This window comes from Clostridium sp. CS001 (assembly GCF_020443565.1).
In the GTDB taxonomy this organism is placed as follows: domain Bacteria; phylum Bacillota; class Clostridia; order Clostridiales; family Clostridiaceae; genus Clostridium_AD.
This window is the reverse complement of the sequence record NZ_JAIZZN010000030.1, coordinates 1-49,658: the sequence shown is the minus strand read 5'-3', so window position 1 is coordinate 49,658 and position 49,658 is coordinate 1. Positions and strand designations below refer to the sequence as shown.

The window sequence follows — 49,658 nt, the reverse complement described above, 5'->3', positions numbered from 1 at the left end:
CGAAAATTTCTTTTCTTTGCCATTTTTCTTTCTCTATTAGTTTAAAATTCATAATGTTATTCTCCTTTGAAATTACTACTTATTCAATTTTTAATTCGTACTTTACTACAATTGCGTACTTTACATCTTTTCATACAACTTACCCCTCAAAATTTCTAACTGTTCTTTCAATCTATTGTTCTGCTCTTCAAGTTCTTTAATCTTTTTATCTTTTGCCATTATAACTATGTCTTTCGATTTAGCACTTTTATCATATTTGGCTCTTTTGTTCATAGTTTTACTTATTTGTTTGTCTCTAAGTTCTTCAATCCTTTTCCTAATATCTTCATTATTATAAAGAAATGTCTTAGATACACCACCAAGCTGAGAAACACTATTAAAATTAATTTTCTGTTCAGTCAAAGAAAGCTCCCTAATGGCTTTATCAACCTTTTCTAAAGTTAACTGTGTTTTCTTTTTTGCATATTCTTTAAGTCCTTTAGTGTGGTCAGCCATTATAAATCCTCCCTTGATTTGCCGTTCTTATGAACTAATTTATGTTCCTTAACTTTTTCTAATGTCTTTTCAAGTAACTCTAAATAACCTTTATTCTTTTCAGCCCAAAGTTCCCTACCACATCTATTACTTATTTCTATTTGAGCCTCAACCTTTGCTATTTCTTCCTCATATTCAGGAACATTCTCTGTAGTAGTACAGAAACTTGCACAAGTTAAACAATGGTTCATTTGTTGTTTACAAGGTAGCTTAGAAGCCTTAAAACACACTCCAAAAGGAACTCTTACAGCATCTAAATTCTTTTTGACATACTCATACCTAACAAGGTTTTCTCCTGCATCAGTTGATGTATCTATTCTTTTAAGTTCATTGGTTTTATTATCAACTTTAAACAACTCTAAATCCTCAGTATACTTCCATTTTTCATAGAGAACATTCTCGCTAACTGTTGCATAATGAACAGTCATTTGCAAACTCTGATGTCCTAAAATTTGCTGTATAACACTAATTCCCATACCTTGTTCTACATATTCTTTAGCTCTTGTATGCCTTAATGAGTGTAGTTTGAAATGGTATAACTCTCCATTTATATCTCTAATATCTTTTTGAGCTATTAGTCTTTTAATAGTATTAAGTAAAGAGTGCTTTGCTAATGGTTTTCCTTTTAGCTTACCTTCATAAGTATTAAACAAATACTTCTTAGGATTATTACTATCTATACTTAATGCTTTAGCCTTATCAATAGCCTTTTGAACCACCTCAGCAACTTTATCCCTTATAGGAATTTTAAGTTGTGCTATACCTGTTTTAGTTATTTCACCACAAAGATAATTGTTATAACTTTGTTCTTTGCTATTCCATACTTTTTCCAAACAATTATGATATCTAAGATTTAATATATCTGTCCCACGCCATCCTGTTTCTCTAAGAAGAATATAAATAGGTATAAACTGAGGTCTATCCAAGCCCATAATATTATTATCTAATTGCCTTAGTATAGGTTCTGGAATAAACTTAATTTTGTTCATTGTATCTTTACTTAATTCTCTTTTGGGAATATCATCTTGAAACATTAAAAATGATACCTCTTTCTTGGGTACTTTTTCATATTGAGCCATTTGAATATACTCTAAGAAATTTCTTATATAAGATACAAACTTACATTTATAGGTTGAGTTTTTATCTTTATGGTCATTATTTAACCAATATAAGTAATTTTCTATATCTTTTCTTGATAATTCTTCTATAAACCCATCAGTATATCCATTTAAATAGAATTTTTCAAAGAAATAATTTAGGCTATTTAGGATTTGAAAGCAATGATTCCAGCTCTTTTTTGTTATTATAGTTTTAAAATATGTTTTTACAGTATCCCTATAGTAAATAGGCACTTTAGTAAAATTAATTGAAATATTGTTGGGATGATTACTACCACTTGCAGGAATTTTAGCACCTTTGATATTCTTTGAATACCATATATCTTTTTCAATTTCTTCTCTGTTATCGTAGAAATCTTTAATGAAAGTCACTACGTAAGACACGTTGTTCATTTCATAAGAATTGATATTTCCTCTTTCTGTGATTTTAAATCCATTACTCAATAAGTAATTATTAAATTTAACTTTAAACTTGTCATAAGCAATTGTTTTAAAACTCTTATCCTTTACATAAAACTTATTCATAAAGTTTCCAAAATGCCCTAATGTATTAGCCAAAGATGTAATATAAGAGTTTTTAAATATGCCTTCTTTGAAGCTATAAACAAAATAAAACTTTAATTCATTCTTTAAAAATTCATTGTTGATGTTAGAAAAATCTACGTTCCTCCTACCTCTTACAACCTTACCTATAAAAAACTCCTCTGTTAAATCCCATCTATCATTTTCTAACCAATATCCATTATCCTGTTTCAGATACTCTATAATTTCATCATATTTACTTTGATGGTTAGACTGTGGTTGGTGCACTTTAAGCATCTACATGTCCTCCTTGTTGTAAATATTTAAGTTCAAATTAGGCTGAGTCTTGTTAAACTCTGCCGTTATTTCCTCGTCAGAAGGGTGTATATAGGTATTTAAAGTAGTATAAATATTTTTGTGACCAGCTCTTATTCTAAGTAACTCAGGTTGCCATCCTGCGATTCTAAGTATAGTCAAAGAACTATGTCTAAACATATGTGGTGTAACATATATTTCTGTTTTCTTTTTCAATGTTCTAACCAAATTATCAACATCAATATAGTTCATAGGTTTATACTTGTTGTTACCACTTAGTTTTATAAATATATGGTTAGTTTTAACTTCTTCTGTATGATATTCAGCTATATATTCCATAAACATATCAGCAAGGTTTTGAGATACATCAATTCTTCTTGGACTTGCTACAGTTTTAATTTCAGCATTATTCTCAAGCTCACCTCTGTCTTGAAGGTCTATGACCATATCACTTATATCAAAATCTTCAATCCATAATGATAGAGCTTCTCCTATTCTCATTCCTGTTTCATATAGTAATGTTAATAGAAATTTATCTCTAAGGTTATTACAAGCTATTATAAGCTTTGTAACATCTTCTTTGGACAATGTTTTAGGCTTAGATTTTGGAACCTTAAGTCTTAATATATTACTTGTAATCCTCTTCTGTTCGTGAGCTATTCCATATAGGAAACCTTTAAAGTTTCTACTTGGGGTAGATACAAACTTTTTTAATCTATCTGAAATGTTATTGCTGTATTCCTCATGTCTTAAAATATAGTCATAAAAAGCTAAAACTGTATTTACTATAGCGTTTATTGTTCTTGGACTTCGCACTTCATCTACCTGGTCTTTAGGTATAACTTTTAGACTTTTATAAGGATTCTGTAACCAATTTACAAATAAAGCTAAATCATCAATTGTTACTTTTTGAAAGTCTAATTCTCTTTGTTGTAGATATTCAAAGTATAGCTTTAGATGCTGACAATACATTCTTAAAGTATTTCTTGCGTAATTTGTATTATCCTTAAACCTAATGAACTTTAATATTGATTCTATAGGTAATCCATCATCATTTGCTACAAAGTATCTTTCTTTTCCTTCTTCCGTTCTTACTTTTACTACTTCCATATTCTATATACACCCCTATAGTTTTGATTATATTCGATACATAGAGTTTACTATAAACACTATGATTTAGTAAACTATATATCTAATAATCATCGTTTCTTTTCTATATAAGAATGTAACATAGAATACTATAACTACCATCTAATTATCTACACTATATTTCATTATAATTAGATTTTGTATTTATGTAGTGATAAATACAAAGCAAGTATAACATTTTAAGACATTAAGAACAAGGTGCAGCGAATAAGGAGCAATGCGAAATATGATCTCAAGTTAAAAGTTTTTTCTTAGATTATGCTTTAACGAAAATATGTATTTCTGGAATGCTCTCACTGCGCCAAGTAATTCTAAAATTTATTTTATTTACAGCTGCTAAAAAATTCAAACTCGCTATGGCTCAAACATGAATTTTTCTTTACGCATCTGTAAATAAAATAAATTAAGAATTGCTAGGGATTGTTCGAATGCATTCTAAGAAATACATATTTTTGTTATCATAATCTAAGAAAAAACATCTAAGGTTTAAATAAATATTATTTTGTACGGATTGGAAGAATCTCAAACGGACAATGATCTGTGTAATGCATTCAATAAATAACTTTTTGACTATAATTGAGTCGTAAGGAATGAAAAAACTGAGTTGAAGTTAATGAAAAACATTAAAAAGGATGGTCTTTTAGGACTTAATGCTCCTAAAACAGTATTACGGGAAGCCTTTTCAGCAGGAATTATAAAAGATGATGAATTATGGCTAGCGATGTTAAATGACAGGAATTCAACTTCTCACATTTATAGTGAACAATTGGCTATAGAAATATGTGATAGCACTAAGATAATATATCCAAATCACCACATAGCATTTAGAAAGTAACGTGGAGAAAATAAAGAATTTAACAAAGTTTCAGAAGGAAAGTCTCTCATTTAGTAAAGTGGGAGACTTTCCTTCTAAAATACTTGAACAATAAGGAACTCAAAGACTAAAAAGTAAAATAATAATTTATTTAAATAAAACTATATTAATTTTACACAATTAGGCCCATTATAAAATACAATATGGTAACTTTAAATGAATAATTAACATGATATATGTATACGATATATATACAATGTGTTTACAAAGGTAACTTTTTATTATATAATGTATATAATGTAATGAAAGGAGTGGTACTATGGCTCTAAAAACAGTTAATATTCGTATTGATGAAGAATTAAAGAAACAAGCTGAAATCCTTTTTTCAGATTTTGGTATGAACATGACAACCGCATTTACCATTTTTGCAAAAGCAGTTGTAAGAGAACGGAAAATACCTTTTGAAATTACTGCAAGTGAACCATTTTATAGTGAAACTAATATGGAACACTTAAAAAAATCTATCAATCAACTTAATCAAAAAAAAGGTATAATGCACGATATTGTTGAGGTAGAAAATGAAGAAAGTATGGTCTGATGAGGCCTGGAGTGATTATATTGAGTGGCAGTCACAGGATAAGAGGACATTAAAGAAAATAAATCAACTTATCAAAGATATAGATTGCAACGGATATACTGGGATTGGAAAACCCGAACCATTAAAATATGAGTTACAGGGTTTTTGGAGTAGAAGAATTGATGGTGAAAACCGTTTGGTATATCGCATTGAAGATGAACAAATTGAAATAGCTCAATGTAAGACACATTATGAAAAATAAGAATTTTTAGCAATTCAAAGAAGACTAGGTTAGATAATATATGCCGGGTCTTCTTTTTTTAAAACGTTAATTTAATAGTAGAAGTTCCTTTAAAGGGTGTAGTGGAACCACAAATATTATTTGCAACAATTCTTGCCAATAACCACTGATGTCCCTAAGATATCAATTCCTACAATGATGCTAATTATTGATATTAAATGTATTTAAACCAAAAGTCGTTTCAACAACACCATCTAAAACTTCATAAATTGATTTGCCTATTTTTTCACTAAAATAGTCTCTTAAGCCTAATTGAGTTTTCCACTTTAGTAAAGTGAAATCATTTATACCATATCTCATAACTACATCTATTAATCTTTTTTCTAACAAGCATATACCATCTGGCAAAGCTAGTGCATCGCATAACTGAATAAGTTTATCATAATCATTATAAGTTGTTTCTTTTAGATATTTCTTAATAAAAGTTAGTTCTGATTCAGTACAATCAACTTTGCCAGCATAGCATTTAATCTCTGGTAATATAAAGGAATGAGTTAAGGCTATGCGGGCAGCGTCCTCATAGCCTTTATTTAACAATCGGTAAACTCCTTTTTATATTATGGTTCAAATATCCCCATTGATTTTCTTTTGTCTTTCATCATACCTTTCAAGTCCACACATAAATATTGTTGATACAATAGCAATCATACCTAAAACTAACCAGGCAGATTCTATGCTAATATATCCTAAAGCTTTACCCATGGTTATTGGTCCTAAAGTATAGCCCATGCCAAAGATAATGGGAAGAATTGCATTCATCCTGCCTCTATGAGACATAGGTGTATGATTTGCAATAAAAGGAGTAACGCTAATTGCCAAAATGATTTCGCCTAGGGTAAATATAAAAACAGATACAAAGAAGAAAGGTAATGTGTTAAGTACGCCTAGCATACCAAAGCCAAAGGCATATAGTAGGCCACCATAGATCATTTTTCTAATGTGTTTTGCATTTCTAGATGCTCTTGTTACCAAAGGAGTGAAAATCATAACTACAAGTCCATTAAAGCCAGCCATTAAACCATAATATTTAGCTCCTTGGCTTAAGAAGTTTTGATTTGAATGTATTGGCATCATGAAGGACCACTGTGAATAAACAAAGTTGTATCCAAAAGTACATAGTGCAAAATATATGAGAATAGGTCTCTTTAATAATACTGAGATTATTGAACCTTCTTCTCTGGTTTCTAAATTTCTATTTTTTTCTTTAACATCTTGTTTTGTAAGATGTATAGTCTCCTTAATAAAAAAGGCTATTAAACCAAGAGATAAAAGTGCTGTAAGTGCATCACCTATGAATATAAGGGGCATATGATTTTCATAAAGAAGGCCACCAAGAATAGGACCTATGGCAAAACCAATATTCCATCCCATATAACATAATGCATAAGAGCCATCTCTATTTTCTGGTGTTGTCAAATCTGCAATAAGTGCATCGTGAGCAGGACTAGCTATAACCATACTGGTGGATGCAAGCATCAATACATAAATCATATTTATTGATGGGTCCATAAATCCGCAAACAATATATAACATGGCAGATAAGAAATCAAATATGATGATAACAGTTTTCCTACCAATAAAGTCCGTTAGTTTACCACCAATTATGGAAGCTGGAATAAATAATAGTCCTGATACACTAATGTACATTCCAGAGATTTCTTTAGATAATCCAATCTTTTCTGTAAGGATAAGGGTAAGTAAGGGCATGACAAAGCATCCCATAGCATTTATAATTTTTGAAATAAAAATTATGTATATTTCTTTTGGTAATCCTTTATAAGGATCAAGCAGTGTTAATATTTTTTTCATTTTTTTAGCCTCTTTTTTTTAGATTTACAGTTTTGTAGCTAGTTGTGACAATGTTTCTGCAGATGTATTTAATTCTTTTACAGCTTGCACAATTTGCAACAAAGACATTTCTTGTTTTTCTGATGAATTCATAGAAATTTCAATGTTATTTTCTACTCTTTTTACTGAGTCTTTTATACTGCCGAGTATTTCGTTTATTTGTGTTATAGAGGTTGTACTTGATACGGATAATTTTCTTATTTCCGCTGCAACAACAGAAAAACCTCTTCCTAGCTCACCCGCTCTTGAGGCTTCGATAGCTGCATTTAATCCAAGAAGGTTTGTTTGCCTTGATACATTATTTATAAAAGATATGATTGTATCTGTATTATCGCATTGACTTGAGGTAACGGCTACCTCCTCAACTACCTTATTATTTGTTTCTTTAATATTTTTAATATCTCCATCAATTTCATTTGCTATTTTTAATATAGATTCTGTTACCTTTGATAAATCCATAGACATTTTAGATATCTTAACGCTAGTTTCTAAGTTTCGCCCATAGGATACAGCCCCAACTATATTTCCATTGTTATCTTTTATAGGAACGGCAACTACTCTAATACTTATGCCACCATTGTAAGCGTCAACATTAAACATTTTAATTTTTCCAGTTTCCATTACCTCTCTTAGAGCTTCATCCTTTGCTATTACAGCGCCTACCTTTGAGTATGCAGTCATGTTCTTACTTTCAACGAATTTAATGTACTTCTCTCTATCCGTTAATGTAAAGGAAATTTCATCCTCAAAAAACAATGGTAGCTGATCAATAATATCCTCAAAACTTTTTATGATGCTATGTGTATCGTTTTCATTTGTATTACCTATCATTGTAAATCCCCCTAAAAATAATGTTTTACTATTTTCTTCTATTCTACATCAAATCGGATATTCCTTCATAAAAAGTAAAAGATTATGAAGTATATATAAAAATCCTGCTATTAATAAGTTTTAGAAAAATAAATGTTTTTAATAATTTTGTATGATATTATTAACTTGAAAATAAATTTGGTGGTGATTAACATGATAGATATGCTTGAAGAGATATTTAGTAATAGGGATTCTAAGGCAATTGGAGAATTTAAAAGAAGTGCAGTTATGATATTATTTGCGGAGGATAAAGGTGAACTATCCATAGTTTTTGAAGTTCGTGCGCATAAATTAAGAAGTCAGCCAGGTGATGTTTGCCTTCCGGGTGGAAAGGTAGAGCTAGATGAGAGTCCGAGAGAAGCTTCTATAAGAGAAACCATGGAAGAATTAAATTTAAAAAGAGATCAAATTGAAATGATAGGAGATATGGATTACTATATAAGTCCTTATGGGAACATAATGTATGCTTTTGTTGGTAAGTTAAATTACGGAGAAATAAATCACAATGAGGATGAGGTAAATAGTGTATTTACAGTTCCATTAAAGTTCTTTTTGGAAAACGAACCGCTACTTTATAAAATGGAGATTGGACCTGTAAATCAAGAAGGATTTCCTTTTCACTTAATCTATGGAGGCAAAGACTATGCCTTTAGAAAAGGGTATTTAGATGAATATTTCTATGAGTATAATAACTATGTAATATGGGGTTTTACAGCTCAGATTATTAAAAGTTTTGTTGAAGTTTTAAAAAATAATAAAGTTTAAACTATTAGTTTAGATGTAGTTCAAAATAAAACTTCAACTTTTTTAAAAGTGAAGTTTTATTTTGTAACATGGTTACTTACTTCCTACAACCTTATTTTGCTTAAGGAATAAAGAAACACTTACTGCCATTAGGGCTAAATATGCAAAAACATATATAATTGAAACTAATCCTGATTTAAAGAAAAACTTTAGATAAATAAAAATGATTACAGAGATAACAGACCAAAACAGAGAATTATAAGCCATTTTATTATTTCGTGTTCTCCAATGATCGGGATCCTTCATGGTCCCAATAATCTTATCTCTTCTTTTACTATTATCACCTGTATTAGTTACTAGAAATATGTAATATAAGAAAAAACCAAACTCTATTATAGATATTGCAAGAAATATATAGGACAAAGAGATACTAGTTATATTCAAAAAAATCCCTCCTTTTATGATTAATATACCCTAAAAGCTAAAACATATGTTTACACCAAGTACAAAACATAAAAAAAGAGAGCATAAATTATAAAAATTTACTCCCTCATCAAATATCACTATTCTTTTTTATCAGGATCCAAGCTTTCATAGTAATCATTTCCCCAATTACACATAATATCTAGTATTGGCATTACACTTTTGCCTTGTTTCGTTAAGGAGTATTCTACTTTAGGAGGAACCTCTGCATATACCTTCCTGTTAACCATTTCATAGGCTTCTAGTTCTCTAAGTTGTTGAGTTAGCATTTTCTGTGTAATTGCACCCATAGACCGTTTTAATTCACTAAACCTTAAAACATCGTTCTTGGCTAATCTCCAAAGAATAATTGGTTTCCACTTTCCGCCTATAATATCTAGTGTTAATTCTATAGCACAGCTATACTCTTTATTATTTATTTTCATAATTTTATCGCTCATATTACCTCCTGGGATTTTCCGTAAATTTAGCAACTAAGATACCTAGTAACTATGATACATAGTTACTATGATACATAGTTACTAATAAGTTAGTACTTGATTAAAGGACCTTTAGTATGTACAATTATAACATTGATATACTTTATATACAATGTATGATATTTGCAAATTCTCTTGTTTATTTAGTTGGGAAATCATAGGTTGTAGTAAGTATACTCCAATTAATTTTATAGCAGTAATTGAGATTATCTAACATAATTAATACTTAATGTGGAATATTAAATAGGGGGAAGAAAATGAAGGAAATTCATGAATGGCATAATGAGACTATAGGAACAAGGGTAGTAGAGACTTTCAAAAAAAATATGTTTTCATCGGTTTATTTTAAAACAGCAGAGGAAGCTTCAGAATTTATAATGAGTAATGTACACCCAGGGGACAAAGTAGGTTTTGGTGGCTCCATGACTATAAAAAAGCTTGGGATACAAGAAAAAGTAAAATCTTTAGGTGCAGTTGTACTAGATCATGGAGATCCAAGTTTATCTCCTGAGGAAAAAATGGAAACTATGAGGGGCGAGCTACTTAGTGATGTTTTTGTGTGTAGTTCTAATGCTGTAACTTTAGAGGGTGAACTTGTTAACATTGATGGAGTAGGTAATAGAGTAGCAGCTATGACCTTTGGACCTAAAAAAGTAATTGTAGTGGTTGGGGTTAATAAAATTTGCAAAGATGAAGCATCAGCTTTTCAAAGACTAGAACAAATTGCTGCGCCAAAGAATTGCAAAAGACTAAGCATGCCGAATCCTTGCACACAAATTGGAACTTGTGTTGATTGCAAATTAGAAACTAGAGCTTGTAGGGTTTATTCGGTAATAAAAAGAAAACCTATGAGAACGGATATTACTATTGTTGTAATTGGCGAAGAGTTGGGTTTTTAAGTAATATAAAAATCATTGGTAATTAGTTTCATTTTGAGGAGATTCCTTAAATTACAAGGTTAGATACTTAAAAAACAGTAGACTATTATGCATAAAAGCAATATACTAATGTTATATAAACAATTTAATAAACTACGTAATTATAAGAGGGAATGTGGTTTAATTCCACAGCAGCCCCCGTTACTGTAATCATGGACGACAGGTATAATACCACTTAACGCATGGAAAGGCGTTAGGGAAGGGTACCTTTAGGAGGAAGTGAAAGCCAGGATATCTTTTATAATTATAATGAATACAATATCTTCGGAGGGAAGGTAGAGGTTATATTTTATGGACCTTTACCGAACTTTTTAGTTCGGTTTTTTTAATTATATAGGAAACAGTTTATGAAAGTACATGTGGATAACATTTATACGCTATAGGTTGTCACTTTTGCCACTTGCCACGTGGGTGGCACTACTTTCTTATAGGAGGAACTATGATTAATGAAAACAGTAAAATTCATGTTGTAACAGCGGCTTTACTTGGGCTGAGTTTACTTATCATAACATTTTTGTGTCAGAACCCAATTATCCTGATGATAATTTTTAGCTTTTGTGTGTTTACAATGATTTATAGCGGGAATTTAAAAAAACTCAAAATGGGCCTTAAATATTTTATCCCATTTTCTATTTTGGCTATAGTAGTTAATATGATTTTTGTGTCACAGGGAAATATTGTTCTTTTCTATCTATTCGGAGAAAAGTTCACATTAGAAGCTTTAATTTATGGTGTGATATTATCTTTAAAGCTTTTAGTGGTAATATATTTGTTTGCCATAACTTCAATAATTATAGACTCTGATATGGCATCTTCATATTTTTCTTCTAAAATACCAAAGTCGACATTAACCATTATGATTAGCCTAAAAATTTTCCCCAATATGAAAAATAGGATTACAAACCTAAAGGAAATATATAGTATACGTGGTGTGGATTTTGAAAGCAAAAAACTTATAGAAAAGATTAAAAGTAATGTACCTGTACTATCTGTTTTATTAGAGGATTCTTTAGAAGGTGCTTTTGACATAGGTGAGGCGGCTTATGTTAGGGGGTTTTTAAGTGGAGACCGAAGCGTTTATGATAAGCCTAAAATTGAAAAGAAGGACTATTTATTAATTATGGCAAGTATAGCTACATTGTTTTTTTATTTAATAATAAAGACGAGTGGTGTAGATGATTTTGATATATATATGAAAATTAGTTTGTCACAGCTTTTTAATTACTGGGTTTTAGGAGTTCTAATATTTATTGTTATAATAGAGACTATGTTAATTGGGGTATTAGAGCACAAAAGGTAAATGATAAAAAATAATATTCTAGGGAGAAAAATAAATGCCATATATAGAGATTAAAGAATTAACTTATCACTATCCTAAAGAACTAAAACCAGTAATTAAGGATATAAACATGAAATTAAATAAAGGAGAAATTTTATTTGTTGTAGGAGAATCGGGTTCAGGTAAATCCACTTTGGCTAAGTGCATTTCGGGAGCTGTTCCAAACTTTTATGGTGGCACAATACAGGGAAGTGTAAGTATAGATGGTGAAGATATAATAGAAATGAAACATAATAAAAGAGCAACTGAAGTAACTATGGTTTTCCAAGACCCAGAAAGTCAGCTAATCATGAACAAAGTGCACAGAGAGATTGCTTTTGGACTTGAAAACGTAGGTGTTGAAAGCTCAGAAATAAAGAGAAGAATTTGGGAAGCTATGCAGTTTTCTAATATATTAGATATAGCTAATAGAGAAATTAACACTTTATCTGGTGGGCAAAAACAAAGAGTGGCAATAACTTCTGCCATTGCATATTTACCAAACTGTATTATTTTAGATGAGCCTACCTCTCAGCTAGACCCATCTTCTGCTGAAGATGTTATTTCACTTATAAAGAAAATAAACGAGGAACTAGGAATTACCATCATTATTATTGAGCAAAGAATAGATAAATGGTTTGATATTGCAGATAAAGTTTTAGTATTATCTAGAGGAGAAATAGCCTTTTTCGGAAATAAACAAGAACTTTATAACGAAGGAGAAGAGAAGTTATTGGATTTCCTCCCAAACTATTTAAAGATATCTAAAGCTTTAAATATTGTTAATATGCCATGTAGTTTGAGAGAAGCAAGAAGAACTATTGAAGCATTTAACTATAAATATGAAACCAATATTATTAAACAAGATTTATCTGATGGGGAAGAAATTATTAAAATTGATAACTTGAGTTGTAAGTATGAAGACAATTTAGTCATTAAAGGTTTAAGTACTAGTATAAGACAAGGTGAGTTTATTAGTATTATGGGGGCTAATGGTGCTGGCAAAAGTACTTTTTTAAAATCTCTTATGGGCTTAATTGACTATAGTGGCAGCAGTAAAGTACTAAGGGATTCATTAGTAGAGGGTAATAGTAAAAAACTATCAAAGAACCTTATTAAAAGTTTTAGTAGTGAGTACAGTGAGATTAGAAAGCTTAAAATTAAGGATGTAGCTAGAATTATAGGCTATGTATCACAAAATCCTAATGATTACATATCAAAAGAAACAGTTTATTCGGAATTAAAATTTACCTTAGATAATTATAATATTAAGGATTATCAGGTTATAGAAGAGACTTTGAAAGCTTTAGATTTGTATAAATTAAAGGATAAAAACCCTCGAGATCTTAGTGGTGGGGAGATTCAGAGAGTTGCCATAGCATCAATTTTGGTTCTAAGGCCAAAGATTTTGCTTTTAGATGAGCCAACTAGAGGCCTTGATTTAAAAGTAAAAACAATGCTTGGAGAAATCCTGTTAGAATTAAACAAGAATGGAACTACAGTGATACTGGTGACTCATGATGTGGAGTTTGCATCAGAGTTTTGCAATAGATTTTTATTAATGTTTAATGGTGAGATAGTAGGGGATGGAAATCGCGAACAAGTGCTTGGTCGAGGGATATATTATACTACAAATATTAATAAGATTTTTAGAAATATAAACAGCAGCATATTTACTTTAAAAGACTTCTTTCAGGTAGAAAAGAATAAGTTAACTTTGGGAAAACAAATCTAGTAACATAAGACAAACTTAAGCAAGAAAAAATAAACTTAGTTTGAAGGTGAAATAGTGAAAAAAGTTACTATGTATCTAACATTTTTAATTCCACTATTATTGGTAGTGCTAGGGATAAGATACAATAATTATATTAATATGTCTTTAAGTGTGACCTTAGCAGTGTTTTTAATAATTTTTTTAAGCTATTTCTATTTTGAAAAAAGCTCTATGGGTACTAAAGAAATAGCAGTTATAGCAACTTTAAGTGTATTTGCAGCAGTTAGCAGAATACCCTTTGCAGCCATATTAAACGTTCAGCCTACCACGTTTTTAGTTGCATTATCTGGACTTGTATTTGGAGTTTACGAGGGATTCTTGGTTGGAAGTACAGCAGCATTTATTTCAAACATTTTTCTTGGTCAAGGGCCATATACTCCTTGGCAGATGCTAGCCTGGGGTATTGTGGGGGCAATTTCAGGATTAATAGGTAAAAGAGGTAAAAAGCTTTCTGTAGAAAAGTTTGCAATTATATGTTTTCTATATGGATTTCTTTTTGATTGGATAATGAACTTATGGTCAGTACTTGTGATTGTAGATCCAATTAGCTTTAAAGGTGTGTTAACCGTCTATCTTACTAGTATTACTGCAGATGTAATGCATGCAGTGGGAAATTTTATTTTTGCCATGATTTTTTATGAAAGCTTCTACAAAGTACTAACTAGATTTAAAAGTAGATTAGAAATTACGTATATTAAAGACATTAAAAAATAATATGTAAAAAATATTAAAATATATATTTAAAAATTCGAGGAGGAAAGATCATGATAAAATCCATAAAAAACAAGGGTTATACAATGGCCTTAGTACTAATTTTTCTTATAGGGCAGATATTTACAGGAACTAGCACAATGGTAAAGGCAGCAGAAAATAATTTTGAAGTTGCAGTGCAAGTACAAAGCTTCGATAAAGTGATTACAGTAGGAACATCAAGTAAAGCAAATGCTTTCGAGGCCTTAAAAGATGTTTTAGATAAGAATAGTATATCTATGGTTGCAACGGATGGACAATATGGAAAATTTATTTCAGAAGTTAATGGAGTAAAGTCTGGTAAGTTTGGCGGATATGATGGATGGTCATATGCAATTAGTAGAAATAATAATTATGAAGATATTAACACAGGCATTGATGGTGCCACATTACAAAATGGGGATAAGCTTATTTTCTATTATGGTGACATGGGAACGTTAAACTCAAATAAAATTGAGTATTCAACAAAGGAAGCAAATAAGGAATTAACTATAAGTTTAAATAATACATACAAAGACTGGACAACAGGAGCGCAAGTTATACAACCTATCAATGGAATAAAGGCTAAAATTGATGGAGTAGACGTGGTTGTTGTAGAAAATAAGATTACTCTTAAAGCAGGACTAAAAGAGGGAGCTCATATTCTTACGTTAAGTGATTTTAAAGTAGATGGGTCTCCAAAAGTAGTTTATGATGAAATAAAATTCACTATAGGTGCAGATGAAAATCCAGCTGAAAATAATAATGGAAGTAATGGAAGTAATGGAAGTAATGGAAGTGAAAATGTAGATAACACTAAAATACCAAAAGAAATAACAGATGCAATTAATAGCTCAGTATCAGTTATAAAGTCAAAGGGACTTAATGCTTGGTCTGTAATGAGTTTAAACAAGTTAGGTGAAAAGGTAGACACTACTTTTTTAAATGAAAGCATAGAGGATATTAAGGCTAATGGAGTGAAAGATATAAGCAATACAGATATGGAAAAATTGATTATGGGACTTACGGCGGCAGGATATACACCTTATAATTTCCAGGGACATAATTTAGTTTCAGAATTGCTTAATAGAGATATAAGCACATTTTTAATTAATGACGCAGTGTTTGGAATCTTTACTTATAATTATGCCAATATAAAAGAGGATTATAAAGTAACAAAAGATAAGTTGGCTAATATTATATTAGAATCCAAGTTAACTTACGAGCAAGATGGAAATAAGTTAGTAGGATGGACATACTATGGAGATAAAATTGATCCGGATATGACAGGAGCAGCTATAAATGCTCTTTCAGAATTTTATAATACAAAACCAGAGGTTAAAACTTCAATAGATGCTGCAGTTGAAACTTTGTCTAAATTGCAAAATGAAAGTGGATATAGTGTTAGTCAATATGGAGTCGCTAGTGAAACAACAGCTTTTGTTATATTAGGACTTACATCTCTTGGAATAAACCCAGAGGGAGAAGTATTTACTAAAACTAAAGGTGATTTGGTATCAGCACTATTATCCTTTAAGTCTAAGGATGGCGGATTTAAACACTTAGTAGAGGATTTAACATTAAATTATACTTCCACAGAACAGTCACTAAGGACACTAATAGCTATAAAAGAATATAAAACATCAGGGAAATACAATTTTTATTCCAGTAATATTAACTCAAAGAACTTACCAGTTTTCGCTTTGAAAGATACTACAACTACTGATAACGGTAAAGCTGCAGTGGATTTAGGCACTGATAAGTTACCTCAGACAGGATCTTTTGCTGATACAAATGTAATTGTGATGGTAGGGCTATTATTTATGGCAGTTGGAACTTTGTATTTAAGAAAGCTTAAAATTGAAAAATAACAAATTATTTACTAAGTATTAATTAAATATTAGTGTATCAATAGAAAAGAGGTTATTAAGTGAAAAAGAAGATATTGCTTATGGTTGTAGTTATATTTGTAAGCATAGGGTTATTAAGTATTTCTAAAGTTGTTCAAGATAAGTATATTAATAAAGATAATGTAGTAGCGAAGCAAAAGGAGTTAGTCCAAAAACCAACAGAAGTTGCTCAAAAACAAGATATAATAGTAGAAGGAAATGCTGAGATTCCTAAAACTACTAAGACTCCTACAACAGGGGTTGAAAGCACACCAGTAACTGATAAGGAAAAGGTAGTAGAGGTAAAAAAAGATGCGAAAACTACAGTGGAAAAGGTTCCCACTCCAGAGAGTGTAACTCCTGTAAAAGAGGTGCCTAAGCCACCAGTTGTAAAGGTACCTGAAGCTAAAAAAGAGCCTAATTTTATAGTTAAGGATGATATAACTGATAAAACTATTTTATCTATATATGTAAATACCCAGGGTAAAACAGTAGGTCAGATTACACTTAGTGAGCTAGATAATAAGGGTATAAATTATAGGGCAACAGGAAGAGGAGAGGCAGTCTATTTTACAATGATTGATAGCCTTAAAGCTAGAGATGCAGGGCCTTTAAGTGGATGGTGTTATTATGTAAATGGAGTTAAGTCAAGTGTAAGTTGCGGGGCTTATAAACTAAATCCAGGCGATGTGGTTGAGTGGAAATACTTAAAGGATGGCGTTAATAATTAAGATTGTAATTGTATGTTTATATATAAAATTTTAAAAAACACTTCAATTTGTTACTAAAATGTCTTATAATGTTATCATGGGTAATATTGTTACTCTAGTAGCACATTATGGGAGTGAGGTGGTATAAGATGTCACAGTGTCCTTTTCTAACAACTATAGAAGAAGAAGTAGAATGTTTTAAGGAGTGTGCATTATATAAATGGGTAGATAATGAGGATAAATGTCCATTTGTTGAATTAAAGAACTTTAAACCTTTCACTATTAAAGATATTTCTAATTATGATTTATTTAATGAGGACAAAACCTCCCCATTAAGAATGCTATACAAAGAGAATTATTCGTAGAGGTTCTTATATGGTTGTGTATTATATGTAATAATAGGATATAATCTAAGTGCACTGAAATGTATAAACAGCATAGATCTTGTTATTTATTTTGGTGTGATTGTAATAATACATATCAAGGAAGTGAATTTAAATGGAAAGAACCTTAGTTTTAATTAAACCAGATGGAGTTAAAAGAGAACTTATTGGGAAAATTATTAGTCATTATGAGGAGAAATCACTTGAGATTGTTGCACTTAAAATGATTACAGCTACAAATGACATTGCTAAAAAACACTACGCTGAACATGAAGGAAAGGAATTCTTTAAGGAATTAATAAGTTATGTTACTGAAGGTAAAATCTGTGCAATGATTTTAATGGGTGAAAAGGCCATTGATGTAGTACGTAAAATCAATGGAGATAAGGACCCAACGAAAGCTGAACTTGGTAGTATAAGAGGACAATATGCACTAGATAGAACTCGTAATTTAGTCCATGCCTCTGATAATGTTGAAAGTGCACATCGTGAAATTATGATTTGGTTTCCAGAACTTTCACAAGAGGATAATAACGCGGTAAATTTATTTATAAAAACTGATGGTCCATTAATAAATGTATAATTGAAATTAGAAGAGCTAACCAAAATTTTGGTTAGCTCTTCTAAATTTAGCATTTTTAAATAAGAATTAATTATCTAGTATATTTGCTTATGACTAATGTGAACCACAATTCCCAGAGCAACCACTACAAGATTTTTTTTCGGAACTTGAACAATGTGACTTATTGCCTTCTGGTAATATTGTTTTAATCCAAAATCTAGAATCACTATAAGCTATTGTTAGTTCTTTAATCTTACTTAAAAGAGTTTCATCATATAATACGTTTAAATCGCCAATATTACTTTTAATGTCTCCTGTTTTAAAGTTGTCTAAATAAATATCAACTTTTGCAGTTTTACAACAACCGCTTACATACAAAAGCCTTACACTATCATAAGTGTTATTAAGTTTAAGCATTTTTATAAGCTCATCATGAGCAATATTTGAAAGTTTGATTTTTAAAGGTTGTTCCATAATTCCTCCTAACATTCATCAGAGAGAAATAACAATTAGCTACTTGCTATTCTGCAAAGATTTCAGAATAATGATTTAGTAATCCTTGCTTTAGGTTCCATAGATTAGAAGAAAGATCTACATAATATGCATGAGGATTTTCAAGTCTTAAAACCTCTGGCCACAATTTAGACACTTCACGTTTAGAATACGCTTTAATTTCCATAACTGTGGGAGACTCATAAATTGGCTCACCATTTTCAAATATTTTAACCATAAGCTCTTTTGCATAGTAATTTTTAAGCTTTTTCTTTTTCCAAGTATAAACTGGATTAAATATTTCAAGAGGTTTACTCTCATCAATTACCTCATCGTGTAAGGAAATCAAATCCACAATTGCCTTATGTGATGTTTTATCAAAAATCCTATATAACTTTTTAAAAGCAGGATTTGTGATTTTTTCTTCATTTTCACTGATTTTAATTTTTGGTACTATTTCTCCATCTGTTTCAACAGCAACGAGTTTATAAACACCACCAAACACAGGCTCAGATCTTGCAGTAATAAGTCTTTCACCTACACCAAAGCTATCAACTTGTGCTCCATTTTCCAAAACTCCTCTTATTATGTATTCATCTAAGGAATTGGAAATTGTGATTTTAACATCTTCATAGCCAGCTTCATCTAGCATTATTCTAACTTTTTTTGTGAGGTATGTAATATCACCACTATCTATTCGGACTCCCTTAGGTCTTTTTCCCATAGGTTTAAGTACCTCATCAAACACCCTTATAGCATTTGGAACGCCAGAACGCAGAACGTTATATGTATCTATAAGTAGCATACAGTTATCAGGATAAGTTTTGGCCCAAGCTTTAAAGGAATCGTATTCTGTATCGAAAAGTTGTATCCAGCTGTGAGCCATGGTACCTGAAGCTGGAATGCCAAACATCTCTTCAGCTATGGTGCAGGCAGTTCCAATACAACCACCAATAACAGCAGCACGAGCACCATATACAGCACCATCATAGCCTTGAGCACGTCTAGATCCAAATTCCATTACAGGTCTACCTTTAGCTGCTCTACATATTCTACTTGCTTTAGTAGCTATTAAAGTTTGATGATTTATAGTTAGTAAAGTCATTGTTTCAATAAATTGAGCCTGCATAACAGGTCCTTTGACTATAACTAAGGGTTCTCCAGGAAAAACAGGATTACCTTCTGGTATTGCCCACACATCACATGAAAATTTAAAATTTGTTAAGTAATCCATAAATTCTTCTGAGAAAATCCCTTTGCTTCTTAAGTATTGTACATCATCATTTGTAAATTTTAAATTTGAAAGATATTCAATTAATTGTTGTACACCAGCCATTATACAATATCCGCCACCGTCAGGTATTCGTCTAAAAAACATATCAAAGTAAGCAACTTTATCCTGAACATTATTATCAAGATAACCATTTGCCATAGTTAATTCATAAAAATCTACAAGCATAGTAAGGTTTCTTTCATTACGTACGTTAAAATCTTTTGTCTGCTCCATAATTTTTCCCCTTTGAAATTTAATTATATTGTTTAATAGAATTATAACATAATTACAGTTTAATGGTTACATAGGATTATTTCAATAGAATTTTGGGTATAAAGATAATATATGAGCAATTTAGGGCAAAATAGTGATAAACTATAGTATATAATTAGTTTTATAAACATAATACCAGAACAATTTTAAAAGATGGATGAAAGCGGAGATAAAATACAAGATGAATAATAAAGTAGTAAAAAGTAGTAGGATAAATTCAAAATTAAGCAAAGAACAAAAGGATGCAGTTTTTTCAGAAAGAAGAAATTTATTGGTTACAGCAGGACCGGGATCAGGTAAGACCGTAGTTATTGTTAACAGGATAGTTCATTTAATAAATGAGCTAAATTTTAGCCCAAGTAATATTATTGTAATTACTTTTACAAAAGCTGCTGCTATTAATATGAAAAACAGATATATTGCTATAAATGGAAGGGCAAACGTTCCATTCTTTGGTACATTCCATAGTTTGTTTTATAAGATTCTGAAAAATTATTATGGAGAGATAAATATAATTGATACACTTGATGTTTATAAACTTATAAAGAATGTGTTAATGTCTTATCTAGATGAAGTAAGTGATGAAAAAGTAAAGGAAGTCATAAATAACATTTCTGTATTTAAAACAAGTGGTGCAACAATTGAGAAGTTCTCTCCAAGTATCGATAAAGGTATATTTTTGGCAGCTTATAATATTTATGAGCAGTACAGAAAGGAAAAGAACTTATTTGATTTTGATGATCTTCAAATAGGTTGTAGGGATTTATTTATAAAAGATTACAAAATGCTTATGGGGTATAGAGATTTATTTAAGCATATTTTAGTTGATGAATTCCAGGATTGTGATGCCATGCAAGTAGAGATACTAAGGCTATTAAATGAGGAAAATTCTATTTTCGCAGTGGGAGACGAGGACCAATGCATTTATGGTTTTAGAGGGTCAAAGCCTGAATGCATGGTTGAGTTTTCAGAGCATTTTAAGGGCGGGGATAAGTTACCATTATCCACGAATTATAGATGTCCAAAGAATATAGTGGAGATATCCATGAATGTTATAAAGAACAACACCATGAGAAATGAAAAACATATAACAGCTTTTAAAGAGCAAGATGGCGGTATTGCAATACTTAATAATGTAAATGAAAACTCTCAAGCAGAGGAAATTAGTTGCATAATACTAAATCGTATGGAAACCTTTGATAAAAATTATAGAGATAATGCCATATTGTATAGAACAAACGTAGAATGTAGAAGTTTAATAGATGTTTTTATTAGAAAAAAGATACCTTTTAGGCTTTTAGATAAAGAATATGATTTCTTTCAACATTTTATTTGCAAAGATATAATCGCATATTTAAGGCTAAGCATTGATAAAAGTGATAAAGATAGCTTCCTTAAAATAATTAATAAACCCTTTAGATATATAAGCAAAGTGAATTTAGATAATTTAAGGCGAAATTCTGTAAAGGAAGACTGCTTTGAAATGGTAAAGGAAATTGAAGGGGTACCTGTGTTTCAAATGAAAATGCTAGATAAATTAAAAAAAGATATTCATGCTTTAAATAAGATTTCATTGAAAAGTGCAATAGATAATATAGTTTTAAGCATAGGCTACCATGACTATATTAAGGAATATTGTAGTAAGTTTAAGATTGACCTAGGTGAGATGGAGGATGTTATTGACGAGTTTAGACAAGCGATAGAAGGATATAACTCTATAATAGCGTTTCTAGCCCATGTGGAGCAGGTTAAGGAAGAGATTAGTAAACATAAGAAAAACACAGATGAGGATGCAGTAATACTCAGTACGATCCATGGGGTAAAGGGAATGGAGTTTAAAAATGTATACCTTATTAATTGTAACGAGGAAAATATACCTCATGTAAATAGCATAGATAAAAACCTAGAAGAAGAAAGACGATTATTTTATGTAGGAATTACAAGAGCTGTTGATAATGTGTGGCTATGCATTTCTAAAAATGTGAAAGGAAAGGTTAAAGAAACCTCACGATTTATTAAGGAGTGCAATGTTATAGGTGGTTACCAAACGGACTTACCTTTTAAAGAAGGGGATACGGTTATCCATAAAAGCTTTGGCAAGGGAAAAGTTATTTCTATTACAAGTAAAGATTTGGATTTAAGCTTTGAGGGTGGAATTACAAGGAAATTTGATACTAATGTATTATACAACAATTCTTTAATATCAAAAGTGTAATGCTTAATTTTGTTAAATAATTTGTTTTCTAGTGAGTTTATAATATAAGGAGGGATTTATTGTGACACTTCCAAAAGGTAAAAACTCTGTTAATACGTCTATAGAAAAGGCTAAAGCTGTTAAGGCAACTTCAAAGGATAAGCCTACTGAATCTATTGCTAGAAAAGGAAATCTTAAAATGAAGAAAAAAGGAAAACATAAATAGTAGTTTCGTTGAATGTTTCCATGTAATGTTATATAATTACACTAAGCTCATATTCTGTGAATATGAGCTTAGTGTACATAAAAACAAACATCATCTTTGGCTTAGTACTTATTTATGGGCCGAATAATTTTCTGAGAAGAGGTATAAAAATGGAGATCACAAATGTTAACGTAGAGGAATTGATTTTTGCTTTAGATATAGGAACAAGATCTATAATAGGTACAGTTGGAAAGATTGTAGATAAGAAATTTCAGGTTATTGCTGAAAGTTATAAAGAACATGAAGAAAGGGCTATGATTGATGGTCAAATTCATGATATTCAATTGGTAGCTAGTGGAGTAAAAAAGGTAAAAAAAGAATTAGAGACTAGCTTAAATGTTTCTTTAACTAAAGTAGCCATTGCTGCTGCTGGAAGATTTTTAAGGACCACGGAGGTGAAGTCTGAAATTGAAGTGGATGCAGAAAAGGAAATTGATAGAGAAGCAATTAGAAGTTTAGAGCTTACTGCAGTTAAAATGGCAGAAGATGAAATTAATAAGTCTACACAAGGAAAGCTTTATTGTGTAGGATATAGTGTGAAAAGTTACTATTTAAATGGATACATAATCTCAAATCTGAATTCTCACAAAGGAGAAAAAATTGCAGTAGAAATTATAGCTACCTTCCTTCCACGATCAGTAATAGATAGTCTTTATGCTGTAATGAGCAAGGCAGGTCTTTCAGTTATAAGTCTAACATTAGAGCCAATAGCAGCTATGGAAGCTGTAGTTCCTCAAAGTTTGCGATTACTAAATTTAGCCTTGGTGGATATTGGTGCAGGTACTTCGGATATTGCCATTAGTAGTAATGATAGCATAAGTGCATATGGTATGGTGCCAACAGCAGGGGATGAGGTAACTGAAATAATATCACAGGCTTTTTTAGTTGATTTTAACACTGCTGAAAAGATTAAAAAGCAATGTAGCGGAGAAGATAATATTGGGTATATAGATGTATTAGGCTTTGAAAATGAAATATCGCCAGAGGAAGTATTAAAAGTAATTAATCCTGTGGTTATGAAAATTTCAGAAGAAATTGGGAAAAAGATAATTGAATTAAATGGAGGGAAAGCCCCTAATGCAGTATTTTTAGTAGGTGGGGGAGCTCATACTCCTTTTATTAAAGAAACTATTGCTAAGATTTTAAATTTGCCAATACAAAGGATTGCAATTAAAGGTCGCGAAGCAGTGGTTGACTGTATATGTAATGCTGAACTCGGAAGCATTGGAGTTACGGTTTTAGGTATTGCACTTATATCAATAAAGAGAATGGGACATGATTTTATTGACGTAACTATAAATGATAAGATTATAAGTCTATTTAATGCAAATAAACATACGGTTATGGATGTAATGGTTCAAGCTGGTATAAATCCTAAAATACTGATTGGTAAGAATGGACGCAATATAAGGTTTACAGTTAATGGAATAGGACGAGTGGCTTTTGGAAGTTTAGCTAAAGGTGCACAAATTAAAATAAATGAAAAGCTTTCTAATATTGATTCTGAGGTAAAAGAAGGGGATATAATTGAGACTATTTTCAGTAAAGATGGTAAAAATGCAGAACCTAAGGTTATGGATTTTGTAAGAAGTATCCAAACTGTGAGTTTTTATTTGCAAGATATAATTCAAAATATTGAACCTGTTCCATTTATAAATAATATAAGAACTGAAATAAACACTGTAATAAAAGAAGATGATGATGTTAATATAAAATTCCCTGCTACAATTGAAGAGTACGTAAAGTATTTTGATAATAAATCAGAAGGTTTAACTTTCATAATTGATAATAAGGAGCTTCCAAAGGATTATGTTATACAAGAAGGGGATAGAATATATAAAGTAAATGCAAAAATTGAAAAGGCTAAAGTGGAGGAAGAAGAAATTCAGGGAGAATACACTGAAAATCAGCAGAACTTCAAAATAGAAACACACATAGATGCTGAAGATGAACTAGAGGGTATTGGTATTGAATCAGATCATACTACTCAGGCACCTGATAAGATTAGCATAAATGTACCTAAGATAAGCACCGAAGCTAAAACTGAGGTTTATATTGAGGTTAATAAGAAAGTTGTAACTCTTGCAAATAAAGAAAAATATGTGTTTTTAGATATATTTGATTATATAGATTTTGATTTGTCTGTTTCAAAGGGAAGTTTAATACTAATGCTAAATGGCGACAAAGCTAGCTATCATCAGACTCTTAAAAATGGTGATATAGCTTCGATATATTGGGAAAAGTAATTTTAGCGTTTTGAAATAAGAGAAAATAGATTGGTTATTTTGAAAAGACTTTATTGTAAAGAGGTGAATATAATGGATTTTTTAAATATGGCAGAAAATCTTCAGGATGAATTAGTTAAAATAAGGCGTGATCTTCATGAGAACCCTGAACTGGGTTTTGACTTATTTAGGACTTCTCAAAAGGTAAAAGATTTTTTATCAAAGGAAGGTATTGAGTTTTATGAGGTAGCGAAAACTGGGATTTGTGCTATTATTCGTGGCAATGGTACAAAAACAGTTGCTTTAAGAGCAGATATGGATGCACTTCCACTGCAAGATAGGAAAATATGTAGTTACTCCTCAAAAGTTAATGGCAAAATGCATGCCTGTGGACATGATGCTCACACTACTATACTTTTAGGCACTGCTAAAATACTAAACAGCATGAAAGATGAAATTCCAGGTAACATTAAACTATTTTTTGAACCAGCAGAAGAAACAACTGGTGGTGCATCAATAATGATTAAAGAGGGAGTACTTGAAAACCCCACTGTGGATGCTGTTATTGGCTTGCATGTAGAAGAGTGGCTTGAGGCAGGAACTGTTGGTTTGAAAAGAGGTAATGCCTATGCAGCATCAAATCCTTTTACCATAAAGATAATAGGTAGAGGAGGCCATGGTGCAAGTCCACACATGACAATTGATCCTATTGTAATAGCCAGCAATGTTATTATATCGCTTCAAAACATTGTAAGTAGAGAAATTCCACCCACAGATGCTGCAGTAATTACCATAGGCTCCATTCATGGAGGGACAGCTCAAAACATCATCCCAGAGGAAGTAATAATATCGGGGATTATTAGGACTATGAAAAGTGAACATAGGGAATACATAAAGACTAGATTAATAGAAGTAGTAGAGGGAACGGTAAGCTCCATGAGAGGGAAGTGTGAGATTAATATAGAAGAAAGTTATCCCTGTCTTTATAACAATGATAAGCTATCAGATATGTTTGAAAGCAAGGCAAAAGAAGTCATTGGAGAAAGTAATGTTTATAAACTAGATACACCTACTATGGGAGTGGAAAGTTTTGCTTATTTTGCAAATGAAAGATCATCGCTATTTTATTTTTTAGGCAGTGGAAACAAGGAAAAAGCTATAGTGAATCCTGCCCATGGAAGTTTATTTGACATAGATGAGAGCTGTTTATCTGTAGGGGTAGCTATGCAATGCAAGCTTGCTTTTGAATTTTTATTGAACTTATGATGCATATTAGTATATAATTGATGTTTGATGTGATTTTTTAATAGTGTAAGTTGATTTATTATAATGTAAATTAGATTATGTACGGAATTCGTCATTAGATATAAAAACTATAGATAAAAGAACTAGGAGGTATTTATGAGGATAGAAATTGGAGCAAATGAAGCAGGACAAAGAACAGATAAATTCATGAGAAAAGTACTTGGGGATGTGCCACTAAGCAGAATATATAAAGCTTTTAGAAAAGGTGATATTAGAGTTAATGGTAACAAAATCAATGAAAAACATTCTTTAGTAGAAGGGGATATCGTTGAAACAAAGTATATTACCAGTGATGTTAAAAAAGAAGAGTTTAAGAGGATTGAAAATAAATTAAAAATAACCTTTGAGGATTCTAATATATTAATGGTAGAAAAATGGCCAGGAGTTTTAGTTCATGCTGACCAAAAGGATGGAGATCCTACTTTAACAGATTATGTACTTTCTTATTTGTTTGACAAGGGAGATTACAGGCCAGAAAATGAAATAACTTTTACGCCAGCACCTTGTAATAGACTAGACAGAAATACTTCAGGTATAGTTATGTTTGGTAAGAATTTTCAAGCGCTTAAAGCTTTAAATGAAATGATAAGAGAAAGAAATGTTGAAAAGTTTTATATGGCCTTAGTAAGAGGAAGAATTAAAGATGGAATTTATGAAGGATATATACATAAAAATGAGGATGCTAACATATCTCAGGTATATAACGTAGAAATGCCAGACACAAAAAAAATTGCTATGGAAGTTAAAAACATAGAAAGTTGTGGTACGTTTTCGTTAATAGACATTAATCTTTTGACAGGAAGAAGCCATCAACTTCGCGCTCATTTAAGTCAATTAGGTCATGCTATTGTAGGTGATGCTAAATATGGAGATAAAAAAATCAATAGTTTCTTCACTAATAAATATGGTCTGAACTACCAATATTTATATGCATATAAGGCAACATTTAAAAATTGTCCAGAGGAACTAGCTTATATGGAGAATAAAACCGTTGCAGAGAGTTTACCACCAGTATTTAAAAAGATCAAAAAGGATGTATTTAAATTTTAGAGGTGTTTTAAATGGATCAAGAAATAAATTCAAATAAACAATCTACCACAAAAGGCTTTGCCATATTATCTGCAGCAAGTTTTATGGTTAAGCTTATATCCTTGCTTTATGTGCCTTTTTTAAACAAAATATTAGGAGGGGAAGGGCAAGGGTATGGTGTATATGCATCAGCATACAATATATTTGTGTACATGTATGTTTTAACTAATGCAGGTATTCCAGTGGCAATTTCTAAAATGATTTCAGAACTTATAGCTACGGGAAATTACAAAGATGCAGTAAAGACTTTTAAAATAGCTAGAGGACTACTGCTAATATTAGGTATTATTATGTCTTTGTTAATGCTTGTTTTTGCGGCACCACTTGCCAATTCAACTAATAGTGCTTCAGCAAAACTCGCAATTATGGCTCTTTCACCAACAATTTTAATATCATCTGTATTGTCAGCTTACAGGGGTTATTTTCAAGGAAGAGGGAATATGACTCCTACTGCGGTGTCACAGGTGCTTGAGCAAATTGCAAATACAATATTTAGTTTGATTTTCGCTGCAATCTTTGTGAAGTATGGTATAGCAGCAGGTGCTGCAGGGGGAACCATTGGAACGTCTGTAGGAGCACTAATTGCAGTAATATATATGATTAATATGTATGAAAAAAATAAGGTTTTTAGAGTTCCTAAAGGATACAATAAGAGTATTACAAGAGTGTTTACAACTAAAAAATTAGTAAAAAAACTATTAAGTTATTCTGTCCCAATGACAGTTTGTGTAGGACTTCAGCAATCGGGATTATTAATAGATTTGTTCTTAGTTAAGTCTAGGATGGCATATTCTGGAGTTGACAAAGTGCAAGTTGATATTTTATGGGGTATGCTAGCAAAATATACTACACTTGTAGGTGTGCCTATAGCTATTGTTTCAGCTTTAGCAGTAGCTATTTTACCATCTATATCTAGCTTAGTGGCATTAAAGGATAAAAAAGCAGTAAGGGAAAAGATTAACTATGCTTTTAGGCTATGTTTTTTAGTGTCTGTGCCTTCCGCAGTTGGACTTTCAGTTTTAGCTAAACCTATAGTACATTTAATTCATTACGAGACTGATGTTTCAAGATTGCTTAGGTATGGATCTGTGGTTATAATACTCATGGCTGTTGTTAGTATTCAAACCTCAATACTTCAAGGGCTAGGTAAGCTTTACTTAGTTACTTTTTATGCGGTACTTGGACTCATAGGAAAGATAATTATTAATTATATTTTTGTAGCCATTCCAAGTTTTAATATATTAGGTGCGGTTTTGGCTAATGGAGTGAGTTTTGCAATCCCCTTAATATTGAACAGCATTACTATAAACAAAGTATTGAGGGTTAAAATTAAACTATCTAAACATGCAATTAAACCTATAATAGCTTCAGGTGTTATGGCAGTTGTGGCAAAGTTAATATACGGTAACTTTGATTTCATATTAAGTTTTATTAAAGAAGGATATTTTGCTAATGGTGTTGCTGTACTAATTTCCATAGGTTTTGCCATAGTAACCTATTTCTTAATATTAGTGCTTATTGGTGGTATATCTAAAGCTGATTTAGAGGTATTACCAAGCAAGATTACCAAGCTTATACCTAATTCTATTTTAAATATAATTAGATAGAAATTTAAAGAAGTGAAGAAAGTTAAGCAAGTCTAACGCTATATTAAGCATTAGACTTGTTTGTTTTTTTTGAAATCAAAAGAGAAAATAGTAATAAAGAGAAGCCAGTAATGATAATAACTATATTTTTAGTTACAAAAATAGAATTTGGTATAGTGTTATCTAAAATTTTCAATATAAAGTATAAGAGTATGCTAAGACATATATCAATTATAATTTCTACCATGGAAAATTGTATATAACAATTTTTTTTGATTATAATAATATTTAATATGAAGCTTACCATAGAACTTATAAAGAGAGTTATACCATAACCTAAAATATTTATACTTGGAATACCTAATAATATATACAACAATATAAGTTGAAGTACGGAAGTTATTATAGAGTTTATTAAAAGAGATTTTTGTTTTCCAAGGCCGTTTAATATTCCGAAGGTTGAACCAGACATGTACATGAAAGGGGCACTTATAGCAACAAGGCGTATGTAAATGCCTAAGTCATATCTATCAAAAAATAGTTTTCCCAAAGAGTCCCCAGAGCATAAACATATTATCATTGTTGAGATTCCTAGTAAAAATGAGATTTTTATAACCTCCATTACCCTATTATTCAAAGCATTATAATCTTTTTTACTAATACTTTTAGAAATGTCTGGGGTTAAAATAGTTGCCATGGACATTACTATAATAAAGGGGAAGAATACTATGCTCATTGCCATACCAGAAAACTTACCTATTAGGGATAAAGCTTCACTATACTCTATTCCTGCATATACTAGCCGCCTTGGGACAATTAATGTGGATAATGCAGAGATTCCAGTGGTTAAAAAACCATTTAAGCATAGGGGAAATGAAACAACAAGGACATTAAACAAAAGTTGAGCTCTTCCCTCAGTTTTTTTAGTGGTTACCTTAAATTTATTTTTACTTTTTTTATAGTAAGCAAACAAGAGGATAAAGCTTATAAGTTCTCCAATTGATAATGATATATATGTGGCAGTTACAGTAGTGGTTACATTTTTTAATGCAAAGAAATTTATAATTCCAAGTATTATGACCATTCTTACAGTTTTTTCAACTATATCTATTATTGCAGGAACTTTAACATTTGAAATACCATAGAAATAACCCTTATATATAGATGAAAGAGCAACAAAGATTAAAGCGGGGCAAATAACCCAAAGAGAATATAGTGTTCTTTGGTCTTTTATTATATATGTACTGATGAAAGGTGAAAAAAGAAATACAAAAAGTGTTACTATTATAGCCCATAGAAAATCAAAGACTAAGGAAGTGTGTACAGATTTTTCTAAATTAGCAAAGTCGTTTATTCCATGATAAGAGGAGGCTTCTTTTGAAATAGCAGTTACCATTCCACCGCAAATAAGGCAAATAAACAGATCATAGATTGGCATTACTAGGCTGTATAATCCCATGCCCTCCGCACCTAATTTTTTTGAGAGTAAAATTGAAAACATAAACCTTAATACACCACCGGTTAAATTTGAAACGGTGAGTATTATTGAGTCTCTATAGAAATTATCTTTAATCATAAAAGGACCCTCCTTATTCTTCCCTGTGGTTAGATAACAGTTATTAATAATTAGTATGTGAAGAGACCTGATTATATTCTATAAGGATGATAAAAAAGTATAAAGAGGCACTTGCTATTTATTAGTAGTTGTGATAACTTTTATAGTTAGCATAGTTGTTTGTTTTAGTAGAAAGGTATAGAATATATTAAATAACATTATACACAGTTGAATACGTTTTAGAAGTATAATTAACTATACTAAATTGAGAGGTGAACAGCTTGAAAAAAGAATTCGAAACAACCTATGGAAAAACCTTAAAAGGTTTAATGGTAACAGTAAATCCAATTAAAAAAAGGATTATGAAAACTCATTGTATAGTTCATAAGTTTATAAATATTCAATCTATAGAAATATTGAAAAATGAGGGATATAGTGAGGTTAATAGTTTTTATAAAGGATATATAAAAGAACTAAATAATGGAGTCACTTGGGCAGACCAAGATTTTAAAAGCTCAAATCATTTTTATCATCATCTTAAGGGCACAGGGCTCTATGGATTTTCCAATGCATTAACTGAATTCGGGAAATATTATAAAACTGCTTTGAGGTTTGTGGAAGCTGGGGATATAAAACAAGGATTATTTTATTTTGGTGCAGCATGCCATTTAGTGCAGGATGCCACAGTGCCACAACATGTAAACAATAAATTGCTTAAAAGTCACAGGAACTTTGAACTTTGGATTATAAGCAAACTAATGAGTGATTATTCTTTTCCTATCCTCAATGAAATAATAGAGCATGAAGACATCAAAGATTATATAAAAAATAATGCACTATTTGCTAATGAAACTTATATTGCTTACGCAAATATCCAAGACAAGGAAGATAGATATAAGAAGATATCTACTCTTATAGTGCAAAGAGCACAAAAGACTACTGCAGGTCTTATGTTAAACTTTTATAATGATATTAAGAAATAATTCCTTTATTTTAAAGGGATTATTTTGTTTTTGCAGAATAAATTACAAAAGAAGTAAAACAAGTGAAATAAAAAAACTTGGTGAGGAGGCAATAATTGAAAAAGGAGGCTTTTATAAATTTAGAGAAGCAAATCTTCAAAGGGAATTTATTAGATATAGGTTTTTCTAACCATGGGATTATATATAACATTTACAAGCAGCATACTGATGAATATAGCAATTTGGAGTATATAGAGGGCAAAGAGGAGAAGATAAGAATAAAAGAAAATGAATATGACAGTTGTGCACTATTTCTTACTTTAAGTGATATAAAACTTACACATAACAAAAATAAATTGATACAAGATATATATAGATTTTTAAAAATTGATGGACTTCTATATATATGGGATATAGATAAAGGCTTTGCTAAAAGCTTTAATTCAAAAATAAAGATTTTATTGCCGGATAAAAGTACAAAGCAAATATGTATAAAGGACTTAAATGTATTGAAAGACAGCTCTAAAGAAAATACAATGAAAATTTTACAACCTTATTTTGAAGTTTTAACCATGAAAAATTCAGATGATATTTACTACATGGAATGCAAAAGGAGAGGAAAAACAGAAGATGAAAGTATTATTAGTGGGAGTTAATTCTAGGTTTACACATAGTAACCTTGCAATTAGGTATTTAAAAGCATTTACGAAGGATTTAGATTATAATTGTTTTATAAAAGAGTTTTCCATAAACGATAGAGTGGAGAGAATTGTTCAAGAAATAATGGCAGAAAAGGCTGATATGGTGGTTTTTTCTTGTTATATATGGAACAAAGATTATGTTAAACAAGTATCTGAATCAATCAAACTTATAGATAATAATATAAAATTGTTATTTGGAGGTCCGGAAGTATCCTTTGATAGTGAAAAATACTTAAAAGATAGTTTGGCAGATTATCTAATTGAGGGAGAAGGTGAAGAGACCTTCAGAGAATTTATAGAATGTGTAATAAATAATAGAAACCTTAAGGATATTGAAGGCTTATATTGCAAAGAAAATAATGAAATTTTTTATGGCGGTAAAAGGAAACTTATGGATTTAAATAAGGTTGTGTTCCCATATACCATTGATGATGATTTAAATAACAAAATAGTATATTTTGAATCATCAAGAGGGTGCCCTTTCAACTGTAAATATTGCCTATCTTCAACTATACGAGGAGTTAGGTTCATGGAACTTGAAAGAGTTAAGAGGGATTTAAAGTTTTTAATAGATAAAAAGGTAAGACTTATTAAGTTTGTAGACAGAACCTTTAATTGTAGTGATGAATTTGCCATGGGGATTTGGGAATACTTAATGAGTCTAGATACTGAAACTGTTTTTCATTTTGAAATCTCAGCAGATATATTAAGTGATAAGCAGCTTAAGCTTTTAGAAAAGGCACAAAAGGGTAGATTTCAGTTTGAGATAGGGGTGCAGACTACAAACAATGAAGTGTTAAAAAATATAAATAGATTTGTGGTTTTTGAAGATATTAAAAAGCAAGTTATGACTTTAAAGAAGCATGGAAATATAATGCAACATTTAGATCTAATTGCAGGACTTCCAGGAGAAAATTTTGAATCCTTTAAAAGATCTTTTAATGATCTGTATGACATAGAACCAGATGAAATACAACTTGGATTCCTAAAAATACTAAAAGGTGCGCCTATGCAAGATGAAGTAGAGAAATGGGGGATTGTTTACCCAAACTATACCCCTTATGAAGTCTTGAAAACTAAGGATATTAGTTATGAGGAAATCATTATTTTAAAAAGAGTGGAAGAAATGGTAGATAAGTACTATAATTCTCAAAAGTTCAATACTATATTAAAGTATTTTGTGAAAAGATTTAACACACCTTTTGATTTTTATTATGATCTAGGACAATTTTTTTATGAAAAAGGATATTTAAGTAGGAACATCTCCTCTGTAGATTATTATAAGGTGTTTATTGAGTTTAATATGGAAAAACTTAAAGAAGATAATTTTGCTCTTAAAGAAATTGTTAAGTATGACTATCTTAAATATAACAAAAAAAAGTGGCTTCCAGAGTTTTTGAATCGAGAAACTAATAAAGAAATAGAAAGAACCATTAAAGAAAAATTATTACAAACCAGCATTATAAATAATGTGAATAATATTCATATTGAAAAATTTATGATTAGTATTTTAGACTATATAGAGAGTTCTACTGTATGCTTAGAGCCTCATTATTTAATTTATGATATTAATGATGAGAATAATATAATGGATATAACATCTATAGTATTTTAGAATATGAAAGAGTAAGATAAGTAAATTTCAAAAAAAAATAAAAATGGTTGCAAAGTGCATTAATAATGGTTTTTATCTTAGTGTGGTAATTTAATATTACGAATATTTGTTGATTTTCTAAAAAAGCAGTTGAAATTTATACAAAAAATAAGTATAATCAAGTTGTAATGAATACTACATTAAGTATTATAACAAATATTTGTTATAATCTGTTATTAATTGTCATTAATTGTAGTATTAAGAGTTGAATTGCAAAAAAATATATCTAGTTAGGTATATAGAAAAAGTGATAAGAATAGTAACTTGTCATTTATTTAAATGTACCGTCTAAGAAGAAGGTGGTGATATTTTGGCATTAGAGGCGATAAACAGTATAAAAGAAGTAGAGAAACAAGCAGCGGATATTATCAATAAAGCAATTTTAGATAGTAAGGATATATCTAAAAAGGCTGAGCTTGAGGCTGAAAGTCAATATAAAGAAGTTTTAAATTCTGCTAAAGAAGAAATTAAAAAGATTATTGAAAATGCTAAAGAAGAAGGTAAAAAAGCCTGTGAGCCTATTTTAGAAAAGGGTAAAACTGAGGTAAAAAGTATAATTAATTTAGAAAGTGAAAGATTTGATAGAGCAGTTAAAACTGTTGTTGAGAGGATAGTGAAAATTAATGGCAATAGTTAAAATGAGTAAGTTTACATTGTTTGCCTTTGAATCACAAAAAGAAGATTTATTAGACAGTCTTCATAAGTTTGAAAATGTTCAATTTGTAAACATGCAAGAGTGTGAGGAAGAACATTTGCAATCACTTGTAAAAGATTCAGAAAGTGAAAAAATTTCTTACATGGAAGGTGAACTAGCAAAGATAAAGTTTGCCCTTGAACTATTGACAAAACACGTAGAAAAAGAAGGTATGATAAAATCTTTAGTAAAGGGTAAAAGTTTGCTAAGCTACACCGAGTTAGAAACTTTAGCTGAAAAATCAAACTATAATGAGAATTACAATAAGCTAAAAGAAAAAGATAATGCTATGATTCAAATGAAGAATGAAAAATCTAAAATTAACTCAGAAATAGAAGTGCTATCTCCTTGGAAATCATTAGATGCTTCTTTTGATGAATTAAAATCATTAAATTCTTCAATATTTCTAATGGGTTCACTTCCTAAAGCTTTTAAAGATACCTTTAGAGAAAGCTTTGAAAATGAAATTCCATATTCATATTTAGAAGTTATTAGTGAAGTAAAAGGTGAAATTAATATAATTACTTTAATACATAAGGATTATGAAGATAAAGCCAAAGAGATACTTAAACTTAATAGCTTTAATGCAATCAGTTTTAAATATGATGGAATTCCAAATCAGATATTAAAGGATTTCACTAAAAGATTAGAGGCTATTTCAAAAGAAGAAGAAATAGTAAATGAGCAAATCAAAGATGATTGCAAATATTTAGAAGATTTTAAAATAGCATATGAGTATTTATCTAATAAACATATAAAAGCTTCAGCTTGTGAAAATTTCTTGAAAACAGAAAGTGTAGTTTTCATAAATGGATGGGTACAATCAGAAGCAGTAGAAAAGCTAGAAACTGTAATAAAAGGTATAACTAAAGAAAACTTTTATTTAGAACTAGAACAAGCTGCGAAGGATGATAATGATGTACCTATACTTTTAAAGAATAATGGATTAGTAGAACCTTTTGAGTCATTAACATCAATGTATAGCTTACCTAAGTATTCAGAAATAGATCCAACACCTGTAATGACACCTTTTTACATGGTATTCTTTGGGATGATGCTAGCTGATGTTGGGTATGGATTAGTAATGTTCATAGCTACAGCACTTGCATTAAAGAAATTTAATTTAGAGGAAGGTCAGCGTAAGTTTGCTAAGTTCTTTTTACTACTTAGTATACCAACAATGATTGCAGGAGCAGTTTATGGGGGGTTCTTTGGAGATGCAATTCCATGGCTCGCTGAGCATAGTTTAATAAATCCTTCAAAAGACCTAATGTTAATATTATATGCATCAATTGCCATAGGTGCCTTTCAAATTTACTTTGGCCTTGGAGTTAAGGGTTATATATTAATAAGAGATGGAAAGCCAATGGATGCAATTTATGATGTTTTAACATGGTACCTATCATTAACGGGTGCATTTTTATTCATAGGTGGAGGCATTTTAAAACTAGGTGCTGGAGTAAGTGCTGCAGGAAAATGGGTAATGATAGTTGGAATGGTTGGACTTGTTTTAACTCAAGGAAGACAAAATAAAGGTATTGGTGGGAAGCTTGGTGGAGGTTTATATGGTCTATATGGCATATCCAGTTATATAGGTGATTTGGTTTCATACTCAAGACTTATGGCTCTTGGACTTGCTGGTGGATTTATTGCAACAGCGTTTAATATGCTTATTAAGATGATTCCATCTCCATTTAACATTATCTTTGGTGCATTTATATTTGTTGGGGCACAAACCTTCAACCTATTATTAAGTGCATTGGGAGCTTATGTTCATAGTGCAAGACTTCAATATGTAGAATATTTTAGTAAGTTTTATGAAGGTGGAGGAAAAGCCTTTAAAGTATTTAAACCAAAGAATCAATATATTATAGTACAAAACGAAAAGCAAATTTAAGGAGGAATTAATTATGACACTTATGGAATTTATGGGAGCAAATGGCGGATATGTTTTCGCTGCACTAGGTATGGCTTTAGCGGTAATTTTACCGGGAATAGGATCAGCAAAAGGTGTTGGTATAGTTGGTATGGCGGCAGCAGGACTTACAACTGAAGAACCAGAAAAGTTTGGTAAAGCGCTTATTCTTCAATTACTACCAGGTACACAAGGTCTTTATGGTTTCGTTATAGGACTAATGGTATTACCTAAATTAGCTACGGGTATGACTTTAGATTTGGGATTATACTTATTTATGGCTTGTTTACCAATAGCATTTGTAGGATTATATTCAGCAATAGCTCAGGCTAAAACAGCTGCAGCTGGTATTGCAATACTTGCTAAAAACCCAGAACACAATACAAAAGCTATAATACTTGCAGCAATGGTTGAAACATATGCAATTTTAGCATTCGTTGTTTCAATAATCTTAGTAAGTAAGACATTCTAATTTTAAAACTAAGAAGTTAGAGGATGTGTATATATGTCAAATTTAAGCAACTTATCTTCTAAAATAGTAGAGGACGCTAACATTAAAGCGAAGGCTATATTAAAGGAAGCTAATGATAATGGAACATCAATGATAGAAAATAAAGTAAAAAGCGCAAAGGTATTAGAGCTTCAGATGCTTGAAAAAGCTAAAATTGAAGCTGTTACTGAAAAGCAAAGAATTATATCAAGTACTATATTAACTGTGAGAAATGAAAAATTAATAGCTATGCAGGGGATCATTGACAAAGTATTTAAGGGCGCTCTAGAAAATCTTTTAGAAATAAACGATAAACAATACATAGAGCTTATAAAAACATATCTTTTGTCAATGCCAATAGCGGGAAATGAAGAGTTAATACTTCCTACAAAACTTAGAAATATTTTTAGTGATGAGTATTTATCAGAAATAAATTCAGCACTTAATCTTTCAGGTAAAATAGGTGAAATGAAGTTAAGTTCTGATCCGCGAAACATAAATAGTGGATTTATAGTAATTAAGAATGGCATAGAGATTAACAATACTTTTGAAAATCTAGTTAATTCCTTAAGAGATGAACTTGAGGCAGACATTGTTCAGCAGTTATTTAATTAAATCTAGAGTAGATAACAATTATAAATTGTTATCTACTTAAGAGCAAAACAAGGAGGATAGCCATATATGGATGAAATGAATTTTACACAAGCTGTGGCTAGGCTAAGAGTATTAGAAAAAAGACTCCTTAACAAATTAAAGATTGAGAGAATGATTGATAGTACCTCGCCAGAAGATGTGATTAAGATTTTGCAGGAAACTGAATATGCAAGCTTAATGGTTAATGTAAAAAGACCAGAGGACTACAATATATTACTTAAAGAGGAGTTAAATAGGGTATATTCCTTTATGTACAAAGTTTCTCCAGACCCTGTTATAGTAGATATTATGAGTTTGAAATATGATTATCATAATATCAAAGTAATGCTAAAGGCGCGGATTTTAGATAAGGATTTTTCTCATATGCTAATTCCCGTGGGTACAGTGGAAATAGAGAAATTAACAAGTTACATGGCTAATATGGAATATAAGGAACTACAGCCTAATATGATGGAGGCTATACTTGAAGCAGAAAAAGTCTATCATGAACTTAAAGACCCTCAAAAGATAGATATTATTTTAGATAAATATATGTATATAGATATGCTTGCTAGAGCAAAAGAAACAAAAATTGATTTCATGATTGATTATATTAAAATGAACATAGATTTTTCTAATATAAAATCAATTGTTAGATTAAAGAAACAAGAAAAAGATGTTAAATTTTTAAAAGAAGTAATTTTAGATGGTGGTGAGATATCTAAGGATATTTTAGTAAGATCATTTGAAGAACCTATTGAAAATTTAGCAACTAAATTTTCTTCACTTAAATATGGAGAAGTTATAAAGCTAGGACTAGAGGAGTATTTGAAAACAGGTAAACTTTCAGCTTTTGAAAAGCTTTCGGAAGATTACATTATGAATAATCTGAAAGGTGCTAAGTATATAACTTTTGGACCAGAGCCAGTATTTGCTTATATTGCAGCTAAGGAAACAGAAATTAAAGTAATAAGAATAATTATGGTTGGAAAACTAAATAAAGTTGATACGGCAGTTATAAGAGAAAGGGTGCGTGAGGTTTATGCATAAAGTAGGAGTAGTTGGAGATAAAGATTCAATACTTGCTTTTAAGGCTCTTGGGATTGACGTGTATCCAGTTATTGAAGTTGAAGAAGCTAGAAAAGTTATAGATAAAATGGCATTAAATAATTATGCAGTTATATTTGTTACAGAGCAGATAGCTCAGCATCTAGATGAAACTATAAAAAGATATAATAGACAGATGCTTCCTGCCATTATATTAATACCAAGTAATCAAGGCTCACTAAATATAGGTATGCAAAGAATTAGAGATAATGTGGAAAAGGCAGTGGGCGTAAATATTTTATAGAAAGGTAGGGAGATATCTTGAAAATCGGTAAAATTGTAAAAGTTTCGGGTCCGTTGGTTGTTGCAAAAGACATGGATGAAGCTAATATATATGACGTAGTTAAGGTTGGCGAAAAAGGTCTTATTGGCGAAATTATCGAAATGAGAGGAGATAGAGCCTCCATTCAAGTATATGAGGAAACATCAGGTCTAAAACCAGGAGACCCTGTAGAATCTACTGGAGAACCACTAAGTGTGGAACTTGGACCAGGACTTATGGAATCAATGTTTGATGGAATTCAAAGACCTCTTGATGCAATAAGAGCTATTGCTGGTAACTTCTTAACTAAAGGTGTAAATGTTACTCCTTTAGATAGAACACGTAAATGGGATTTTGTTCCTACAGCTTCTGTTGGAGATGTGGTTTCTTCAGGGTCAGCAATAGGTAGCGTAAAGGAAACTAGCGTTATAACTCAAACAATAATGATACCAAATGGAATTTCAGGAACTATAACTTCTATAACTGCAGGAGAGTTTACTGTAGAGGAAGTTGTAGCAGAGGTGCAAACGGAATCAGGAATTAAGCAGATTACATTAATGCAAAAATGGCCTGTAAGACGTGGAAGACCTTATGCAGCAAAATTAAATCCAATAGAGCCATTAGTTACAGGTCAAAGAGTAATAGATACTTTTTTCCCAGTAACAAAGGGTGGTACAGCATGCGTTCCAGGTCCTTTCGGAAGTGGAAAAACTGTAGTTCAGCATCAATTCGCAAAATGGGGAGATGCAGAAATAGTTGTTTACATAGGTTGTGGTGAACGTGGAAACGAAATGACAGACGTTTTGAATGAGTTCCCAGAACTTAAAGACCCAAAAACAGGTGAATCTTTAATGAAAAGAACTGTTTTAATCGCAAACACATCTAATATGCCAGTTGCAGCTAGAGAAGCTTCTGTTTACACAGGTATAACTATTGCAGAATTTTATAGAGATATGGGATTCTCAGTAGCGGTAATGGCAGACTCTACTTCAAGATGGGCAGAAGCACTACGTGAAATGTCCGGAAGACTTGAAGAGATGCCAGGTGATGAGGGGTATCCAGCATATCTTGGATCACGTATAGCTGATTTTTATGAAAGAGCTGGAAAGGTAGTTTGTCTTGGAGACTCTGAAAGAGTAGGAGCACTTACAGTTATTGGTGCAGTATCACCTCCAGGTGGAGATTTGTCAGAGCCAGTTACACAGGGTACGCTAAGAATAGTTAAAGTATTCTGGGGACTAGATGCTCAACTTGCGTATAGAAGACATTTCCCGGCAATAAATTGGCTAGATTCTTACTCACTATATTTAGATAAGATAGGTAAGTGGATGGATGATAGCGTTGCAAGTGACTGGACTGATCTTAGAAATAAAGCTATGATAATTCTTCAAGAAGAAGCAAAACTTGATGAAATAGTAAGACTTGTAGGTATAGATGCTCTTTCTGAAAAAGATAGATTAAAATTAGAAGTTGCTAAGTCAATTAGAGAAGATTATCTTCAACAAAATGCTTTCCATGAGGTGGATACTTATTCATCATTAGAAAAACAACACAAAATGTTAAAGTTAGTTTTAACATTCCAAGTTGAAGCAGAAAAAGGATTAGCAGCAGGAGTTTATTTAAATAAGATATTAAATATGGAAGTAAGAGATAAAATAGCAAGATCAAAATATATTGCAGAAACTGAAATGTCAAAGATTGATGATATATTTACAGCTTTATCTAGTGAAGTAGAAAAATTAATAACAGAAGGAGGGGTTACTAATGATTAGAGAATATAGAACCGTAGCAGAAGTTGTAGGACCCCTTATGGTTGTAGAAAAAGTTCAAGGTGTAAGTTATGATGAACTAGTAGAAATAGAACTACAAAATGGAGAGATTCGACGTGGAAAAGTACTTGAAATAAGCGAAGATAAAGCGATGGTTCAGTTATTTGAAAGTTCCGCAGGAATTAATTTAAAAGGTAGTAAGGCTAAGTTTTTAGGAAGACCACTGGAACTTGGAGTTTCAGAGGATATGCTTGGAAGAGTCTTTGACGGACTTGGAAGACCTAAAGATGGTGGACCTAAAATTATACCTGATAAGAGATTAGACATAAATGGAGAACCATTAAATCCCGTAGCAAGAGACTATCCATCTGAGTTTATTCAAACAGGTATTTCTGCTATAGATGGACTTAATACCTTAGTTAGAGGACAAAAACTACCAGTTTTCTCTGGATCAGGTCTTCCACATGCAGAGCTTGCAGCTCAAATTGCAAGACAAGCGAAGGTGTTAAATTCGGATTCAAAGTTTGTTGTTGTATTTGCAGCCATAGGGATAACATTTGAGGAAGCACAATTCTTCGTAGATGATTTTACAAGTACTGGTGCAATAGACAGAACTGTATTATTTATGAATCTTGCAAATGACCCAGCAATTGAGAGAATAGCTACACCTAGAATGGCTCTAACTACTGCTGAATATCTTGCATATGAGCGTGGAATGCACGTACTTGTAATAATGACTGACATTACAAATTACTGTGAGGCTCTACGTGAAGTTTCAGCTGCAAGAAAAGAAGTTCCAGGTAGACGTGGATATCCAGGATATCTTTATACTGACCTTTCTACATTATATGAAAGAGCTGGTAGAATCAAAGGCCTTGAAGGTTCAATAACTCAAATACCAATGCTTACAATGCCAGAAGATGATATAACTCATCCTATTCCTGACTTAACAGGATATATAACTGAAGGACAGATTATTTTAAGTAGAGAACTTTATAAAAAAGGCATTATGCCTCCAGTAGATGTTCTACCTTCACTATCAAGACTTAAAGATAAAGGTATAGGCAAGGGCAAAACACGAGAAGACCATGCTGATACAATGAACCAATTGTTTGCTGCTTATGCACAAGGTAAACAAGCAAAAGAACTTGCAGTTATTTTAGGAGAATCAGCCTTATCTGATGCTGATAAAGCCTATGCAAAATTTGCAGATGCTTTTGAAAAGCAGTATGTATCTCAAGGGTTTGGAACTAATAGAACCATTGAAGAAACAATAAATTTAGGATGGGAGCTTCTATCTATACTACCAAGAACTGAACTTAAGAGAATTAGAGATGAATATCTTGAAAAGTATTTACCTGTTAAAGAGGGTGAATAAACATGGCAAGGTTAAATGTTAATCCAACTAGAATGGAGCTTACTAAACTTAAAAAAAGGTTAGGTACAGCTACTAGAGGACATAAATTATTAAAAGATAAGCAAGATGAACTTATGAGAAGATTTATTGATCTTATAAAACATAACAATGAGCTTAGAAAGAGCGTTGAAGAAGAATTACAAAACTCTTTTAAGGACTTTGTTATGGCAAGTGCATTAATGTCTTCAGAATTTCTTGAGGAAGCCATTGCTTATCCCAAAGAAAGTATTTCGGTAGAAGTAGAAACAAAAAATCTTATGAGTGTTAATGTTCCGGTAATGAAGTTCAAAAGAAAATTGGAAGATGATCCTGGCAGTATATATCCTTATGGATTTGCTAGTACTTCAGGAGAACTTGATTTGGCAATAGAAAAGCTATATACAATTTTGCCAGAACTTTTAGAACTTGCGGAAGTAGAAAAGTCATGTCAGCTTATGGCAGATGAGATTGAAAAAACTAGAAGAACAGTTAATGCTCTTGAATATATGACAATACCTCAACTTAACCAAACTATAAAGTATATAAAAATGAAGCTTGGTGAAAATGAAAGAGGAGCTTTAACTAGACTTATGAAGGTTAAAGATATGATGGAAAAAACTCAAGAACTTGCAGATAAGCAGAGACAATTAGCTGAGCAATAGTATGAAATTAAGGTGTTTTTATGACACCTTAATTTTTTTGTGAAAGTTTTAGTTGATGTATATAACTATTTATAATAAAATATAAAGGATAAGAAACAAAAATTTATTGCTACGGAAAGCAATTAAAGTACATGGGTATATATAACAAATCAATGATGCTATTATGCTATATTGTTGTTTGTTTTTATGTGTGAATATAAAGAAAAGGAGAATTGACATGGCAGTTAGAGAAATTTTACAATATGGAGACAAACGTCTTACTACAGTTTGCGAAAAGGTTCAAAAGATAGACGGAAAAATATTAGACTTAATTGATGATATGATGGATACACTTTATGAAGGGAACGGCATAGGTCTCGCTGCTCCACAAATAGGTGTTTTAAAAAGAGTTATTTTAATTGACTTAGGTGAAGAGGATGAAGAACCAATAATAGTTATAAATCCTATAATAACGGCTAAGTCAGGGGAAGAAAAAGATATTGAAGGTTGCTTAAGCTATTTAGGATATGAAGGTGAAGTAGTTAGACCTACCAGCGTTACTGTTGAAGGGCTTAATTATAAAGGTAAGAAAGTAACTCATAACGCTACAGGGTTACTTGCAAGGGCCTTTTGCCACGAAATAGACCATTTAGATGGAATACTATATATGTCTAGAGCTGAGGAAATGTTTAAACAAGAAGAGGAATAGTTTTTCTTATATTATGCTTTAACTAAAAGTATATGTTGCTGGAATGCTTTCATAGCAACATATACTTTTGTTAGCATAACATAAGAAAAACTTCATAATGCGAGAAAAAAATGTAGTGAAATAAAAAATATAGAAAGATAAAGAGGTGAGGTTTTCGATCAGATTATGATTGATAGACTTCATCTCTTTTTACAGTTCCAGACCCTCTTATAAAAGATGGAATAGTATTTATAATACGACTTTCAACATAATAATTAAATCATCACCTGCGGTGCTGCAATATTAACAACTTTGGAAGCAGATTTAGACTGCCACCAAAGTAATTTTTCTGGGCTAGGCAACTGCCACTTATAGAAGATGGCAGACTTGAAGCTTCCAAAATGTTGTTAAAGTTTTCTTACTAGGTATATTATTTCACATAGAAATGGTAAAATTAAATAAGAAGAATGAAGGAGTGAGCTTATATGAAGAGAATACCTTATGGCATTTCTAATTTTGAAGTTTTAAGAGAAAAAGAATATCTTTATGTTGATAAAACATCTTATATAGATATACTAGACAAATATTCACCCTATCAATTTTTTATAAGACCTAGAAGATTTGGTAAAAGTTTATTTATATCAATGCTTGAGAATTATTATGACATAAATAAAGAGAATAAATTTGAAGAGTTATTTGGAGATTTATATATAGGCAAGAACCCAACTGAAGAGAAAAATAAATATCTTGTTTGGAAAATAAGTTTTGCAGGAGTAGATGCTGGAAATGGAGAAGAAGAGTTAAGAAGGAGTTTTAACGAAAAGGTTATTATATCTGTAGAAAAATTTATAAATCATTATTCAAATTTATTAGAAGAAAAGATTATTTCAAAAAACATAAGAAGTGCAGAAATAGCGGTACAATATATATCTCTTTTGGCAAGTAAGATAGAAAAACAGGTTTTTGTTCTCATAGACGAATACGATAACTTTGCAAACGAATTAATCACAGGAGGGAGACATAATACGTATAATGGGATACTTCACGGTGAAGGCTTTGTTAAAGTTTTTTATAAGGCATTAAAAGATGCTACGGCAGATAATTTTACAAGGATATTTATGACTGGAGTAAGCCCTATAATGCTAGATGATTTAACCAGTGGGTTTAACATAACAAGGAACTACACGTTAGATAGAAAGGTCAATGCTATGCTTGGGTTTACTAAGGAAGAACTTTCTACTATTATGGATGAGGTGGAACTTACTGATTGCGATCTTAGAAAAAAGATAAGCAAAGATATGACGGAGTATTATAACGGATATAAATTTAATGAGAACAGTGAATCTGTTTTCAATCCTGATATGGCATTATATTTTCTTGATGGCTATTTAGCATATAATGAGTATCCAAAAGAAATGATAGATAATAATGTGAAAACAGACTATGGCAAAGTTAATCAGTTAGCCTATAATTTCAATGATAGAGAAGCTTTAGATGAAATAATGTCTACTGGTGAAACTTCAACGGTTCTTGTGGATAGATTTAATATTCATACTATGTATAGCCAAAAAGAAAATTTTAAATCCCTACTATTTTATCTTGGGATGCTTACTATAAAAGAGCAAGGACCTCTTGGAACTGTATTAAAGATACCTAACTATGTTATAAGGACTATTTATTGGGAACAGCATTTTCAAAATATAAATGAAAATTATAATATTGAAACTCAGGCAATTAGAATTGCAGTAAATGAAATGAGGATGAATGGTGATATTGAACCTTTAATGAATATTGTAAAAGATTTATTAGAAGATTTATCTAATAGAGACCTTATACAAATGGATGAAAAAAACATAAAAATGATGCTTCTTACTCTGCTGGGTGTAGATAATACGTATTTTATAAAAAGCGAAGATGAAACCAGCAAAGGATATGTAGACCTAATGCTAAAAAGAAAAATTCAACTTAAAAATATAACAAAATTTCAATGGATTATAGAATTAAAATATATAAAAGAAAGTGACAGAAATACTTTTGAAAAGGTAAAAGAGCAAGGATTAAAACAACTTCAAATGTATTACCATAGCAAAATGGTTAAGGAAGAGATGGAAGATGAAGGATTAAAGAAAATATTGGTTATTGTTGTAGGGAAAAAAGATATTTATACTGTAGATTTAAGTTAAACATAAGGTTAAACCTTTTTAGAAGGTAAAGATATTTTTGCCTACTTGCGAGGTAAATGTACTAAAATCAATAAACTAATTTCCTAGATAAACTCAAGCGAAAAATGAGTTTATCTAGGAAATTTTTTATTTTCTTAATATATTGATATATCATTGTGTAAATGCTATTATAATATCTATATAGGTGTATATACACGTGTATAGATATATGTAAAGAGGTGTTTAATAAATGCAAGAATTAAAAGAGAAGATTCAGCAATTGAAAATAGAAAAGAAAGCTTTGATTTTAGCGCATTATTATGTAAATGATGATATACAAGAAATAGCTGATTTTGTAGGGGATTCCTATTATCTTAGTAAAGTGGCAAAGGAGTCAAAAGAGCAGATAATAGTATTTTGCGGAGTGAAGTTTATGGCTGAGAGTGCAAAAATACTTTCACCAGAAAAGACTGTGCTGCTACCCAACATAGATGCAGGGTGTACAATGGCGGATATGATTAATGGTGAGGATGTTAGGGAGCTTAAAAACGATCATCCGAGGGCAAAGGTTGTATGTTATATAAATTCAACAGCAGAAGTTAAGGCTGAAAGTGATGTGTGTTGTACTTCTTCAAATGCTCTAAAAATAATTAATAACTTAGGTAATGAGGAAATAATTTTCATACCAGATAAAAACCTAGGTGAATATATAAATGAAAAGATTCCGAATAAGGATATGATTCTATGGAATGGGTTCTGTTGCGTACATGAATTTGTAAGTGCAGAAGAAATTTTAGAAGTTAAAAATAAAGATAAAGATGTAAAAGTTTTGGTTCATCCAGAATGTAACAAGGAAATTAGAAGTTTAGCTGACTTTATAGGAAGCACTGGAGATATAATAAAATTTGCTACTGAGGATACTGGCAAGAAATATATGGTTGTAACAGAAGAAGGTATACTATATGAACTTAAAAATAAAAATCCTAACAAAGAGTTTATAACACCAAAGACTGCTATGATATGTAATAGCATGAAAAAGACAACTTTAGATGATGTTTATAATAGCCTTCTTCATAATCAATATGAAATAACATTGGATGAAGATGTAAGACAAGCAGCACAAAAATGTCTAAATGCAATGCATGAATTGGCAAGGTGATTTTATGGATATTGCTGTAGATGTACTGATAGTTGGAACTGGAGCAGCGGGTCTGTATGCTGCATTGAATTTAAGAGAAGACTTAAACATACTTTTAATAACCAAAGATGTTGCTAATCAGTGTAATACATTTTTAGCACAAGGGGGCATTTCTGTAGCAAGAGATGAAAAAGATTTTGAATTGTTTGTTCAAGACACTTTAAAAGCTGGAAAATATAAGAATTCATTAGAAGCAGTACAAACTTTAGTACATGAATCCATAGATAATATAAATAAGATTGTAAGTTTAGGAACTAAATTTGACACATTAGATGGAGCCTTCCAATATACAAAGGAAGGTGCACATAGCGTAAATAGAATTGTGCATAGTAAAGATGAAACTGGTAAAGAACTTTTTTTATCTTTAATTGAAGTATTAAAAAGTAAAAAGAACATAAGAATATTGGAGAACACTACTTTAGTGGATGTAATTACAAAAGACAACACATGCTATGGCGGAGTGGCAATTAAAGGTGGAAAAAGAATAAATATATACTCTAAAGCAACTATTTTAGCAACAGGTGGTATTGGAGGCTTATTTAAAAATTCAACTAATAGGAGGGGACTAACAGGTGATGGAATAGCTATTGCTATGAGACATAATGTTAAAACCTCAGATTTAGACTCTGTGCAATTTCACCCAACTGCATTATATGATAATAAGATTAATTGTGAGAAATTTCTTATATCAGAGTCGCTAAGAGGTGAGGGAGCAAAACTTTTAAATGAATGCGGTAAAAGATTTGTAGATGAGCTTTTACCAAGGGATGAAGTATCTAAAGCCATTTATGAAGAAGAAAAAAAGAGCAGTAAACCTTTTGTATTTTTAGATATATCATTTAAAAATAGAGAGTATATTACAGGTAGATTTCCAAACATATACAAACAATGTTTAGAAAGTGGTATAGATATTACAAAAAACAAAATACCGGTAACACCAGTGCAACATTTTCACATGGGAGGAATTGCTGTTGATCTATTTTCTAGGACATCCATGGAAAATTTATTTGCTTGTGGTGAAGTTAGTTGCACAGGTGTACATGGTGCAAATAGATTGGCAAGTAATTCTTTACTAGAAGCCTTGGTTTTTTCAACAAGAGCTTCGGAATTTATAAATAAGTCAATTAATATGAGTAATACTTTAAACTATGAATTTATAAAGAGCTTAGAGATATTTGGTGAATACAGTGAAATTAATAAAGCTATGATTATAGGCAAATTTAAGAAGATGAGGGAGGGTATTAGAAATGAATTGGTTAATTATTGATAAGATTATTGCCGAGGCAATAATAGAAGATGTACCACAAAATGATATTACAACAGAGTTTATTATAAGTGATGATAGTATTTGCAGCGTTGACCTGATAGCTAAAGAAGAGGGGGTAATGGCTGGGCTTCCAGTATTTGAAAGAGTTTTTAAAATACTTGGACAGGTTAATGTAGAGTTTTTCAAACAAGATGGAGCAACTCAATAGTTGTATAAAATATATACGAATGTACACAAACATGTACAAACGGAATATTTTATTCAAATAAAGCTCCCTACATTCGTAAAGAGTGTAGAGTGCGTTTGTATAAACGCCAAAACTCCTTTAATTGCTGGAAGTCCCTAAAGACTAATTAACCACAACGTAGATATGAAACAAAATCAAGCGTGATGGTGACGAAAGTAGAAAAAATAATTAGTATGGTGCAAGGTTAAATCCTAAACATTAAATAACTTTATAAAAGTTGTAATAATGGGTAATCAGCAGCTAAGACTCGAATAGAGTAAAGTTCAACGACTAGAGAGAAATCTCGTACCTGCAAGTGTGGGGAAATGGGGAGAATCCTAGTATGGCTATTATACAATAGTTGCCTACTGTGTAATAGAGAAATAGGATTGTGATATAGTCTGTGCTTATATGAAAGTATAAGAAGTTCATAAGAGAACTGCATAGAATTAACGAATTTATGTGAACACTCTAAAAATAATGTATAAATGTAAATTAGATAATTTAGACAACCGTATTTTAAAGTTTTATAACAATCAACTATTTTTCTAAATCTTTAGCAATTAAATTGTAAACGTAATTAGGTACAGAATGTCGTTCTCTTTCTGCTTTTGATTTTAGGTTTTATTTATCCCTCTTAGGATACTAGTTTTAATACTTATATTGTTTTTGCTTATAGCCATTTAAATAACCTCAATAAAATATTTTATATCATGAAAAAAGCATCTATAAAATAGGTGGATTATGATAATAATAAAATATAAAGAGGTGAAGATAATGGATACTATAATAAAAACTGTTAAACAATATTCTTGTGAATTAGACGAAGTTACTTTAAAAGAGTTAAAATTCATAGCGAATCAATATAAGAATGTTAAAAACTATGTTTATTCAAGATTTAGTGGAATCAATAGTATTCCATTATTAGGTAAGGAAAGAAAAATAAGAGATGAATGGGTAAAAACTAAATTTGCAGAGCAATGGAAGTTACCCACTAGGTACTGGAAGTTAGCTTTAAGTGAAGCTATGGGAAATATAAAATCTCAATGGTCTAATATTAAAAGAAGAGTTAGAGAACAAATAAAAGTAAATGATAATTTATCAAATGAAGATAAGCATTATATTAATTACATTTTAAAGTTTGATAATTATTATTATAAAGTATTAACTAATCAAATTTTCAATATTCCTAAGATATTTCAAGATAAGCAGTTAAATTATAAATATCTTAACAACTTGATTAAAAGATATACAAGAAAATATAAAAGAAATATACCTTATTCTAAAAAAGGTGTTACTTTTTTAATAGATACAGGCTTATATTCATATAAAGGTGGACATATAAATATAACCTGCATAAAGAAAGGAAAAAGGGTACCTGTTAGATTAACTGATAGTAATATTAGAAATAGCACATTAACAGTTAAAATAATAGAGCATAAGATAGAAATTCATTGCCCTTTAAAAGTAAAACCTAAAGAGAATAATAATCAAGACAATGTTATAGGAATAGATAAAGGATATAAATATTTATTTGCAGTATCTAGTGGCAAATTCTATGGCGAAAATCTTAATAGTT

47 protein-coding genes and 1 riboswitch are annotated in these 49,658 nt (G+C 30.9%); of the genes, 36 read left to right on the top strand and 11 right to left on the bottom strand.

Going from position 1 to position 49,658, the window contains the following annotated elements; all coding sequences use genetic code 11:
• Positions 1 to 120: 120 nt before the first annotated feature.
• The 3 genes from LGK97_RS16400 to LGK97_RS16390 are packed head-to-tail and all read right to left on the bottom strand — an operon-like array spanning position 121 to position 3,599.
• Positions 121 to 495 (bottom strand): DUF6262 family protein, encoded by a 375-nt coding sequence (locus LGK97_RS16400; protein ID WP_226260828.1) that lies wholly within the window; start codon positions 493 to 495, stop codon positions 121 to 123.
• Positions 495 to 2,471 (bottom strand): tyrosine-type recombinase/integrase, encoded by a 1,977-nt coding sequence (locus LGK97_RS16395; RefSeq protein WP_226260827.1) that lies wholly within the window; start codon positions 2,469 to 2,471, stop codon positions 495 to 497. Before LGK97_RS16395 ends, LGK97_RS16400 begins: the two co-directional genes overlap by 1 nt.
• Positions 2,472 to 3,599, bottom strand: coding sequence for a tyrosine-type recombinase/integrase (locus LGK97_RS16390; protein WP_226260826.1), 1,128 nt, complete (start codon positions 3,597 to 3,599; stop codon positions 2,472 to 2,474). It abuts the gene before it with no gap.
• A gap of 652 nt (positions 3,600 to 4,251) precedes the next feature.
• Here LGK97_RS16390 and LGK97_RS16385 point away from each other — a divergent pair.
• The 3 genes from LGK97_RS16385 to LGK97_RS16375 all read left to right on the top strand — a co-directional run bounded on the left by LGK97_RS16385 (position 4,252) and on the right by LGK97_RS16375 (position 5,291).
• Positions 4,252 to 4,473, top strand: a complete 222-nt coding sequence (locus tag LGK97_RS16385) for an HI0074 family nucleotidyltransferase substrate-binding subunit (RefSeq protein WP_226260825.1) — start codon at positions 4,252 to 4,254, stop codon at positions 4,471 to 4,473.
• Between the two features lie 298 nt (positions 4,474 to 4,771).
• Positions 4,772 to 5,050 carry a type II toxin-antitoxin system RelB/DinJ family antitoxin gene (locus LGK97_RS16380; protein ID WP_226260824.1) on the top strand — a complete coding sequence of 93 codons (279 nt, stop codon included), beginning with the start codon at positions 4,772 to 4,774 and terminating at the stop codon, positions 5,048 to 5,050.
• Positions 5,031 to 5,291 (top strand): Txe/YoeB family addiction module toxin, encoded by a 261-nt coding sequence (locus LGK97_RS16375; RefSeq protein WP_226260823.1) that lies wholly within the window; start codon positions 5,031 to 5,033, stop codon positions 5,289 to 5,291. The genes LGK97_RS16380 and LGK97_RS16375 overlap by 20 nt, the downstream gene beginning before the upstream one ends.
• 180 nt (positions 5,292 to 5,471) lie before the next feature.
• Here LGK97_RS16375 and LGK97_RS16370 read toward each other — a convergent pair whose 3' ends face one another.
• The 3 genes from LGK97_RS16370 to LGK97_RS19975 are packed head-to-tail and all read right to left on the bottom strand — an operon-like array spanning position 5,472 to position 8,009.
• On the bottom strand, positions 5,472 to 5,867 hold the full coding sequence (locus LGK97_RS16370; protein WP_226260822.1) for a hypothetical protein: 396 nt from the start codon (positions 5,865 to 5,867) through the stop codon (positions 5,472 to 5,474).
• Between the two features lie 27 nt (positions 5,868 to 5,894).
• Entirely contained in the window at positions 5,895 to 7,139 is a 1,245-nt protein-coding gene (locus LGK97_RS16365; protein WP_226260821.1) for an MFS transporter, read from the bottom strand.
• A gap of 24 nt (positions 7,140 to 7,163) precedes the next feature.
• A complete protein-coding gene (locus LGK97_RS19975; protein WP_319001580.1) occupies positions 7,164 to 8,009 on the bottom strand; it encodes a methyl-accepting chemotaxis protein in 846 nt (281 codons plus the stop codon).
• Positions 8,010 to 8,201: 192 nt separating this feature from the next.
• Between LGK97_RS19975 and LGK97_RS16355 the strand changes: the two genes are divergently transcribed.
• On the top strand, positions 8,202 to 8,813 hold the full coding sequence (locus tag LGK97_RS16355) for an NUDIX hydrolase (RefSeq protein WP_226260820.1): 612 nt from the start codon (positions 8,202 to 8,204) through the stop codon (positions 8,811 to 8,813).
• Between the two features lie 72 nt (positions 8,814 to 8,885).
• Here LGK97_RS16355 and LGK97_RS16350 read toward each other — a convergent pair whose 3' ends face one another.
• Complete coding sequence (locus LGK97_RS16350; RefSeq protein WP_226260819.1) at positions 8,886 to 9,236, bottom strand: hypothetical protein; 351 nt, start codon at positions 9,234 to 9,236, stop codon at positions 8,886 to 8,888.
• A 119-nt stretch (positions 9,237 to 9,355) separates the two neighbouring features.
• Positions 9,356 to 9,715, bottom strand: a complete 360-nt coding sequence (locus LGK97_RS16345) for a winged helix-turn-helix transcriptional regulator (protein ID WP_264175065.1) — start codon at positions 9,713 to 9,715, stop codon at positions 9,356 to 9,358.
• Positions 9,716 to 10,011: 296 nt separating this feature from the next.
• On the opposite strand from LGK97_RS16345, the gene LGK97_RS16340 reads away from it, so the two are divergent.
• The 8 genes from LGK97_RS16340 (at position 10,012) to ndk (ending at position 18,078) form a co-directional block, all read left to right on the top strand.
• Positions 10,012 to 10,653 carry a lactate utilization protein gene (locus LGK97_RS16340; protein WP_226260818.1) on the top strand — a complete coding sequence of 214 codons (642 nt, stop codon included), beginning with the start codon at positions 10,012 to 10,014 and terminating at the stop codon, positions 10,651 to 10,653.
• 99 nt (positions 10,654 to 10,752) lie between these two features.
• Positions 10,753 to 10,950: riboswitch (cobalamin riboswitch) on the top strand.
• 181 nt (positions 10,951 to 11,131) lie between these two features.
• Positions 11,132 to 11,992 carry an energy-coupling factor transporter transmembrane component T gene (locus tag LGK97_RS16335; RefSeq protein ID WP_226260817.1) on the top strand — a complete coding sequence of 287 codons (861 nt, stop codon included), beginning with the start codon at positions 11,132 to 11,134 and terminating at the stop codon, positions 11,990 to 11,992.
• 34 nt (positions 11,993 to 12,026) lie between these two features.
• Positions 12,027 to 13,745: an ABC transporter ATP-binding protein gene (locus LGK97_RS16330; protein WP_226260816.1), complete on the top strand. Its 1,719-nt coding sequence runs from the start codon at positions 12,027 to 12,029 to the stop codon at positions 13,743 to 13,745.
• A gap of 54 nt (positions 13,746 to 13,799) precedes the next feature.
• Positions 13,800 to 14,498, top strand: a complete 699-nt coding sequence (locus tag LGK97_RS16325; RefSeq protein ID WP_226260815.1) for an ECF transporter S component — start codon at positions 13,800 to 13,802, stop codon at positions 14,496 to 14,498.
• 50 nt (positions 14,499 to 14,548) lie between these two features.
• Positions 14,549 to 16,384, top strand: coding sequence for a DUF4430 domain-containing protein (locus LGK97_RS16320; RefSeq protein WP_226260814.1), 1,836 nt, complete (start codon positions 14,549 to 14,551; stop codon positions 16,382 to 16,384).
• Positions 16,385 to 16,443: 59 nt separating this feature from the next.
• Positions 16,444 to 17,133, top strand: a complete 690-nt coding sequence (locus tag LGK97_RS16315) for a DUF4430 domain-containing protein (RefSeq protein WP_226260813.1) — start codon at positions 16,444 to 16,446, stop codon at positions 17,131 to 17,133.
• Between the two features lie 128 nt (positions 17,134 to 17,261).
• Positions 17,262 to 17,477 carry a hypothetical protein gene (locus tag LGK97_RS16310; RefSeq protein WP_226260812.1) on the top strand — a complete coding sequence of 72 codons (216 nt, stop codon included), beginning with the start codon at positions 17,262 to 17,264 and terminating at the stop codon, positions 17,475 to 17,477.
• A gap of 133 nt (positions 17,478 to 17,610) precedes the next feature.
• Entirely contained in the window at positions 17,611 to 18,078 is a 468-nt protein-coding gene (gene ndk / locus LGK97_RS16305; protein WP_226260811.1) for a nucleoside-diphosphate kinase, read from the top strand.
• 93 nt (positions 18,079 to 18,171) lie between these two features.
• Here ndk and LGK97_RS16300 read toward each other — a convergent pair whose 3' ends face one another.
• Together LGK97_RS16300 and LGK97_RS16295 are read right to left on the bottom strand one after the other, a co-directional pair.
• Positions 18,172 to 18,531, bottom strand: a complete 360-nt coding sequence (locus LGK97_RS16300; RefSeq protein ID WP_226260810.1) for a hypothetical protein — start codon at positions 18,529 to 18,531, stop codon at positions 18,172 to 18,174.
• 46 nt (positions 18,532 to 18,577) lie between these two features.
• A complete protein-coding gene (locus LGK97_RS16295; RefSeq protein WP_226260809.1) occupies positions 18,578 to 20,056 on the bottom strand; it encodes a nicotinate phosphoribosyltransferase in 1,479 nt (492 codons plus the stop codon).
• Between the two features lie 220 nt (positions 20,057 to 20,276).
• On the opposite strand from LGK97_RS16295, the gene LGK97_RS16290 reads away from it, so the two are divergent.
• From LGK97_RS16290 to LGK97_RS16265, 6 genes are all read left to right on the top strand, one after another.
• A complete protein-coding gene (locus LGK97_RS16290; RefSeq protein WP_226260808.1) occupies positions 20,277 to 22,310 on the top strand; it encodes an ATP-dependent helicase in 2,034 nt (677 codons plus the stop codon).
• Between the two features lie 61 nt (positions 22,311 to 22,371).
• On the top strand, positions 22,372 to 22,515 hold the full coding sequence (locus LGK97_RS16285) for a hypothetical protein (RefSeq protein ID WP_226260807.1): 144 nt from the start codon (positions 22,372 to 22,374) through the stop codon (positions 22,513 to 22,515).
• Positions 22,516 to 22,664: 149 nt separating this feature from the next.
• Positions 22,665 to 24,800 (top strand): cell division protein FtsA, encoded by a 2,136-nt coding sequence (locus LGK97_RS16280; RefSeq protein WP_226260806.1) that lies wholly within the window; start codon positions 22,665 to 22,667, stop codon positions 24,798 to 24,800.
• Positions 24,801 to 24,872: 72 nt separating this feature from the next.
• Positions 24,873 to 26,045, top strand: a complete 1,173-nt coding sequence (locus LGK97_RS16275) for a M20 metallopeptidase family protein (RefSeq protein WP_264175064.1) — start codon at positions 24,873 to 24,875, stop codon at positions 26,043 to 26,045.
• Positions 26,046 to 26,180: 135 nt separating this feature from the next.
• Entirely contained in the window at positions 26,181 to 27,134 is a 954-nt protein-coding gene (locus LGK97_RS16270) for an RluA family pseudouridine synthase (protein ID WP_226260805.1), read from the top strand.
• A gap of 11 nt (positions 27,135 to 27,145) precedes the next feature.
• Entirely contained in the window at positions 27,146 to 28,780 is a 1,635-nt protein-coding gene (locus tag LGK97_RS16265) for a polysaccharide biosynthesis protein (protein ID WP_226260804.1), read from the top strand.
• 43 nt (positions 28,781 to 28,823) lie between these two features.
• On the opposite strand, the gene spoVB is transcribed toward LGK97_RS16265, so the two are convergent.
• The gene (gene spoVB, locus LGK97_RS16260; RefSeq protein ID WP_226260803.1) at positions 28,824 to 30,335 is read right to left on the bottom strand and encodes a stage V sporulation protein B; all 1,512 of its coding nucleotides are present in this window, start codon (positions 30,333 to 30,335) and stop codon (positions 28,824 to 28,826) included.
• 260 nt (positions 30,336 to 30,595) lie between these two features.
• Here spoVB and LGK97_RS16255 point away from each other — a divergent pair, with 260 nt between their 5' ends.
• The 18 genes from LGK97_RS16255 to LGK97_RS16170 all read left to right on the top strand — a co-directional run.
• Positions 30,596 to 31,297 (top strand): zinc dependent phospholipase C family protein, encoded by a 702-nt coding sequence (locus LGK97_RS16255; protein ID WP_226260802.1) that lies wholly within the window; start codon positions 30,596 to 30,598, stop codon positions 31,295 to 31,297.
• A 95-nt stretch (positions 31,298 to 31,392) separates the two neighbouring features.
• Positions 31,393 to 31,932, top strand: coding sequence for a methyltransferase domain-containing protein (locus tag LGK97_RS16250; RefSeq protein ID WP_226260801.1), 540 nt, complete (start codon positions 31,393 to 31,395; stop codon positions 31,930 to 31,932).
• Complete coding sequence (locus tag LGK97_RS16245) at positions 31,907 to 33,592, top strand: B12-binding domain-containing radical SAM protein (RefSeq protein WP_226260800.1); 1,686 nt, start codon at positions 31,907 to 31,909, stop codon at positions 33,590 to 33,592. Before LGK97_RS16250 ends, LGK97_RS16245 begins: the two co-directional genes overlap by 26 nt.
• 349 nt (positions 33,593 to 33,941) lie before the next feature.
• A complete protein-coding gene (locus tag LGK97_RS16240) occupies positions 33,942 to 34,268 on the top strand; it encodes an ATPase (protein WP_226260799.1) in 327 nt (108 codons plus the stop codon).
• On the top strand, positions 34,255 to 36,222 hold the full coding sequence (locus LGK97_RS16235; protein ID WP_226260798.1) for a V-type ATP synthase subunit I: 1,968 nt from the start codon (positions 34,255 to 34,257) through the stop codon (positions 36,220 to 36,222). Before LGK97_RS16240 ends, LGK97_RS16235 begins: the two co-directional genes overlap by 14 nt.
• 13 nt (positions 36,223 to 36,235) lie before the next feature.
• A complete protein-coding gene (locus tag LGK97_RS16230) occupies positions 36,236 to 36,712 on the top strand; it encodes a V-type ATP synthase subunit K (RefSeq protein WP_226260797.1) in 477 nt (158 codons plus the stop codon).
• A gap of 33 nt (positions 36,713 to 36,745) precedes the next feature.
• Positions 36,746 to 37,345, top strand: coding sequence for a V-type ATP synthase subunit E (locus LGK97_RS16225; RefSeq protein ID WP_226260796.1), 600 nt, complete (start codon positions 36,746 to 36,748; stop codon positions 37,343 to 37,345).
• A gap of 66 nt (positions 37,346 to 37,411) precedes the next feature.
• Positions 37,412 to 38,413 (top strand): V-type ATP synthase subunit C, encoded by a 1,002-nt coding sequence (locus LGK97_RS16220; RefSeq protein ID WP_226260795.1) that lies wholly within the window; start codon positions 37,412 to 37,414, stop codon positions 38,411 to 38,413.
• Positions 38,406 to 38,714: a V-type ATP synthase subunit F gene (locus LGK97_RS16215; RefSeq protein WP_226260794.1), complete on the top strand. Its 309-nt coding sequence runs from the start codon at positions 38,406 to 38,408 to the stop codon at positions 38,712 to 38,714. The genes LGK97_RS16220 and LGK97_RS16215 overlap by 8 nt, the downstream gene beginning before the upstream one ends.
• 17 nt (positions 38,715 to 38,731) lie before the next feature.
• The gene (locus tag LGK97_RS16210; RefSeq protein ID WP_226260793.1) at positions 38,732 to 40,504 is read left to right on the top strand and encodes a V-type ATP synthase subunit A; all 1,773 of its coding nucleotides are present in this window, start codon (positions 38,732 to 38,734) and stop codon (positions 40,502 to 40,504) included.
• Positions 40,497 to 41,879 (top strand): V-type ATP synthase subunit B, encoded by a 1,383-nt coding sequence (locus LGK97_RS16205; protein WP_226260792.1) that lies wholly within the window; start codon positions 40,497 to 40,499, stop codon positions 41,877 to 41,879. The genes LGK97_RS16210 and LGK97_RS16205 overlap by 8 nt, the downstream gene beginning before the upstream one ends.
• 2 nt (positions 41,880 to 41,881) lie before the next feature.
• Positions 41,882 to 42,559 (top strand): V-type ATP synthase subunit D, encoded by a 678-nt coding sequence (locus tag LGK97_RS16200; RefSeq protein ID WP_226260791.1) that lies wholly within the window; start codon positions 41,882 to 41,884, stop codon positions 42,557 to 42,559.
• 217 nt (positions 42,560 to 42,776) lie between these two features.
• Positions 42,777 to 43,247: a peptide deformylase gene (gene def / locus LGK97_RS16195; RefSeq protein WP_226260790.1), complete on the top strand. Its 471-nt coding sequence runs from the start codon at positions 42,777 to 42,779 to the stop codon at positions 43,245 to 43,247.
• A gap of 464 nt (positions 43,248 to 43,711) precedes the next feature.
• Positions 43,712 to 45,409, top strand: coding sequence for an ATP-binding protein (locus LGK97_RS16190; RefSeq protein WP_226260789.1), 1,698 nt, complete (start codon positions 43,712 to 43,714; stop codon positions 45,407 to 45,409).
• Between the two features lie 229 nt (positions 45,410 to 45,638).
• A complete protein-coding gene (nadA, locus tag LGK97_RS16185) occupies positions 45,639 to 46,547 on the top strand; it encodes a quinolinate synthase NadA (protein WP_226260788.1) in 909 nt (302 codons plus the stop codon).
• A gap of 4 nt (positions 46,548 to 46,551) precedes the next feature.
• The gene (locus tag LGK97_RS16180) at positions 46,552 to 47,853 is read left to right on the top strand and encodes an L-aspartate oxidase (protein WP_226260787.1); all 1,302 of its coding nucleotides are present in this window, start codon (positions 46,552 to 46,554) and stop codon (positions 47,851 to 47,853) included.
• Positions 47,834 to 48,061, top strand: coding sequence for a hypothetical protein (locus LGK97_RS16175; protein ID WP_226260786.1), 228 nt, complete (start codon positions 47,834 to 47,836; stop codon positions 48,059 to 48,061). The genes LGK97_RS16180 and LGK97_RS16175 overlap by 20 nt, the downstream gene beginning before the upstream one ends.
• A 795-nt stretch (positions 48,062 to 48,856) precedes the next feature.
• On the top strand, positions 48,857 to 49,658 hold an 802-nt coding region (locus LGK97_RS16170; protein WP_413228445.1), incomplete at its 3' end, for a hypothetical protein.

What these genes read in the sequence shown, in the direction of transcription:
- LGK97_RS16400 (WP_226260828.1), bottom strand. Translation starts at nt 495, where the DNA reads ATGGCTGACCACACTAAAGGACTTAAAGAATATGCAAAAAAGAAAACA.
- LGK97_RS16395 (WP_226260827.1), bottom strand. Translation starts at nt 2,471, where the DNA reads ATGCTTAAAGTGCACCAACCACAGTCTAACCATCAAAGTAAATATGAT.
- LGK97_RS16390 (WP_226260826.1), bottom strand. Translation starts at nt 3,599, where the DNA reads ATGGAAGTAGTAAAAGTAAGAACGGAAGAAGGAAAAGAAAGATACTTT.
- LGK97_RS16385 (WP_226260825.1), top strand. Translation starts at nt 4,252, where the DNA reads ATGAAAAACATTAAAAAGGATGGTCTTTTAGGACTTAATGCTCCTAAA.
- LGK97_RS16380 (WP_226260824.1), top strand. Translation starts at nt 4,772, where the DNA reads ATGGCTCTAAAAACAGTTAATATTCGTATTGATGAAGAATTAAAGAAA.
- LGK97_RS16375 (WP_226260823.1), top strand. Translation starts at nt 5,031, where the DNA reads ATGAAGAAAGTATGGTCTGATGAGGCCTGGAGTGATTATATTGAGTGG.
- LGK97_RS16365 (WP_226260821.1), bottom strand. Translation starts at nt 7,139, where the DNA reads ATGAAAAAAATATTAACACTGCTTGATCCTTATAAAGGATTACCAAAA.
- LGK97_RS19975 (WP_319001580.1), bottom strand. Translation starts at nt 8,009, where the DNA reads ATGATAGGTAATACAAATGAAAACGATACACATAGCATCATAAAAAGT.
- LGK97_RS16355 (WP_226260820.1), top strand. Translation starts at nt 8,202, where the DNA reads ATGATAGATATGCTTGAAGAGATATTTAGTAATAGGGATTCTAAGGCA.
- LGK97_RS16345 (WP_264175065.1), bottom strand. Translation starts at nt 9,715, where the DNA reads ATGAGCGATAAAATTATGAAAATAAATAATAAAGAGTATAGCTGTGCT.
- LGK97_RS16340 (WP_226260818.1), top strand. Translation starts at nt 10,012, where the DNA reads ATGAAGGAAATTCATGAATGGCATAATGAGACTATAGGAACAAGGGTA.
- LGK97_RS16335 (WP_226260817.1), top strand. Translation starts at nt 11,132, where the DNA reads ATGATTAATGAAAACAGTAAAATTCATGTTGTAACAGCGGCTTTACTT.
- LGK97_RS16330 (WP_226260816.1), top strand. Translation starts at nt 12,027, where the DNA reads ATGCCATATATAGAGATTAAAGAATTAACTTATCACTATCCTAAAGAA.
- LGK97_RS16320 (WP_226260814.1), top strand. Translation starts at nt 14,549, where the DNA reads ATGATAAAATCCATAAAAAACAAGGGTTATACAATGGCCTTAGTACTA.
- LGK97_RS16310 (WP_226260812.1), top strand. Translation starts at nt 17,262, where the DNA reads ATGTCACAGTGTCCTTTTCTAACAACTATAGAAGAAGAAGTAGAATGT.
- ndk (WP_226260811.1), top strand. Translation starts at nt 17,611, where the DNA reads ATGGAAAGAACCTTAGTTTTAATTAAACCAGATGGAGTTAAAAGAGAA.
- LGK97_RS16300 (WP_226260810.1), bottom strand. Translation starts at nt 18,531, where the DNA reads ATGGAACAACCTTTAAAAATCAAACTTTCAAATATTGCTCATGATGAG.
- LGK97_RS16295 (WP_226260809.1), bottom strand. Translation starts at nt 20,056, where the DNA reads ATGGAGCAGACAAAAGATTTTAACGTACGTAATGAAAGAAACCTTACT.
- LGK97_RS16290 (WP_226260808.1), top strand. Translation starts at nt 20,277, where the DNA reads ATGAATAATAAAGTAGTAAAAAGTAGTAGGATAAATTCAAAATTAAGC.
- LGK97_RS16280 (WP_226260806.1), top strand. Translation starts at nt 22,665, where the DNA reads ATGGAGATCACAAATGTTAACGTAGAGGAATTGATTTTTGCTTTAGAT.
- LGK97_RS16275 (WP_264175064.1), top strand. Translation starts at nt 24,873, where the DNA reads ATGGATTTTTTAAATATGGCAGAAAATCTTCAGGATGAATTAGTTAAA.
- LGK97_RS16270 (WP_226260805.1), top strand. Translation starts at nt 26,181, where the DNA reads ATGAGGATAGAAATTGGAGCAAATGAAGCAGGACAAAGAACAGATAAA.
- LGK97_RS16265 (WP_226260804.1), top strand. Translation starts at nt 27,146, where the DNA reads ATGGATCAAGAAATAAATTCAAATAAACAATCTACCACAAAAGGCTTT.
- spoVB (WP_226260803.1), bottom strand. Translation starts at nt 30,335, where the DNA reads ATGATTAAAGATAATTTCTATAGAGACTCAATAATACTCACCGTTTCA.
- LGK97_RS16245 (WP_226260800.1), top strand. Translation starts at nt 31,907, where the DNA reads ATGAAAGTATTATTAGTGGGAGTTAATTCTAGGTTTACACATAGTAAC.
- LGK97_RS16235 (WP_226260798.1), top strand. Translation starts at nt 34,255, where the DNA reads ATGGCAATAGTTAAAATGAGTAAGTTTACATTGTTTGCCTTTGAATCA.
- LGK97_RS16230 (WP_226260797.1), top strand. Translation starts at nt 36,236, where the DNA reads ATGACACTTATGGAATTTATGGGAGCAAATGGCGGATATGTTTTCGCT.
- LGK97_RS16225 (WP_226260796.1), top strand. Translation starts at nt 36,746, where the DNA reads ATGTCAAATTTAAGCAACTTATCTTCTAAAATAGTAGAGGACGCTAAC.
- LGK97_RS16220 (WP_226260795.1), top strand. Translation starts at nt 37,412, where the DNA reads ATGGATGAAATGAATTTTACACAAGCTGTGGCTAGGCTAAGAGTATTA.
- LGK97_RS16215 (WP_226260794.1), top strand. Translation starts at nt 38,406, where the DNA reads ATGCATAAAGTAGGAGTAGTTGGAGATAAAGATTCAATACTTGCTTTT.
- LGK97_RS16205 (WP_226260792.1), top strand. Translation starts at nt 40,497, where the DNA reads ATGATTAGAGAATATAGAACCGTAGCAGAAGTTGTAGGACCCCTTATG.
- LGK97_RS16200 (WP_226260791.1), top strand. Translation starts at nt 41,882, where the DNA reads ATGGCAAGGTTAAATGTTAATCCAACTAGAATGGAGCTTACTAAACTT.
- def (WP_226260790.1), top strand. Translation starts at nt 42,777, where the DNA reads ATGGCAGTTAGAGAAATTTTACAATATGGAGACAAACGTCTTACTACA.
- LGK97_RS16190 (WP_226260789.1), top strand. Translation starts at nt 43,712, where the DNA reads ATGAAGAGAATACCTTATGGCATTTCTAATTTTGAAGTTTTAAGAGAA.
- nadA (WP_226260788.1), top strand. Translation starts at nt 45,639, where the DNA reads ATGCAAGAATTAAAAGAGAAGATTCAGCAATTGAAAATAGAAAAGAAA.
- LGK97_RS16180 (WP_226260787.1), top strand. Translation starts at nt 46,552, where the DNA reads ATGGATATTGCTGTAGATGTACTGATAGTTGGAACTGGAGCAGCGGGT.
- LGK97_RS16175 (WP_226260786.1), top strand. Translation starts at nt 47,834, where the DNA reads ATGAATTGGTTAATTATTGATAAGATTATTGCCGAGGCAATAATAGAA.